We start from the raw sequence: 57,321 nt of genomic DNA, 5'->3' as shown, positions 1-57,321 counted from the left end.
GAACTTACCAATCGCATGTTGAACAGATCTCCCCGGATAAGGACATGGACTTTCAGTGCACAACCGCCGCATTTACCGTGTCTCACGAACCAGAGGGCTTTGTGATCCTTGGCTCACTCGCCCAGAGACTCAGCCTTATATGCGATTTCTGGGGGACGGTCTCCGTCGGCTCGCACCTTTGCACTCAGACTGCCTCCGCACAGGCCCTCGCGGGACTGCACTTGCCTTAAGCTAGTGGTTGTCATCAGCAGGCGTCTTTACCGCCAGTCAAATGTAGGTTCTCCCACAGGGGACTTTCACCCCATCAGTTCATGCCCATGCCGGGCGTACCGAATAAGGATAGATTGCGCCCAGCCGCAATCTTATCCTGTTGTTGCACAAGCCCGGGTTGAATTCTGGTGAGGAAGGTCTATTGAAGTTTACTTTTCTGGCGGATCTTGAATCAGAGCGTTTTTTCAGAACACTATTTATTCAGGATGAGTGTCTCCCGACCACTGCATTACGGTAGTCTGGGGTATGTCATATCTGTCTGGCTGAGCTTACATCTTCTCCCTGTTTGTGAATGGCGGTATTTGTTGCTGTGGCAACTCAGGTCGGTTTCAGGAAGCTGAACGCAATGTGCTTCATCGCTGCGCCGCAATGCCTGCATTTGAATTGCGGACGAATCACGGGTTCTACTGCTTTGACCATGACGTGTAAAACCAGTTGCACCAGTGATAATTGTTTTTTGGCGTTGCCGTGTAAAAATCCATAATCCCGCAATCGTCGAAATCGCCTGGGTAATACATGTTTCAGTACCAGCCACAGGAAGTCTTCTCCTGGCAGGGTTCGCGTCTCTTTTTTGCCGGTTTCACTGTTGAGGTAAGAGAAGGTCACCTTTCCTTGTTTGCTGGCCAGGATGTTGTTGTCGCTGATCACGCCCCGGTACAGATACCGGGATAGATATTCAAGTGCTGGTAATCCTTTGCCCACCCGTTTGCAATTGACGACCCACTCTTTGGGCAGCCTTGTTTTCAGGCTCAGTGATAGTAGTCCCTGTTCGGCCAGGGTGCGAAGGAGTCTGGCTCAAAAGACCATGGCCAGGTTCTTGCCATTGAAAAGATAGTGACCTGTGAGTTTGCGCCACTCTTTTCGTCGGGTATTGATGCCGCCACCGGGCACTACAAAATGTATATGGGGATGGTAATCCAGCCGTCGGCTGTGGGTTTGCAGGACGCTGGTCATTCCCAGGTCAGCATTCAGTTTTTTGCTATTGGCTCCAAACTGTTTCAGGGTATCAGCCGCTGTTCTGAACAGTAAATCGTACACCTGTCGTTGATGTTGCCAAGCCAGAGCCCGCAGTTGCGCTGGTAAGGTAAAGGTCACCATAAAGTATTCAACGGGCAACAGTTTCTGTCTTTGCCGTTGCATTCCAGCAGCATCATGCCGGAAGCCCCTCCCTTAAACGAGAGTCAGAGGCGAGACTTGCTGGAGCTGTTTGAAGACCGGCACAACCTCAAGAGCACGCTGATTACCAGCCAGATGCCCGTTGATCACTGGCATGAACTGATCGGTGATCCGGCACTGGCAGATGCGATTCTGGACCGGCTGACTCATAACGCCCACCGCGTCCCTTTAAAGGGTGAGTCACTGCGCAAAAAACAAGCAAAACTGGCGAAGTCCGAACCTACGTCTTAAGCTGCAAACCGATGCGTCGCTGCGCTCCGATGAGGGGTGGCCGAATGTTTCCGGAATGGGTGGCCAGATACTTCCGGAATCAGTGGCCGGATGTTAGTGGAATGGGGAGCCGAATGCTCCGGAATGCGCACTATACCCGCAAAATAGTATATAATACACATCTTGAAGGTATCGATAAGGTATCTATTAGACGTGTTTGAATATGATCCTAACAAAAGCATGATAAATTTCGACAAACATGAAATTGATTTCAATGAAGCCCAAAATCTCTGGAATGATGAGTCAAAGATCGTTTTTCCAGCAAGTGTTGAGGGTGAAAAACGATACCTGATGGTTGCAGTGTATAAAGGAAAGCATTGGACAGCAGTTTACACACTTCGAGGAAACAACATCAGAATTATTTCAGTTCGTCGTTCCAGAACAAAGGAGATTATGTACTATGAAAACTGAAGATTTCGATAAAGCCTTTGATGAAGGTAGTGATTTAATTGATGCTGTCGTTGAATGGGAAAAAGGCCATCGTCCCGATCTTGATACAAAACGTATCAATATAGACTTCCCAGTCTGGATGATTAATGCCCTTGACAAAGAAGCCGCTAGACTTGGTGTTGCTCGCCAGGCAATTATCAAAACATGGATGGCCGAAAAAATAGATCAAACTCGTCGGTAAAAACTCACCTGAATCGGGTAAGGGCTGGCCTTTCTCCAGCCCTCCCCACAGCATCCGGCATTATTTAAAACTGGAAAAAGCAAAGTTCATTTAAAGCTGTCACCGCAAAACAAGAAACGGGGGTAAGATATAAATGAAAATTCATTAGGTATTGTTATCCTGATTTTTTGCCTGATCAGTTTTTTCCTAATCCTGTGCTCATGTATGTTTGCCAGACAATTTCAAAGCATTAGAAATCAAAAATATGTGTGTTGCAAAGAACTTGAGTAAGAACTCGGCTTAACCCAGCATAGAAATATCAAGTACAAAAATGGCAGCCAATCTTTGATCATACTACCTTTAATGATCATTGTGATTTCGTCATCTATGTTAAGCTGACTGACAAGTAGCCGTATGAATGAAATAAAATTTACAACCGATCAAAAGGAGCGACTCGTCAGCAAAATAAAAGACTATTTTAACGATGAGTTAGGACAGGAAATTGGTGGCTTTGATGCTGAATTCCTGATTGATTTCTTTGCCAGGGAAATCGGCTCGTATTTTTATAATCAGGGGCTTTCTGATGCTCATACTGTATTTACCGAAAAGACTGAAGAGATAGGGTATCTGATGCAAGATTTAGAAAAACCTGATAGCTGACAGGTCATTCAAGCACGCTTCATGATGTGGGTTATGTATACAGATACCCGGATTTTGTAATAAAAATCGAGTGTTTCAGGTATATTTTTAACTGTAAGTGCTGGCATTGGTGTAATCTCCGGGGAACCGTAATGGTTTCATTATGGTTGCAAAGGCCATTCAGTCAAACAGTGAAAACAGAAGGGGTGGTGGAGCTGATCAGCAGCGCAGGCAAGCTGCAAATCAGAAATAGAGAAGGCGAACTGATCAAAGTCCGGTTCAGCAAAAAAATGTACCAGTCAGTACGACCATTCCGAATGGGCGACACTGTCACCCTGCTTGCCAATGAGAAAACGGTCTTTAACAGTGCCACCCAGAAAGAGAATGGTAAAAAACAGTTCTGCAGCTTTCTGCTCATTTATAAAGGGCTGGACCAGACCAATACCCGTACGCCGGATATTGAGACCATTGGCCGGGTGCGGATTATGGATTACTGAGAATTAGACATGAGACGATAGGATTGGTGGCTTCCCGCATGAAAACCCGACACCATATCCCTGATTAATAAGGTGGGTACGCCAGCAGTCCCGCCTTTAATGCACCTTCTACTGTGCCATTCACGTACTCTTCACCGGGAAAGAATATTTCCTTACTGTCGTATCGTGCAGAGGAGTATTTATAAATCGCAAAAGACCAGTTATCTTCTCCGCCGTTGAACTTCAACCGGCAAACCTGTCCCGGTCCATGGGTGTCAATTTTATCGAGATACAGATATTCTCCCCGGTATCTTTCCTGGTACTGACAACCATTCTCCTTGTTAAACCTGTCAATAATATTCGCAACATTGTTCTTTATAGCCTGGGGGATTTTCACTATCGCCTCCCGATCATTGTTCGCCGACACCAGAATCAAATGTAAGACACGCCCTCACTTTTTCCAGAATAAGTCTGTGGATAAGTTGTTGGCAGGTTGTGTTTATATTGTCAGTAGTTCGTTATAACCCATTGCAGTACCTGCCTGTCGAATTATTATCCCCTGTTTCAGTTATCCGGAATTTGTGTGGAAAAGATTGTGGATAAACCGTTAGGGGATAAAGGCAGCCTTTCAGACAGGCGGGGTGAGAATAATTGGTTAAATATTGATCAATAAAAATCCTCATATTCCGGATACTGCTCCGGCGCTTCACCTTTACGTTCGATCACCTGGATATCAGACGTATTCTCTTCACTGCCGTGCATGACCACGATCTCAAACTCCCAGTTATCACCATAATCAAAGATAAAGGTGATTTTCATTCCGGGAACCGGCTCAAGTTGACGCAGCCGGGTTTCAGTCACACAGGCATCAGAAATCTACTGCAGGATGACCAATCATCCGGTCGGCACCAAATGGGCTCAGATACTGAAAGTGATAAAGGTGGTCACAATCAAAGTCAAAGGTGTCAAGGATGGCTTCTGCCAGATCTTCAAGCAGGTGGTCAGCGGATACTTTCAGTGTGCGGGTGCACTGACTCCCCAAAGCAACGGACAGGACATAACTGGCAGCAATCATCGGCTCCGGTTGTTCCAGGTTTTTTTGAACATCTGGCCGAATTGCTTTTATCGCGGGCAGTAGATTGATGTGTTCATAGTCGTCTTCATATTCATCGTCTTTCAGCGAGTCGATAAACTCTTGCCGACAGGCGTTTAAAAACAACTGCCCCCAGGGCGTTAATTTCAGGAAATGGATTTCCCGGTTACTATCCTCAAGCTGGAATTCAGCCATCCCGGCCATTTTGAGAATGGTCAGGTTGAACGCCTTACCCCTGCGTAACCAGAAGCCCGGATCCCTGGCCGCTTTGCCTTGCCATAGATCGGTGTCGCCGTACCTCATCATAAACCCGGGCAGAAAGCGGTTATCAATAGTATTGATTCGCTCCCCGACGCTCATGGCATAACCTCGATTAATCCACGCTTCCAGCAGGGAAAAATATCGTTCAGCACCATTCATGCCCTGCCACTGCTGGTAAAGCGCCTCATTGATATGAAGTACTGTATTTCCCCTGCTATCTGGCCGAAGGGCGGCCAGCCCCGAACTGCGACTCAGCAATAATAGCCCCATTAGCCGGGCATAATTAGTGGTCATTGGTCGTTTCAAGGTCAGCACTTCGGGGCTGGAGAGCAGACTGTTCAGTGGCTCAGCCCATTTAACCGGAGGCAGGTTCTTGCTTTTCGAAACCTGAACCGGATTTTTCACCAGGTAATCCAGAAACACATCAACATCCCGGAGGAATACCTGGTGATGGTCCGACAGGGTAAATGCTGCTATGGCTTCTGCCGTTTTTGGTTCAAATAACATTGGCTTCATTCTTATTGCTAACTCGGTTTTGTTGACATGGATCAATTATTCAATTGCGGTAAATACGTAATCTGTATCCATCCATTGAGTGATTGCCGAAGTCGATAGCGATTGTTTCGGGGCCTGGTGCCCTTAGTATTAGTTAAATATATACCTTAAAAATGACTTCCTTTGCAGCTGTAAGGATAGATACCGTTTATAAAATTGGTATATACACCAATGAACTACACCAATTAAAAATATTGATATCTATCCGGGCCTCGGCCTGCAAAATTGCTTTTACGTCAAAAAAGTAACGCAAATGAATGAATTTTAAAGAAATAATGTTTTTCATAGACTTCTTTTTGTAGCATGAGTTACTCCTCCAGTTAATATGAAAAGCCTGCAAAGTTTCCTTCACAGGCCATCATTCAAAACTGAATAGGTAGGCTTTCACACCTACCCATCTTTGATGGCTTAAACAGCCTGCCAATTAGCCGCAATAACAGGATTTACCTGTGTACGGGTATCATCGGGAAGCTGTGCATTTCCAGGAGGAGGAGCATCAAAACCAGCCATGGCATTTACAAGGTTATCCATCTTGTTTGCCAGGAGTACTGCATCGCTGGTTCGTATCTGATCCAACTTCTGGGCATCGTTGCTGTACCAGTCCTGCACAGTGATCTGATCATCAGAGCCAATAACATCAATCAGCAGGTTGTCACCTTCACGGGTAAACCAAAGATTTTCTTCTTCAATACCAGACAGCTGCAGCACATCAGTATCAGCAGGCGTATTGGACAGGTTGTTGATAGTGTCTGAGCCGCCGTTGGCTGCAAAATGATAGGTATCGTTACCATCACCACCCATCAGGTAATCACTACCAGCATTACCATACAATTGATCATTTCCGTCACCACCGTAGGCTGTGTCATCACCCACACCGGTATTAATGATGTCATTTCCACCAAGACCTCTAATGACATCATTGCCAGCCAAACCGCTCAGGTTATCATCCGAGGAGTTATAGCCCCAGATATCATCATTACCTTCCGTAGGAACAATAACTTTCGCTTTGACAGTATCAATATCCCAAACAGTACCGTCTGCGAATTCAATCCGGTCTACCGCATAGCCTGATGTGGCATCATTGTTGAAATAGTTACGAACCCGAATGGATTGAGCATCACCATCAATCTTGATCAAAAGATCATCGGTTTGTCTTAGAAGTATGGTATTGGCTGGAAGAATGCTTTCGCTTAACTGAATGACATCGGTGTCAGTACCCGATGAATATTCGGTTATGGTGTCATGTCCATCCCCCTGGGCAAATATGTAGCTATCGTTACCTTTGTCGCCGTGTAGTTGGTCGTTAGCTCTACCACCATTGAGTGAATCATCACCTATACCGCCATGGAGGTAATCTGCACCATCGTCTCCTACGAGGTTGTCATTACCCAGCTCACCGTAAATGCGGTCATCACCCTCACCACCTGACAGCTGGTCATCACCATCACGGCCATAAATTACATCATTTCCACCCAAAGCGTTGATAATATCTACACCGGCATAACCGTAGACTTTTTCAACTCCATCGGTCCCTGTCCACTGAGCAGCCTGCGCCAGAGCCTCAGACATACTGGTTACAGTGCCATCAGCATATACCAGCTGATCTATTTGGTTGCGCTCACTGATAAATCCATTTCTGATTATGACCTTCGAAATAACATCATCTTTATTAATTTCGATGATCAGATCAGTAGCTGTTCTTCGATAACTAACATTCTCAGGGTTAATGGTTGAATCAAAAAGAATCTTATCGAGGTCAGTGCCAGTATTATCATAGTCTTCTACAATATCCTGACTTCCATCAGCAGTTATGACATAGGTATCACTTCCAGCTCCACCAAGAAGTAGGTCGTTGCCAGCCCCACCTTCAAGTCTGTCATTACCTCGCCCACCTTCAAGAGTATCAGCACCGACTCCTCCTATCAGGGTGTCATTACCATCTTCCCCTCTTAGAGTGTCATTTCCTTCTGAGCCACTGAGATTATCATTACCGGCTCCCCCCAGAAGCAAGTCATCCCCCTTCAAACCGTCAATGATATTATTCTGATTGTCACCCTGTAGCTCATCATTCTCATCTGTAGCCTGCAAGGCTAATGTATAAAGATCTGTTGAAGTCCACTCCTTCAGAGAACTATCAGGATCACTGAATTCAACTTTATCAATGGGGTAACTATTTGTGCTGTTGTAGAAATTTCGAATACGAATTTCATCTTGATCCCCATTAATGTATAGAACCAAGTCAGCCCCTTGAGCACGTATCAGAATATTTTCTGAACGAATACCTGCTCCAAGAATAATGCGGTCTAATGTTTCATTGCTTCCAGATTCATTGATGACATCAAGTCCATCACCAAGCCCATAATAATAAGTATCACTCCCCAAACCTCCGACCATAAGGTCATCGCCAGTTCCACCAGTTAGACTATCGTCACCCGTACCACCATAAAGCTCATCATGCCCAGACCCACCAAGTAACTGATCATTCCCATCACCTCCAAAGAGCCGGTCATGACCATCATTCCCTGAGAGCAAATCATTCCCTTTCTTACCGGAAATGTAATCGTCGCCAGCGAATCCATCCAGTTCATCAACATAGGAAGTCCCATGTATATCATCATCACCATCACTAAAGATTTGAGAAGCTACATTCTGAAGGTCGAAATTGTCTGGCCCAACCTCAAGCTTGCTGCCATCAGAAAACAGGATTGCATCGACGTATTTATAGTCAGAACCTTCTTGAGAAAAATGAGACAATACTCGAAGGGTATCATTTGTACCATTTATAGAGATGACAAGGTCGTCACCCTCCCGCTGAGTAGTAATATCATTTATTGTTAAATCGCCTAGCATTCGAATTACATCGTAACGCCCCTCTGTGCGATCATAATTATTGATACGGTCTTCACCATAACCCAGCCCAAAACGATACTCGTCGTTACCATTTCCCCCAATTAATAAATCGTTTCCAGCCCGACCATCAAGAACATCATTACCATTCATGCCTTCTAGCTGATCATTGGTTTCAAGACCAATTAACTCATTATCACTATCATCCCCTTCTATCACATCGGTATACAAAAGAAAAATATCACTATTTCCAGCAAGCAGCCTATCACCATAACTAAACGAGCTATTGACTATTTGAGTTACTAACGCAGCTGTTTCAACACTGAAATTATTAACTTCTTCTAATTGATTGAAGCGGTATAGAGCTGTTCTGAGATTGTCGAGATTTCGGGCATCATATACATTAATACCTCTTACTGCCTGAACAAAATCCTGTAGTAAATCTGGTGCTGATGATGGAGCAGCCTCAGAATATCTATAGAGATCATCGATCACATTTGTGAAATCACCGAGCCAAACATCAGACCCAGCTTCTTCAGTCCAGCTTACCTCGTCAAATAGGGGCTTCAAATAACTATCAGATGCCATTTGGTAGAATACACTGTCTACCAAACTGGCAAATATTTCATTATACATTCTTGCATATTGCCAGCCCCCTCCTTGAGCTATTGGAAGCTGGTATCCATAGAAAGACTCAAGAGCACCAATCTTTCGTGTATCCATTGGGGCTCTGCCATGTTGTCGGTATCCCCCGCTCTGTCCAGTCCAAGCAAAAATTATTGGTTCCAGCAAGGCTTGACTTTCTTGACGAGAGTCTGTGTTGACGAATTGCTCAACTAGCCTTTTTAGTTCTCCTGATTCATCTCTAGCCATTGCTTGATGCAATGAAAATGTTGTGCCAAATCCACGTGCATCTGGCAAAAAAAGTGAAATTTCTAAAGGAACTTCAACTATAGTTTCTATTGTGTCAGTGGGGTCAGTATCAAACCAGACATCATTCATTGAAAGAACTTGCCCGTTGTCTGCAGTATAATTTCCTACTTGCCTATGTTCGTTTCCGGCACTATCTGTAAATGCTTGATCGGTATAATTAATAGAAAGAGACTTAACTCCCGCTTCCTCTAGAGTAATCAATTCGCCATCATCTGTAATGCCATTTTGGTTTAAGTCACGAAATACTCTTAAATTGACAAATTCCTCATCATTCGCGTTTATCAAACCGTCACCATTTGAATCAAATTCAGCAAGAGCGGTGAATCCATTATCTGCTTTGCTGCCATCGTTCAATACGGTGGAATTACCGAAAAGCTCCGTACCATCGTTGACTTTACCGTCTCCATTTCGGTCATATATTAAAAGTCCATCATCCACTCCTACAAAACCGGATCGCTCTTTAAATCCATCCCCATCGTGATCAAAATATATTCCTGACGACTGGCCAACAGTTTCAATACCGTCTCCATCCAAATCTAAAACAAGCGGGGATGCAGGGGTCGGTCCAGGAGCTTTCGGTTTCGCAGGAGGAGGAGTGTTAGTAGTCTCACGAGGTGCAGACTCACCTAATATTCTATCAATTTCATCTTTTGATTTATTATGCAGTTTTGATACATCATCAACCATCTTATCGCCTAGACCTTCAGGAACTAGACCTCGGAATAAAATATTTAAAAGCCCATCTATTGTTTCACCAGCACCTTCCTTATTTTCTGGTGAAAAGCTTTCATCATCCTGCATTACATCATAAAGTGTTTCGAGTGCACGTTCTCTTTTTCCTTTGCTATCTCGAAAAACTTCCCTAAGATCATCGTTTGGATTGTTTGATGAGTCAGACATTTTAGAATTTCCCTTTTAAAAAAAACTAACACGGGTTATTTAAATCAGAAAAACAGCTAATTCTGCTATTTTTTTAAGTAATCGTAAATTTTCTGTCGTTTATCAGACCAGTCTTTATCCAAAAGAGCTTTGGAAAAGGCTACAGAATCAAGTCCGTTAATTACATCTTTTGGACTAATGATTTTGTTGTATGGGGTAGCTCCTTTTTCAATAAAAAACTCAACTAAATCCAGATGCTGAAAGAGAATGGAAGTATTTAATGGTGATAAGCCATCTTTATCTGTGACGTTTAAATCACAACCATCATTTATAGCATTGGATATCCTTTTGATTATCAATTTATCATCAACCCCTTTTTCTTTATAAGAAAGAACCAACAGAACTAGGACTGGGTCAACCTCACCGTCAATCGTGATATAGCAGTTATTTTTCAGATTGGCTTCGGCCCATGTGAGAGGAGAAAAAGTTAAAATTAAAGAAAATATTAAAATAGGAGTCAAACTAAAAAAACATGATTCCTTTAAGGTTAATTTCTTGTTTTGTTTCGTTTTCATTATAAAAGATCACTATAAAAAATTAATAATGTTTTACAAAACCAATTATCATCGGCTAAAAATTTAGCATTCAGTACATACTGGCTTACCTCTCACGTACGCTCTCCTGCTTAAACCTCAAAAGCGGACTCAAAAAATACTCAATCAAACGACGCTGCCCAGTTTTAATTTCCACAGCCACACTCATACCCGGCGATAAATTCACTTTCCGGTTTTCCACCTGCATCCAGTCTTTTTCAATCTGGACATTGGCCATATATCTCAAACCCAGTTTTTCATCGGGCACAGCATCGTTGGACACATTCATTAACTCCCCACCAATCAGGCCATACTTGGTAAAGTTAAAGGTATCGATTTTCACTTCTGCTTTCAGGCCTTCCTGAACAAAACCAATGTCCTTATTCAGTACCCAGGCTTCCACTTCCATCTTTGCTTCTTTGGGGACGATTTGCATCAAGGCCTGTGCCGGTTGAACCACACCGCCGATGGTATGAATCTGTAACTGCTGTACAGTGCCGTCTATGGGGGATGTGATGATCTGCTGTTCATGCAGTTCTTGCGCCTTAATGCTTTCCTGCTCAAGGCTGGTGAGTTGCAGGCGAAGCTCTTCCTGTTGGTCCAGGCTTTCCCGCCGTTTTTGAGCGTGAAGACTGAGCAGCTGGTTTTGAACTTCTTCCTGCTCGGCAATCAATTGCTGTACTGCCGCTTTTTGTGCCTTGATATCTTCTTCCAGCTCTATACGTTGCTGTTCCAGTTCAAGGTATTGCACTTTTGATCCATAGTTCTTTTTATACAGGCCTTCCAGCGCCTGAGTGCGCTCTTCAATAATAGGCAGGACTCGTTGCAGTTTGGTGACAATGGCTTCTATTGTTCGCTGTTCTGCCTTTTTGCTCTTGAGCTGGCTTTTCAGTGTTTCAGATGCTGATACATAGTCTTCTATTTGTTGCTGTAAGAGCTGTTCTTCAAACTCAATATTGATGTCGCTTTCTTCCTGCTTGAGATAACTATCCAGCTTCAGTTGGGCTGGCTTCGAATAATTATCGATATCAAGATAATCAATAAAGGCTTCCTGCCTGGCCAGTTGTAATGAAAAAGCAGAGGTCTGTTTACTTAACCTGACCAGTTCGGCTTCAGTCACAATGTCTACCAGTGAAATCAGAGGGTCTCCCACCTCGACATCATCACCTTCCCGAACATGAATATTCTGAACTTCACCGATCACCATAGGTTGAATGGTTTTTACCCGTTCACCAGGGACTATTTTTCCCTGAGCCGTGGCGACAATATCGATCTTGCCAAAACACGCCCAGACGGCAGCAATAGTGAATAGCAGAACAATGACCTTTACGATGACTCTGCTGGCCGGATTGGCTGGAGTTTCTTCCACTTCCAGTGCAGCGGGCAAAAACTGACGACGGGTACTGTGTAATGCCTCAGTGTTTTCCGTTTTGGATAACAGGGCTTTGGTAGCATGATCAAAGAACGATTTAACCATTACACAGCCTCCCTCAGCCCATGCTGATGAGCATTCAGGCGGGCATAATGACCACCTTGTTTGACCAGCTGATCGTGAGGCCCCTCCTCAACAATTCTCCCTTTGTCCATTGTGATAATGCGATCAGCATCACGCACAGTAGAAAGTCGGTGAGCGATGATAAACACCGTACGCCCCTGACTGATTCGCTTCATATTCTGCTGGATGATATGTTCTGACTCATAATCCAGCGCACTGGTGGCTTCATCAAATATCAGAATTCTCGGATTGGTCAGGAGTGCTCTGGCAATAGCAATACGTTGCTTTTGACCACCAGACAGAGAACTGCCTTGTTCACCTACCTGTGTGTCATAACCTTCAGGCAACTCCAGAATAAAGTCATGAGCGCCTGATAGTTTTGCTGCAGCCATCACACGTTCTATTGAGGCTCCCGGTTCAGCCAGAGCAATATTGTCTCGAACTGATCGGTTGAAGAGAAAGTTTTCCTGAAGCACAACGCCTACCTGCCTTCGTAACCAGGCAGGTTCAACCAGAGCCAAATCAACACCATCGACCAATACACGACCAGACTCTGGTACATACAAACGTTGCACCAGTTTTGTCAGCGTACTTTTTCCTGAGCCGGATCGACCAACAATGCCAATCACCTCTCCTGGCTTTACTTCAAGCGATACACCATGGAGTACTGCTGGACGATCCGGCTGATATCGAAAGGTGACGTGTTCAAATTCAACGAAACCCTTTAATGCAGGCAGCGTTGTTCGGTTTGGATCGTGTCCCGGCTCTGTGGGTGTATTCAGAACATCCCCCAAACGCTGAACCGAAATCCCCGCCTGCTGAAAGTCCTGCCACAGCTGAACCAGCTTCAAAATAGGTGCGCTTACGCGACCGGCAATCATATTAAAGGCGATCAACATACCGACGGAAAGGTCACCATTAATAACCAGCGTGGCTCCCACCCAAAGAATCAGTACCGTCACCACTTTATTGATGAGCCCTGCCGTCTGGCTGGCAATATTGCCCAGATTCATGGATCTGAAAGAAGCGGAAACATAAGCCGCCAGCTGATCTTCCCAATGTCTCTGCATCTGGGGTTCAACCGCTGTGCTTTTAATGGTTTCTATACCAGTGACGGATTCCACCAGAAAGGACTGGTTTTCAGCACCGCGTTTGAACTTCTCATTTAAGCGAGCCCGAAGAATAGGCGTTACTATTAACGAGAGAATAATATAGAAGGGAATCGAACCTAACACGATCCACGTCAGCGTCGGGCTGTAGAAATACATGACGACAAAGAAAATGACCGTGAACAATAAATCAATACAAAGCGTCAGGGCTGAGCCGGTAATAAATTCACGAATGGTATCCAGCTCACGAACACGGGCAACGGTATCACCGACACGGCGAGCCTGAAAAAAAGCAACGGGTAGACGCAATAGGTGACTGAAGAGCCTGGAACCAAGAACCACATCGACCCTGTTGGTAGTATGGCTGAATACATAATTCCGCAAGCCATTCAGCACAACATCAAAAATCGACAGAACCAGCAACCCGAAGGCGAGTACGTCAAGTGTCGTTAAAGCCTGATTAACCAGAACTTTATCTATGATGACCTGAAAGAAAAGTGGGGTAATCAGTGCAAAGAGCTGGATAAAAAACGACGCCAGCAGTACTTCATAGAGCATTTTTTTATGCTTGAGTATGGCGGGAATAAACCAGCTGAAATCAAATTTTGAAAGACTGTCCGGCAGCAGGGAACGTTTGGTAAAAAGAAATAATTCACCAGAAAAAATAGTTTGAAAGTCATCCAGCTCCAATGCCTCAGGCTGGCAACTCGTAGGCTTCTGAATCAGAATCTTGTCATCATTACAACGGGCAACAATGAAATAGCTACCATCCTTATCAAGTGCGATAGCAGGTAATGGCAACTCTTGCAGTTTCTCCGGGGCAACCTGAGTTCTTCTGACTTTCAGCTTAAGATGTTTGGAGATACGGAGAAGATCAACAGGATCAACCACACCTTCAGTGTAGCCTATTAAATGCTTGACCTGTTCTGGTTGAGCTGCCAGCCCGTGAAAACGAGCCATCATCACCAGGCAGGTGATCGCAGAGTCCGAAGTTCCTACTGCAGACATCAAGAATTCCTGTTCATTATTTGATAAATCAGCCGGTGTCCATGGCCGAGCAGATGAAAGGTAATGCTTTATCCTGCATATCTGCGTTGTCATTTTTAATATGAAAAGTATTTAATAGTCAAGTGACGTTTTTTACAAAATTTGGTTTTGGTTTATGATTATTTTTACGAAATCCAAAGCTGTTATCCCACATTGTTTTGCAGGAAGTAGATGGGGGACATTAGTCCCTTTGGCTGGCAACCACCGATAAAGTGTTGGAATAGAAACACCGAGATTTTCGGCAACCTCCTTTGCAGGAAGGCCGTTCGACAGAAGTTTTTTTGCAGCATCTATTTTAGAGTCTGTCATCTGCCGTTTTCTCCCGCCAACTCTACCACGTTGCTTGGCAATTTCTAAACCTGCTCGAGTTCGCTCCACAATCAGTTCCCGTTCCATCTGGGCAAGGCTTGCCATGACGTGAAAGAAGAATCGACCTGCAGTTGTTGAAGTATCAATATTGTCGGTAAGACTCACAAAGTGACAATCCTGCTGTTCAAGCTCATTGATCAAAGTGATTAGATTTGTGGCACTTCTCCCAAGGCGATCCAGCTTCCAGACAATCAAGGTATCACCATCCCGTAACACTTCAAATGCGAGCTTCAAGCCTTCACGGTTACTTTGTGTTCCGCTGACTTTATCTTCGTATATTTTGTTACAACCAGCTGCTAATAGTGCTTCACGCTGCAGTGATAAATCCTGATCTTTTGTAGATACTCTTGCATAGCCGATTTTCATATCAGCCTCCCTTGATCATCTCAGCAAAACCTGACCACTGTTCAACCCTGAAAGCTCTGATATCTCTAACAGATGCGGGAAACCAGGAAAGAGATTTCAGGGCTGTGATCGCACGGAAGAGGTTAGCCATGTCCTCATCGTCTGTCACATAAAGACTACCCTGAACTCTCCTGAATCCAAGACTGGAAAGGGTAGAACCAATCTCAATATAAGCCTGTGGCACAACCTTTCGGATGATTCTTTTCTGTCTGCAACAATTAAGTCAAAAGCAATAGCGAGCATCAGTGAGCAACCGGATCGTTTTTGATATTTGAGTATCTGTATTCAGTTTCTTCTCCCGACTCAGGGATCTGAATCAGGACAATCCAGTCATCCTGGTTAACCGGCCTGATAGGTTCAAGAATTTTATACGCAGGTCCCAGTTTGCCAAACTGCCGATATTGACCGATGAGTTTAGGTTCAGGGAATCGATCCCCGATGAAATAGACTGGATCAATGGTCAGGTAAAAAAGCCTCTGCATCGCCAAGTACTTTTGACCATGCTGAAGATGTTTCAGCATTTGGGCTATCACACAGGTTTTGATGACCTACCTGATGGATACATTCAATATTACGGCAAGATAACAAAGAGTCGGAGTTCTGGTGAAGAAGTCAGAAAACACAGGGACTCTTCCGTAAGAAGTATTTATCTGAGCCTGCTGAGAGATCGCTTCAAAGTAAAACCCGCTGGCAGGAATATCATCATACAGCGGGCCTATGAGTCAGCAAAAAGCAAACACCACCTGGCGGATATCATCAATGAAGTTCTCGAAAATCTGATTAAGGACTCTTATGAGCTTCCTACCTTTGATGCACTTGCTCGGGTCGCAAGTGACCAGCGCCGAAGGGTCAATAAAGAACTCTACAGCAATTACCTCGATTCTCTTGATGAAAAGTCCAAACTGGTTCTCTCATCATTACTGGATGAAGAATCATGGGAAAAGCTTAAAAAAGAACCTGGAAAGCTGACGACAAAAAACACAACCAATACGCTGGGTGTGTTGAGCTGGCTTCGCAAGCAGCAGGCAGGTCTACCCAACTTGCCGGATATCACACCTGACAAATACCGGGACTTGCAGTTGGAAGCCCGCGCTCTGGATCGTTCGGAAATGGCACGATTGAGAAAGGGTAAGCAAGAGCTGCTGTTGACGATCCTACTCCGTTACCGACTTTCCCGCACCCTTGATGATGCGGCTGATTTACTGATCAAACTGATGCGGCGTATGCACACTCGGGCAGACAAGAAGCTGAAGGAATGGCTGAAAAATAAAACGAAACAGCAGGAGCAGCTTATCGGGCAGCTGAAGGATGTTACCGTTGCTTACCAGGGGAGTAGCAGAGACGATCAGCATAAACTTCGGAATATAGGCACAGCCCTGAAACACAATCCGCAGGAAGTGATCGACTCCTGCGATCAGCTACTGACTTACTCAAGCAACAACTACCTCCCGTTTTTACTCCCTATGTTTAAAAATCACAGGGCAAATCTGTTTGATGCCCTGAACTTGCTGAAGGTGAGAACGCCTCTTAGTGACTATGCGCTGATCAAAGTCATACTGTTTATCAAAAAACACCAAACATCACGTAAAAGCCATATTGATGTATCCAACAGCTCTGTATCTCTAAAATGGGTACCGGCAAGAAAATGGTGGACTTCAGTCACTGAAACCCAAAAGAAAGGTGTACCCGTTACCAAGGTGCATCGTCTTTACCTTGAGCTATGCCTCTTTACGCTGGTTGCGGAAGCACTCAGATCCGGCGATTTATTTGTTGAAGACAGTGAGAATTTCAGTGATTTCAGAACGCAGTTTATCTCAGAAGAAGAGTATCAAGAGCAGTTCGAAGATTTCTGCCAAATGATGGGCTATCCCTCCGATGGTGGTGACTTTTGCAGTCAGCTCAAAGCCAGACTTCACGCTGTTTGCAAAAAGGCTGATGAGCAGTTTCCAGAAAACACTGAAGTGCAGATTATCAATAAAAAGCTATGCATTACTCCGATCAAGGCAGAGAAACCAACACCTGAGCAAGAGGCTCTCGCATCCCTGATCAAAGAGCGTATGCCGCCTAAAAATATTCTGGATGTGCTGTCTGAAACTGAAAAGTGGTTGAATCTCAGCAAGCATATACGGCCTCTGTCGGGCAATAAATCCAGAATTGACAATATAGAAGAACGCTTCGTCCTCAACCTGCTTTGTTACGGCTGTAACCTTGGGCCAGTCCAGCTGTCCCGCTCAGTTCAGAATATCAGCCGCAAACAAATTGCACGACTGAATCTCAAGCACTGCTCCGAAGACACTCTCATCAAATGTATCAGGGATGTCATCAATGGCTATAACCAGTTTTCGCTACCTGCCTACTGGGGAACCGGCAAAAGAGCGTCTGCCGATGGTACAAAATGGGATGTGTATGAAAACAACCTTCTGTCCGAGTATCACATTCGGTATGGTGGCTATGGCGGCATTGCCTACTACCACCTCAGCGACAAATACATTTGCCTCTTTTCCCGCTTTATACCCTGTGGTGTTTATGAGGCAATTTATATTCTGGACGGCCTTCTGCAGAATGATTCCGACATTCAGCCCGATACGGTCCACTCTGATACACATGGGCAAAGCCTTGCTGTTTTCGGACTGGCTTATTTACTGGGAATAAAGCTGATGCCCAGGATCAAGAACATCAAACGGTTAAATTTACACCGGCCAGAGGCTGGAGCCAGATTCAAACACATCAACGGTATCTTCGCAGAGCCTATCGACTACAAGATAGTCGAAAGAGAATTACCGGAAATGCTGAGAATCGCCATGTCAATTAAAGCGGGAAAACTGACTGCATCAACCATTGTTCGTCGCTTAACAGGCAAGAGCCGGAAAAACCAGCTGTATTATGGCTTCAGGGAGCTTGGCAGGGTTATTCGAACCCAGTTTCTGATGGAGTATATTGCAGATGGAGGCCTACGCCGTATGATTAACGCTTCAACCAACAAAAGTGAACATTTCAATAAGTTCTCTGACTGGGTTTTCTTCTACAACAAGGGCGTGATTCGGGAAAATGATCGTCACGAACAGGACAAAATCATTAAGTGGAATCACCTTGCCACTAACATGCTCATTTTTTATAACGTCGAAGTGATGATGAGAGTATTGAAGGAGCTGAAAGAAGAAGGGCACAAAATTACCGAAGATGATTTGAAGCACCTGTCCCCTTATATAGAGAGTGCCAACAGGCTGGGAGATTATCGTCTTGAGCTAACCAAGCAGGTGCGGCCTCTGGATTTTTCAATTTCGGTACTGTGAGCATCCCTTTCAGAATGTCACTGAAATCACTTATCATTCGGTACAATAGTTCTGAACATTATAGGCGGCGAAATGCCTGGATATTATCAATACCGTTTTAACCTTGATCTCCGTGCCAGCGACAAAATCATCAAGAAGACAGCCAAGCTTAACCGCCTGAAATCGTGGTCTTTCGAGGATCATATCCATCACTATACAAACTACATCGAACCAGATTTCATTAACACATTAGATTTCGGAATTTGTTGCGAAGAGTATTACTGGCGTATTGGTCAGCGTCGTATGATATTTCCCAAGGATGCTGACGTTCTGAACATGCTGTTACAGGCAAAGTTTTCCTTATCAGCGGTTGAAGGTTTCCGGTTGCCCTATGATCAGTTTATTTTGGCGATCCCGAAGGAATATAAGTTTGCCGGACTATCTATAACTGGAGTTCTGGTGACGATGTGCCGGAATACTGATGAGATGAATGAGAAAATTGATCCATTCATCAAGGTATGCAGCAAAGGCACCGAGTCAGCACAAACGCCTCCTGGCCGCAAGGGAATGCTGACGTTTAATTTTCAGTTTGCTCATGATCCGGCAACAACATATTCTCGCATATCCGTGAAATTAGAAGATTTGCCACGTATTCTGTCTGCAAACCGATATCAGGATCTTGCCGACATTCTCCCTGGGTTTGCTTCAAGAGGATATCTTCACACAGAGCGTTGTGATAATGCGGAATTGCAGTCTCATTATGAGTTGCTGAAACTGATGGTGTCCATGTCAGTGTATGTTATGTATGCACGCAGTAATGATCGCCAAGATATTTTACAGGATGGACTGCCAGGACAGTTCAGTAATCACCAATTTGCATCTCTGGGTCATCGTTGTAGCAAGCATATGACTTTAGGCAGTATGGCTGGTGTTAGGGAAAATAGAGCATCCCCGAACAGTCACTACAGGTCATGGCATTTTCGTCAGCTGGTACATGACAAGTATTATCAGAATGAATATCAGGGCATGGAGAAGGGGAGTCGGATCGTTTTTGTTTCTGATACTTTGGTTTCCAACAAGGCCAATCCAGCAACACTGATAGAATAATTTGGCGGTTCATGTACCCGAACAAGAGGGGCGACATTTTCTTTATACAGTTCAACAGGTTAACAGCTTTTTATGACGTAAAAGCAATTTTGCAGGCCGGGGCCCATATCCATCTCGGAGCCCCAAGAGTACAGGGTAAATTCCATCCTGGAGCCAATGATGTCCAGAGATGTCTTGTCCTGATAGAGTTCTTTGATTATTTCCCAGGCATCCAGCCAGATTTCGCAGGCATCAGCTTCAGGCTTATCAAAGCCGGTTGTTGTTTTATTGTCACGCAGTACTGCAAAACCCTGGTCGATCAGCTGCTTCAGTTTGGCTTCTTCTTCTGTCAAGGTTGGGACCCGGAACTCTGTCGTCTTGTCTCGCCATTCTGCGGATACGCCTGTCCCTGGCAGACTGCCTGAATAGCGTTCATCTTTGGGCAGGTTTATGCTGGCGATTTGTAAGTAATAATCATTGGGTTCCGCCCAAGTCACATCATGACTGACAATTAGAACTCAGTGGTAAATAACCTGAGTTTTTAGCTGAATTGACTGACTGAAGATACCGCTCTCTTGCGATCACAGCTTGCTCTTTAGCTTCTTCCTTGTTGGAGGTTTGTATTTTGATTCTTTTGTAGGTCTTTGTATAGATCTTTTGTCCCTCGGCGTAAGCGGGATCTTTGCGAAGCTCCCTTTGACGCTCGGCGTAAGCGGGATCTGTCTGGTAGCGCTGCCTTTTGCGCTCCCTTTGACGCTCGGCGTAAGCGGGATCTGTCTGGTAGCGCTCCCTTTGGCGCTCCCTTTGGCGCTTGGCGTAAGCGGGATCTGTCTGGTAGCGCTCCCTTTGGCGCTCCCTTTTGCGCCCCCTTTCTCGCTCGGCGTAAGCGGGATCTGTCTGGTAGCGCTCCCTTCGGAGCTCCCTATTGCGCTCCCTTTGTCGCTCGGCAAGTGAAGAACTGCTATCAACATTAACTCCTGCCTGGGTTGTTTGGTTATCACTTGTAGCTTGGTACATGCATGACGGATTAACGACAGCAACTGGCCGTAAATCTTGTGAACTATGAATTCCGGCAGGAAGATTAGTTAACTGTAAACCTGAGCTTGTATGATTCGCTGCTGTTTGCTTTCTGATTTCAAGCTCGTCCCACGATATTAGCTGCTGAATGGGAGTACTTGGTGTTAGTAATAATGGATTATTAACGGGCTCATAATCAGGCTGGTAAGGAACATATTCATCAAGAATGGATTGTGGTATTTCTTGAATACCTGTTCCAGAAGCGTTTTCTGAATCGAGGTTTGTTAGGGATGTAATACTATATTTATTCAATGAATAAGAATGATCAGCTTCATTTTGATATGTATCTGGTCCGCTATTGTAAATAGGAATAGGGTTCAGCACTTGAACTGGTATGCCTTGATAAACAGGCTGCTGTTCGGTAGCCCCAAATTGCTGTTCTTGATCTACTAAACCTAATGCGCTGGAACAAAGATAATAAAAATAAGCATCAAATGAAGAAAATTGATTGGTTTGATCCATTGAATTATTGAACTGTTGAATTACAGCTTAAGACCACGCCTTCTTATAAAAGTTCCTCTCTTTCACAACTCGACTTTAGACTTTGCATGACACGAAAGACTGGCCAGGTTTCGATAAAATAACAAGCCGACATCAACAAACAATTTTTTCAGGTTCGCTTTTATTGCCGGTTTTTCTCTAAATGGCTGTATTTATGCAGCCTCTACTTTATCTGTCTTCAACTGGCCGGACAGTTCATTGAAATTGAGCTCATATTTTTGATGATATCTATCCCAGCCCTTACGAATGGGGAACCTTGGAATAATTCGTGACAGGGAAATTCTCATCATGCCTGCGGTTGTTGTATCCGGAGATCTCCAGGGTATCCGGGAAATCGTCAGGCATGACTGATTTTTGCAGACGGTCAACAACTGTAATAATGCATAACCTGCCATTTTCAAATGCATCCAGCGCAGAAGTGTTCTCAATTTTTGCTGCCACAGATGACAACAGCCAAATGCATGTTTGAGCTGGTGAAACATAGGCTCAACTGGCCACCGCTTTGCATAACCCCGAAGTACATCAAGCCCTTCGTGTTCTGTATTGGTTGAGATGAAAATTCTTTTTTCAGTGCCCCTTATCATTCTCAAAACAGCTCCAGACAACCCGAATTTCTTGCCCTTTGAGGAATTTTGCCCGACAAATCAGAGTACGATATCGCACGGTGCGAAACCCCGCCAGTAGCAGAAACTGATTAACTGCACAGTAGATGAAGGACTGATTAACGAGAAGTGGCACTTCCACGACCTGAAAGCAAAAAGCGTGTCTGACCACGAAGGATTAGTATCTGGCCACAAAACACTGGAAGCGAAGAAAATCTATATTCGGAAAACCCAGAAAGTACTGGGTACAAGATAACAAAAAGGAAGAGATATGAGAGAAGGTATCACCGGGCAATTGTCCGGTTTTTTGTTTGCCCAGCGAAGCGGGCAAACCCGTCAGGCTGAAAGAAGCCTGAACCACCCCGACTGAGGGGAAGGTAATCCGAATGGCAAGGGCGTTGCTGGCCAACGGCTGGGTTCGAAGGCCATAGGAAGTCAGAGGTACACAGCGTAAGCGAACCTGATTCGGCAGGTCGGGAGCGGCAAGCGTGCGAAATAGCGCGACGCCCAATACTCAGTCAGTCCCGACAAGTGATTGAGGGTGGAATTTCTGGCAGGGATCTGTTTAGTAACTGGGGAAGCCTGGCATCAATCCCTGAGTCATCGGGGGCTGTTATCGCAAGAGGAAACTCAAGGATAGCACTGGTGTGAGGTGGCAGATGAGCCCGTGTGACGATCATCAAAGAACTGAACCCGGTGCTGAGAGGGTTTGCCAACTACTTCAAGATAGCCAATTGTCGCAGTGCGCTGAAGGGAGTCATGAGTTGGGTCAGGCGCAGACTGCGATGTATACAGCTGAAACAGTGGAAGAAACCGGCCAAGCTGCATAGGCGGCTAAAACAGCTGGGATATAAGCCGCCGTTCAAATACATCAAGATGCGTTCATGGAGAAATGCGGCGAGTCCGTTGGCGCACCCCGCCTTACCTGATTTGCCGAGAATTACACGACATATCTTTGAGAATTGGTGCCCAGGAGAAGACTCGAACTTCCACGACCGTACAGTCACCAGCACCTGAAGCTATCGTGCCACTCTTATATTTCAACAACTTAGCTCAAATCGTTTTAGGAAAAATTGCGCAAGTGTTTATTATTTTTCGATATTTCAACCATTTTTTTAGAAAAAAATTTAATGAAAAATACCTTCTGGTTACCCAGCGAAAGTGGTCATCTAAACGACAGTTTTCAACACTGAAAGATATTTTCTCTGATCATCGCTCATACCTGCGAAGCGTTTGCTTCATGTTTCTTGCATTACAAATCGCATTTTAAAATCCACCCAGTGCACTGCTCGTAACCAACAAGAAGGGGCAGGCAAATTTTTGCCTGCGGGCAATCCTGTAATCGTTCTGAAATTTATAGAACGCTTAATCCATCGATATGGCCAGATATGCTATCCGGGTATCCGTACGTCACCCCGTATCATAGACACCCATGCCGCGCTACAATCAAACCCATAATATTGGCTCAGGATACCAACAGGATGCCCCCTGATCAGCCAGATACGCTGCCCCTGGAGAATATTGACTTTCGAGCCTTGTTTAGCCTGGTCGGCGAGGCAAACGCTGAGCTTGCCCGGTACGATGGTTTGCTACAAGGGATACCAAACCCTGCGGTGATGCTCTCGCCACTGACCACTCAAGAGGCGGTACTCTCTTCCAAGATTGAGGGTACTCAGGCCACCGTTGATGAGGTACTGGAGCAGGAGGCAGGACTGGAGAAAGAGGGCGAGAAATTCAAGGATATCCAGGAAATTTCAAACTACCGCGCTGCCCTGTTTCAGGCCAGTGAACACCTGAAAGCTTATCCCATTCGTTTAAGCCTGATTCGTGAGTTGCACAGCATACTGCTCAACAGCGTTCGGGGACAGAATAAATCTCCCAGTGAATTTCGCAACGATCAGAACTGGATTGGCCGGGCGGGTTGCTCCATGGAACAGGCGACATTTGTGCCTCCCTCACCACTGCGATTAATGGAGCACCTTGAGTCCTGGGAACGTTATATCGATTATGATGACTGCGACTTTCTGCTTCAGGTCGCCGTGGTACACGGGCAATTCGAACTGTTGCATCCATTCAAGGATGGTAATGGCCGGATTGGACGCATCCTGATCCCGCTATTTCTGTACCAGAAAAAAATTCTCTCCGAGCCTATGTTCTACCTGAGCGAATACCTGGAAGCCCACCGTGACGAATATTACCAGCGTCTCCAGGCGATCTCTTCAGAAGGAGACTGGAATGGGTGGATTGCTTTCTTTTTGCGAGCAATCACCCTTCAGGCCAGGGAAAACAGTGCGCGGGTGAGAAACATCATGGGGCTGTATGAGCATATGAAGCATCAAATTCAACACATTACCCGCTCCCAGTATTCTGTTCATTTACTGGATGCGCTGTTTAGTCGCCCCATCTTTCGCACCACGGATATTATTCAACAGTTTGAAGAAAAGTACGGCATTCATCCCAAAACCACACCGGCTTTACTCCGTCAACTGCGCGATGCCGGGATTTTATTGGAGATCAAACCGGCTTCGGGGAGGCGTCCTGCGGTACTTTGTTTTGCAGAGCTGTTAGAAATTACTGAAGGTCAGGGTGTATTCCAACGCACATAGCGGATAGCTCTGAATTCCCACGCCTTTTGAGGAGCGTAACCTCTGATTCAGGCTCCACAAACCTCGTTGAGGAGTTTGGAGGCTCCTCAAAACCACTTGAGGAGCGTGATAGCGCATTCAGGCTCCTCAAGCCTCATTGAGGAGTTTGGAGACTCCTCAAAGCCATTTGAGGAGCGTGATACCAGATTCAGGCTTCACAAGTCTCGTTGAGGAGTTTGGAGACTCCTCAAAACCATTTGAGGAGCGTGATACCAGATTCAGGCTCCATAAGCCTCGTTGGGAAGGTAAGGATTCCACGGCATAAGTTAATGAGCGGAAAATTTAATTCAAAGTAACCGGATATCATTGATAAATGAAAACTTCAAACTTTAAAAAAGCTCATACCAATCAACATATTACTTCCGGTAAGAGGCATTACCGGCAGTAAGGTTTTTGCGGTGCTTCCGTTTCAGAATAGACCTGAGTTTCACCTTATCACGGTGAGCTGCCGTTATCTTCCCCAATTTATCCTGGCCTGCTTAACTGATCACGAAGACTCCGGATTCCAGGGTCAATCATTGCATCGTTGGGCATATGAACTGAAATCCCGGGATGGTGGATCATATTCATAACCTGTAAAAGCACGACAATACAGAGACCATGACCAGTGGGATTCAAGAAAAAGGGATGCCTATCAGAAGTCGCTCAGCCAGGGCTACACGACAAGCCGGGCGAAAATCGTCACGGTTAAAGCTTGAAGTCCGAAACCCCGGGAATTTTATGCGCCCAAAGTTTCATCTTCCATAGCCATCACCCTGGCTGCCTGCATTGCCAGAAATTCGTTTTGAGCTATCGGCATGCTGACTATTTGCAGATTCATGCAATTGTCTTCAGTAAACTCCAGGCGAAAATCCATGATAAAACGACGATCTTCAGCAAACCTCAAGCGCCTTTGGTCAATAATGCCAGAGAGCTTGCTGGCGAGTATGCCATAGGGGTCATTAACGCACTCGTCCAGTTTCCTCTCAATCAAAATACCCCATAAAAAATCCTCGAACTCTTTCGAACATGTGCCTATATTCCAGCAACAACAGACCAGCTCATAAATATCCTCAATGCCGTCCTGATCCCAGCTGGAATCATAAAGGGGCTCGGAAAAGTCTGAAATATGATCGGACATACGGGAAAGCCCCAGGTTTTCCGAGGTATCGGCAACGCAATTATTCCTTATCTTATCGATAGCGTTGCTGGATATCCTGTTAAGCTTTTTAAACAACTTTTTCCGCTCCCGCTTCTGTTGGCGGCGCTGCTTGCGAGTCACTGATGTCAATTTAAATTCCTCTGCGATATCCCGGCTGAACCAGCATCAGGGAATCAAAATAAATTGGTGTTTCCAAACCCGGTAGCTTGCTGGATGATCAGTAATGGTGGGCATAAATAAGACCAGACTCACTGACTTTAATAAACAACTCTCTATGCTCTTTGGCCAACACCTTCAGCCTGCGCTTTTTGTGTGGTTTAACCAGTGCAACCGCTAAAGTAATGACAGCCAGCTCGGCAACGCGCTGGTTAGCCGACAGTTTCAGTTTATGCAAACGCGCTATATTCTTCCTGGAAATAGTTGACTGACGCATAAAACCAAATATTTCATTTTCCTGATCAATTGCACATCTTTCCTCTTTGGGTTTCTTAGAGCACTCTTTGCAGATATGATTCTTATGCCCTTTGCCAGAAAACTGTTCATTTGGCTTGCTACAGGCACAAATCCTACAGTAATGCCCCATTTGTACCTCTCAGTTTATTTCACCAATAAACCACGAGACTCGTTGAGTAATATTGTTCGCTCAGCAAGCTCTTTAGTAGTTAACAACTCATGGTAAATTTCGATGTATCGTTTTCTGATACGGCGAAACTCAAGTGAGCCATACGCCTCACCCATCCACTCCCGCTCGTTATCCGTAATCGCGTTATTGACCTCTTCTGGCAAGTCATAAATATAATCCAGATTGTGGAAGTTGGATGCATGCCAGATATCATATTCCTGCTCGAGGGGCTGGCCCAGCACGTAAGGGATCAGATAAAGATTTGCCAGCATCAGATCCGCCAGCCTGTAGCGTGCTTCCACCGGTTTGTTCATTCTCAGCAGGCCCAGAGACCAGCACAATTTCTGGACCGGTTCACCCGCATCATCAGGAAACTCCTCCTGGTACCAGTTAAAGTAACTCTCTGACTTTTTCAAATCGTTCAGGACCAGGTACAGACTGAACAGAACATATCGTTTACCACTGCCATCACTGATAAAGTGATACTCTTTTTTCTCTTTGTTGAGCGCCGATCGATAGCTGGAAATTCTGGCTTTCAGCTTTTTTTCAGTTTCAGGGAAGATATACATCGAATCTCTCAGAGTTTATTAACAAGGATGATTCCATGCACAGTTTATTTCATTCGGGATTGAATTTCACCAGACCAATTCCTTATTCTGATCAAAACAAACAACGGGTTTCACCATGCCCCAGCTGAACCAACCTTGCAGCAAACACTTCACCTACCGGCAGCTGATCGAGTGCGGTGAAACTTGGCAATCATCGTCTATTGATAACCTGCCACTGGCTGACAAGAGCTGGCAGGCCCTTGCCGATTTGGCGACCTATATACTCGATCCGGTTTATGAGCAGTTTGGTGCCCTGGAAATCACATACGGCTTTTGCTCCCCCACATTGGCGACGGCAAGAAAAAAACTGGCCAAAGAACAGGGCATGCTGCCCTCTATCTATCCCAAACTGGATCAGCACAGCTGCTTTGAAAAAAACAGGAAGGGAGACATTATCTGCTCTCGGGGAGGAGCCGCCTGCGATTTTCATGTGCCGGACACCTCATCACTGGAGGTAACCACCTGGATCGTCAAACAGCTCACCTTCGACAGGCTCTATTTTTATGGACACGACAAGCCCATTCACGTTAGCTATAACAAAGACTCTCAAAATGCAGCCATCTGCATAATGACACCCAAAACCAACGGCCAGGGCTACATTCCCAGAAACCTCACCCCTGAGCGTTTTCTTGAACAATTTCAGCTATAAATAAAAGCCATGAATGAACAAGAATGGTATGAAACGGTTGCACAACTGGAGCTTGGCAAAAAACTGCCTAAAGCACTCTATCTCCACCGTTCGGCGCTGAGTGAAACCGCACCGGATTTTTTCTCATGGATTCACCAGAAAGCCACAAACTCAGGCATACCGGAACAGCACTGGAATATCGTTCGCCTCCATAAAGACTGTTTCAAAGTCACCCTGCTCTACTATCCGGATTTCTACGACGAAGCCTATCCATCACTGCACTTCAGTTATGGGATAGACCTCGCCCAAGAAAAGATAAAACAGTCTGACTTTACCAGCTCCACCAACCCGCCTATCCTCCATCGCAAAGAACACATGATCCTCCCCTCAGACCCTAACCACGCAGACTTTTGTGAGATTACCCGGGAAGGCGAAGCTGCAGGGCTGTATGAAAACACTCGCATCATTGGATTCCGTAACAGCTGGGAAACCCTGATCAAAGACAAAGGCTATGAACTACTGGATGGTCGTCTATTCCGAAGGGCAGCCATCGACTTAACCGAACCACAAACACAACACAAGGTTGACCGCCACAAAACCGCACTGAGCCGGGACAGCCTTTCAAGCCCCATGAAAACGCTGGCCAATAATGGCTACCTGAAGGGGCAATACACCGTGTTTGACTATGGCTGCGGCCATGGCGATGACCTGTCGGAATTACAGGCCCATGGCATCACCGCCAGTGGCTGGGATCCAAACTGGCGACCCGAGGGCAAAAAAACAGAAGGGGACCTGGTCAACCTTGGCTATGTCATTAATGTAATCGAAGACCTGGAAGAAAGGGTTGATGCAGTACTCGGAGCCTGGCGCCTGACCGGTAAATTACTGGTGGTATCCGCCATGATTGCCAGCGAACAGCACATCCGCAAATTCAAGCCTTTTAAAGACGGTGTACTCACTAGCAGAAATACTTTTCAAAAATACTTCAGCCAGACTGAACTCCAGATCTTCATCGAACAGATTCTCGATGAAGAACCCATCCCGGTAGCACCGGGGATCTTTTACATTTTCAAAGACAAAGACGAAGAACAGCTCTACCTGGCCAATAAGCAACGCCGAAGACCACAATGGAAACAGCTGGTTCAAAAAAGCAGGCCCACCTCCAACAAAAAACGGCTATTAGAAGAAAACCGTCAGCTATTGGAAAATTTCTGGCAGCGCTGCCTTGAACTGGGTCGGTTACCCACCGCCGACGAATTTGAAGAATCCAAGCTGCTGGCAGAACAGATAGGCTCCCCCAAACAGGCCTTTAATCTGTTAAAGGGTGAAGCAGATATCCAGGCATTGGATCAGGCGGCAAAAGAGAGAACGGAAGATTTACAGGTCTACTTCGCCCTACAGCAGTTCAATAAAAAACGTATTTACAAACACATGCCAGACCCTCTGAAAAGAGACATCAAAGCCTTCTTTGGTGATTACAAAACAACCGTTGCAGAGGCTCGTGAGCTGCTGTTCTCCCTGGCAGAACCCAACCTTATTGACCAGATGTGCGAACTGGCCCATCAGCAGTTACCAGCCAGTATCCTTAACGACAGCCACTCACTGATCATCCATAGTCGTTTTATTAATGACCTGCCGCCCCCATTAAGAATCTATGCCGGTTGTGCCACACAGCTTTTTTCGGAAACCGATGGAGTGGACCTGGTAAAAATTCATATCCGCTCCGGCAAACTGACCCTGATGACCTACGAGGGTTTTAATACCCAACCCATTCCCATGCTTCGTGAACGGGTCAAAATCAACCTGCGCCAGCGTACTGTCGATTTTTTTGACTACGGCTATGGCGACTACGATCCACAACCACTCTACTGGAAGTCCCGGCTGATCGACGCAAGTTTTCCCGATTATGGCAAGCAGCAGTCATTTGATAAACGCCTTTCCGGCTTGAACATTCCTGAGCTTGCTAACGGGCATGGCCCTTCATTAGAAAATCTGACTGACCTGCTTCAAATGAAGCACGGACTCACGATTAAGGGTTACCGGTTCTTTAACGCATAGGGCCGTTTATACAATAGTCAATCCAGCAAACGAGTTGGACGATAAGCCCGATCCTGGTGAATTTTACAGCCGACCTTCACCACCCCTTGGTAACATTTTGATTTTAAACGATTAAATATCGTGCCAACCATATATTCGAATAGAATATATGGTTCAAAATCAGATGATTACGTTATTTTGGTGGTGAAAGTGGGTTACAGGGCTGCCGGAAATGAGTTCCGGCAACCATCACCAAAAATTTCATCCGAGCCAGCGTCAACCCCAGCTTCTCAGCAGCTTGTTCCAGCAGTACTTCATCGCCCTCTTCATCCAACAGCGCATCCATGGGTTCCGCAAAAGCTTTCAAGGGCTCCGCGTATTGTTCGCCAATTCGCTCTACCAGCTCTGTAACACGACGCTTTACATCCCGGCGACTCAGCCCCAGCTCATTGCCAACTTCATTGAGTCTGCGGTCTTGTACACTAAGCTTCAATAAAATCTGGAAATCCTGTCGATCCAGTTCTTTCTGGATCATGGCCTGAACCCTGGCATAAGGTCTGGTGAAATCAGCCACCAACTCAAGGGGCTTGGCAGGCTCTTCCAACACTGGCGACGGATAATCCTCAGCAGAATCCTCGGCAATATAATCATTATCTAATGAATGACCACGATCATAAGGTTTACTCTCAACGCTCGGGGATGCGGAGGAAAAAGAGGATTTCAGGGCTGAAGCCTGCTCTTTTACTTTCTTGGCCAGCTCAAATACATTGGCCCGTTTTGAAAGCAGATCAACCATTTTTGGCTTGGGCGTTGAATAAGCTGGTTCCTCTTCAACTTCTTTATTGCAGGGTACCTCATCAATAGCCACCCTGTTAGCCAAGAGCTGCTTCTCCAATTCAACTTTGGTCAAGAAATCGGCTTGCGCCTCTTTATCCAAACTGTTAAATACAGTCAGCTGATCAGCGGTTGGTTCACGACCTTCCAGAAGTCGCTTTTTATAAGTGAACAACCTGGCTGCATAGATCTTTTTTTGCTGCTCCGCTCTGCCATGATCACCTGCAACACTTTTAGTATTCTGGCTATCATCAACAGGCTCTGCAGAAGCAACATCACCGAGACTATCGTTTTCTTCAAAGTCAGCCTGTTCATCTGAAGCGTCTGAGCTATTCTGAAGCTCATTCAGCTTAAGTTGAATCAGCTCCCTCAGCTTTATCGATTCCGGTGTCGAGAAGAATTGCAGCTCGGCTAAAATAGCCTGCTGAACCGACACTTCGGAATCACTGCGAAGATGCAGTATTTTTAACTGTGCTATCGTTTTGCCAACATAAGGACGAACTATTGAAAGCTTATCCTCCACCGGTTCGGCACTATCCTGAACAACCTCTCTGACCGAGTCCTCGGCCATATCCTTCGGCTCTTCTTTGTCTAGCACACTCAAACGGCCCCGAACCCGATCACGCAGTCGGATACATTTGATCACAGACCGATGCTGCAACTCTTCGTAAAGGTCCTCCAGCAACTGCCTGTTGGTATAAGCCTGCCAGTAGAGTGCCTCCAACTGTTGAACAGTTTTACCAATATATGGGCGTGATGTTTTTGTTTCTACTTTTCCCTCAGCTGTCCGTTCTTCTTGAGCCACTTCAGCAACAACTTCAGGGCTTATCAACCCTGCTCCTGAATCGGGAAGAACTTTCTCTGCCCCACCTGCTGACAAGGCCTCTAAACGTTCACGGACTCGTAGTACAAATATTCTCGCAACCGATGATGATCGGTAACTGAGTTCTTCCAAAAGTGTCTTTAGAGCATCAGCATCAAAATTATCTTTAAAATGATCTCGAACCAGAGCCTGATCGCTCACATCAGAAAGGGGGCGTTCAGTCGTGAGCAAGACGTCAGAAGCACTGTTATCATTCAGAAGCGCTTCAGAACCCACTTCTGATTGAACGGACTGAGTATGAAGCTTCAAAACATCCGGGTGACGACGGATACCAGCCTTAATCCCATCAGCCAAGCCCTCATAGATCTCTTTGGCGTGCTCCGAGGCAAACAGCATAAAACCTTCACCATCCATAATGAACGGCATCTGTCTGCTGTGATGCGCCTCCAAGATAGAACCCCAGCCAAGCTGTGATGTTGTCAGAAAAAAAGCGGAATATTCTTTTTCAGGCTTTATTGATTGCTGGTACTGCGTTTTAAGATCCATGAATTTTACTTTTTCACATCATTCACCCAAGGCATAAAAGCTCTGGAAGATACGGCTAATTAAGATAGCCCCATGAGAAAATTTTTCTTCCCCACAAGACCATTAACTCAACTCAACTTTCCAATATTTTTTTCATTGTATGGAATATTTTTCTACGCTCTTAGTAGTGTTGACCGCAGACAACTATAGGAATCCCATACCCAAGAGCTAACCAGCCGCCCCCTTTCTCAGAAGGTATACAAATCTTCCGCCTTCATCTTTGCTCTGTAACAAATCATGATTCAAAAAAATACAGAATTTTGGGATATCTCTTTGAGTGGATGGGTCTGTGGCAGTCATTTCGAGCACGTCACCACCCGACATTTTACGAATTATATTGTGTAACAACATCACCGGTTCAGGGCATATAAGTCCAGTCGCATCGAGATGATGAGTAATCTCATATATTTCTGACTGATCTATCTGGAACATAATTTATCACTTCCAATCGTCGCATGTACGTAATTCTTGCACTATTTTCTCTTCCTCTACACTGCTTTTTTACAAACAGGTACAGCGATGAGTGGCAAACGTCTAAGTGAATTCAGCCATACTTTCCCGGCTGTCCGAGGTATACAATCCGGCAGGCCTTGCTATATAGCTATGTGCCCGATGCGTTTACTTCCAAAAATATTTATTTTTGATGAAGAAGAAGTACCACCGGAGCTGCGAGCCCAGCGCATACTGAATCGCTCACGCATACCGGAGATTGCTAATTATCTGCTTGAGAACCGAGAAGATTACACACTATCAGCAATCACGGCTTCAATAAATAATCAGGTACACTTTGAACCACTGGCAGACACAGGAGTTGCCGTAAACCTTGGGCTTCTCTCGGTACCGATGGATGCCCAGATCCTTATCAATGATGGGCAACATCGCAGGGCTGCTATCGAAGACGCAATCAACCAGAATAGCGAACTGGGTCATGATAATATCCCGGTTTTGTTTTTCAGCGACGATGGCCTTAAGCGTAGCCAGCAGATGTTTGCAGATCTCAACAAACATGCAGTCAGGCCCAGTGATTCGCTAAGTACACTCTACGACCTTCGGGACCCTGGTTCAGCTATGGCAAGATATATCGTGGCCAACGTATCATGCTTTAAGAAGCTGACCGAGATGGAGAAATCAAGCATTTCAAACCGAAGCATCAAGTTATTTGCCCTCAGCAGTGTTAAACTGGCTAGCCGCAGTCTTCTCCGCAAAGGGTCAAAAGATGCAATTTCCCGTGGGGAGATGCAGTTAGCCACAGAATATTGGCAAGCTGTTACAGAGGCGATGCCAGACTGGAAAGACACGGAAGAGAGAAAAGTTTCCTCAGCAGAGCTAAGAAACCATTTTGTACATGCGCACGGCGTTACTCTTCACGCTTTGGGTTGCGCTGGAGCGGACCTGCTTACCCAGTACAGAGATGATTGGAAAAGTCGGTTGGACAACTTGAAAAACATTGATTGGTCTCGATCAAATACAGAACTATGGGAGGGGCGTGCCCTTCTACATGGTCGGCTGAGTAAAGCCCGTACCAATGTCGCATTAACTGCCAATGTGATACGTAAGGCTCTAGGTGTTCGGCTTAACCCGGAAGACCAGTCTCTTGAAGAGACATTTTTGCAATGACAGATGAAACCCTTTTATACCCCGGCATTGATGAGATGCTGGCAGACATGGATACCCCTTATGCAGGTAGACCTCTCAAAGACCTGGTTTTCGAGATTCAACAGCTGTACCAGCACGATGACAAACCCTGGGTGATTGGTTTCTCTGGCGGTAAAGACTCCACTACCATCTTGTCTCTGGTCTATACCGCACTACTGAACCTGAAAACGGAAGAACTGCACAAACATGTCTATGTGGTTTCATCTGATACGCTGGTAGAAACCCCGGTTGTGGTCGATCAGATCAAGCACGTTATTGATGCGGTGAACAAAGGTGCTCAGGTACACAACTTGCCAATCACCGCCCATCAAGTTTTCCCAAAAACCAACGAAACCTTTTGGGCAAACCTATTAGGTAAAGGCTACCCAGCACCAACAACCTCTTTCCGCTGGTGCACTGAGCGCATGAAAATCGATCCGGTCAGTGACTTTATCATGGATAAGGTGGCTCGCTTCGGCGAAGTAATTGTGATCCTTGGTTCCAGAAGCCAGGAGAGTTCTTCCCGTGCTCAGGTGATTGCCAAGCACAAGATTGATGGCAGCATACTTGCCCGCCACACTTCTCTGCCCGGTGCTTTCACTTACATGCCTATCGAAAGCTGGACCCATGATGAAGTCTGGATGTATCTCTTGGCCACCTATGCGCCCTGGGGTGGCACAAACCGTGAATTATTTAACCTTTACAAAGGTTCTAATGCCGGCGAATGCCCTCTAGTGATTGATAAAAGCACGCCATCCTGCGGAAATTCACGTTTTGGCTGCTGGACCTGTACCGTCGTCACCAAGGATAAAGCCATTGAAGGGTTAATTGAAAATGGGGCAACCTGGATGGAGCCACTCTTGAAATTCCGTCAGAAGCTCTGGGACAGCACCAAACCGGAAAATAAAGCCGAACTCCGTAACACCCGCCGTCGTGATGGCCGCATCAGTTATGTTCGCAGCCGCTCTGTTAATGATGATGGCACCCGGGATATCAAAAGAGCGTTTGGCCCTTATAAGATGAGCGTTCGCCAGGAGTGGTTGAAAGAACTCTTAACCATCGAAAGAAATCTGCGGATCCAAGGGCAAGATATAGAACTAATCACTCGCCCAGAGTTACACGCTATCCGAAAAGAATGGCTCCATGACCCACTGGATCCAGACTGGACTGATAGTCTGCCAGCCATCTACAAAGAAGTGTATGGTGAAGACCTTGACTGGGTAGAAAACGATGCAGGCGCTTTCACCAAGCCGGACGCAGATTTATTGAAAGAGCTTGAAACAGATTATGAGGTTCCAGCCGAGCTGATCATGAAGCTGATTGAGCTGGAACTTTCCATGGAAGGGCTCAGTGTGCGCCGTGGTCTGCTCCGGAAAATGGAAACCCTGCTCGAACAGGACTGGGATGCCGACTCCAGCCATGAATACCGGATCAAAAGCGTTGAACAGCTCGACAGTTATGAAAAAGAGATGAAAGAGTTGCGTGAGAAATATGAGGAACTTGCATGATCCTGGAAGAGCTGGAAATTTGTGACTTCCGGGTCATCAGTGGTGTTGAGACAGTTAAACTGGCACCAGAAATACGACACGGACGGAAACGCCCCATTATTCTCTTTGGTGGTTTGAACGGCGCTGGTAAAACGACCACACTGACCGCAATCCGTTTGGCACTTTATGGCCGCCATAGCCTTGGCCACAATGTTTCCAACAAGGAGTACGAGGAATACCTGAAAGAGTCTGTGCACAAAAGCAGAAACTCTCTGGTACAGGCCAATGCCGCTTATATTCACCTGAGCTTCAGTTATGCAACCCGTGGCGAAGTGTCACGGTACACCGTTAAGCGTGCATGGACGGTTAATGGCAAGGTTAAAGAAACCCTGAAGATAGAAAAAGACGAAAAACCACTCGAAGAACTGAGCTACGAACAATGCCAGGGATTTCTGAATGAGTTGGTACCTATCGGTGTTTCCGATCTTTTCTTTTTTGATGGAGAAAAAATTGCCGAACTGGCAGAAGACAATACCGGCAAGGCATTGGGAGCAGCCATCAGAAAGCTGCTAGGGCTGGATGTTATCAACCGTATGCGGGACGACCTGGCTATTTACCTGCGGGAGAAGAACACGGCGGCGATGCCAGAAGAGCATCAGCACATCATTTCGACACTGAAAGAAGAGTACGATATTGCCTATGCCAGCTACAAAGAAGCACTGGACAAGCAAAGCGAAGCCATACGTCAGATTGCGCTGATCGATGATGAGATAAAAAAGTCTGAGTCCTATATCTCTAGTAAAGGGGGAGAGTGGGCTCGGTCTCGCACAGAAGAGCAGGGGCGCATTGACCAGCTATTGGCTGAAAAGAAAATGCTCGAAGGTCAGTTACGTGACTGCATGGCTGGAGAATTCCCATTAGTCATTGCCATGAACAAGGTGGAAGAGCTCCTGCAACAGCTTAAAATCGAACAGGACTACAAAAAGCAACTACTGCTAAAAGCCACACTGGACCAAAAGATCACTACCCTTAAAAAGGCTCTGGAAAAAACGCTGCACAATAAACAGCTCGTTGAGCAGGCTGTGACAGAAGCGTTTGCCGATGTATTTGAAGCTGCGAATACCGTTGAAGTAATTCATGACTGTTCTGACAAACAATTTGCAAGAACTGCACACCTGATACGTGAAGTACTCCCCAACGCCAGAAAGCAAATGCTGGAGCTAGGGCAAAGCCTGGCGGATATCCAGACCGAGCTTGACAATGCCAGCAAAAACCTTGAGCGAGCACCGGACGAAGCTTTCCTGAAAGATGAGCTGGAACAGATCAGGGCGTTTAACCAGAAGCGGTCTGAGATGGTTGGCGCAGCAACGCTGGCCAAAGAAGAAGCAAAGAAATCACTGAGAACGGCGATGGATATCATGCGCCAGATGCAGAAAAAGGAGTCGGAGTTTAGCGCTAATTTCTCCAGCGGTCGGGCTTATGAGCTGGCAAAACGTTCCCGAGAACTGTTAAATGAGTTTGCCGAAAAAGCAACAATTAATAAGGTCAAACAGCTGGAAGCAGAGTTTGTACGCTCCTTCAAAAAACTGGCCCGTAAAGATGACATTAGTATTAAAGCAACGATCAACCCAAAAACCTTTGACGTTTGCTTGTTGAACAAAAATGGTGATGAGATCAATAAGCAGCAACTGTCCGCCGGTGAGAAACAGATCTTTGCGATCGCCATGTTGGAAGCCCTGGCTCGCACCTCTGGCCGTAAACTGCCCGTAATTATCGACACACCATTAGGCCGTCTCGACAGTAAGCACCGCAGCAAGCTGGTAGAAAGTTACTTCCCGACGGCAAGCCATCAGGTGGTAATTTTGTCTACGGACACTGAGATTGATAAGGAGTACTTTAACACTCTGTCACCTCATATTTCCCATGTGTACGAGGTGGACTATATCCCTGATGAAGGACGATCTGAGTTCCTGAAGCGCCAGCGTTACTTTGGTCAAAAGCTGGAAGATGAGTCTGTAAGGGAGTTTACCCCGAATGTTGCCTAATCAATTTCGTATATCCAAAAAAGCAACAGATACTTTGGCTATGATGAAAGGCCGTACGGGTATCACACCCAATATTCTGGCTCGTTTGGCAATCGCACACGCACTAGAATCGAACTCATTAAGTCAAGATATTACTTCTACACCTGGAGATCAGGTTTTACATACCTCAACCTTATTCGGAGAGCATGCTGAGATGTATGCCATGCTTATTAGGCAACAATCCGAGGGCATAGATATTTCAAAGGCTGTTACTCAATTAATCGATAACGGCCTTGGTATTTTTACCGGGGTTAATAATCTAAATGATCTTTTCATAAAATGTAAGGAGAAGGTGGCATAGGCCACCTTTTTTATTTCAAAGTCACAGTGTAACTTTTAATTGATTGTATGGGATTTCACTTAAATCAACTCCCAAACCATCTGCACTCTTAACACCACAAGCAATCAAGAGTAAATTCCTTATCTGCGTTCTGCCTATTCCAGAAGCTTGTATATTTGTAAAATCTACATCACTAGCCTTTTTTAATATTTCAGAGAAATATGTCTCACTTCCATCCAACGTATTGTGAAAATCAAAAAGCAGCTCTTTCAAAAAATCAAAAGACGCCTGAATTCCAACAGTTTTTACGATATAGCTTTTCTCAATACTTTGATTCCACAGCACACTATTTAAAGCCATAAAATAATTTCTAACTATTTCATAAATAGCCTCATCATAGCCATCAATATAAAGAAATCTTAGAGGAGTACCATCATTACTAAGCAATTCAGATCTTGATCTTTTCGATATTGGTAAAGATAGTAAATCATGCCTATCTTTTTTTGGGTTTTTTGAAATCAATTTCAAAACACCATCTACAATTGTCGCCATGGATACCGACCAGACAGGCTTATCCAAATTACCTGATGGCATCCCAAGGGTTATTTTTGATTTCAACGGTGTATCTTCAACATTTAACCGCCTAACAATGGAGACTGCCAACGTTTCTGGTACCCAAGTATTCTCATCCGAGCTTTCTATATCAAAGCCAAACAAATTATAAGCAAGGCTACGATCAACTTTTTTCTGATTAAAGTTAATCGTAGAAAACAAATATGCATGAAAAGGCACTGGTAGATCAGTATAAATTGCGCATAGCAATTCCACATTTAAATACTCTTTCTCACAGTATTCAAAAGCATGCAACCTATGCTGACCATCAATTATTGAACCTAGCTTTTCTCCAGTAGGTATAATTAACTTACCATCCTCAATCTTCCATGAAAGATTATCATCATCACCAACATATTCTCCATTTGGTTTGTAGTTAGCCCCTATAATAATTGCATTAGGGAAAGCAGCCTCTTTTGTTCTAATATAGTCAGCAATTTCCTTCAGCCTTTTTTCACTCTCTAAGCGTTGAGTACCCTCTATTGACAACCCATTATCACGAATCGATGCCGGAGCAGAATATGTTACCTTAAGTAAGTGCTCAACTCTGATGCTAGCGATATAAAACTGTCCTAAAGGTTGTGTTACACTAAGTGCAGGAGTTTCAAGAAATGGAATACTCATTTTCTACCCTCTGCTCGATTCTTCATTAATGCATCCAATGATTTATCTTGGGCTGTTTTACTTGCATGATCAGACCCAACTGTCGCCTGCTTTATTTCTCTAGCAGTAATATCAAACTTTCCTGGAATAATCAGCAACCACCACAATAAAAAAAGAAGTAAAACTGCCACACCCATACAGAGCAATGACCAGACTAAAGATTCAATATTAAGAGAAGCTATTGTTCCTGTAATGATTAGTACCACGATAGTTATCACAAAAACAACATACCCTTCAGTTTCTACATTTTTTTGCATGAGAAAATCAGCAAGAATTGCAGATAACAAAGCAAACACATATGTCATTAAATTGGATTTTAGCCCCTGTATCCCATCAAACAAAGGTAACCAAACACCTACACCGCCTGCAATAATTACAACTGACAATAAATACAAAACCGGTGCTGGTGCATGGAAGCCAGTACTTATATTTTTTGAAATTTCTTCTCTGAGCTTTGTCCAGTCACTATACTTGCTCATTATTACCACCCTATACAAGTCCTGAACCTTACTTTATATAAAAGTCAAAAAACTAAAATTAGAAAAGAGCTAAATAAAACAATGCTAATAACACTAATTTCTAACCCTTAACTCGTTATACGGATTCACCATGATTAGCAAGCACTCAAAATTCCCGGTAAACTTGTACCTCAGCTTACGATATCCAACCTGTCAACAATAACCCCATGAACCTTCGGTAGAAAGTACTCATCAAGCAAATCGCAAACAATATGAGCTATCTGAGCTTTATCCTGAACTAGGGCATTGTATACACTCTCTATAAAACCTCCAGCAACGTTATACTCAATAAGCTCAGACTTCTTAGCATCACCACTACTGTTGGGCACTACTTGTTCATGATTCTTCAGTTCCCAAAAACTATCATTCTGAAGCCGCCAAAACGGAACCGAAGTATTTTGTGCATTTGAAGGACCAAACTCAATAAGAAGTTCTTTCAATGGCTTATCGATTTCTGCATAAGTAAAAAACCGCTCATGCCCTTTCTGATATTGCGACAGCACATACAACAGCAAGAGCGGTTTATGCACCGCTCGCTGGCTGCCACGTTTCCATACATTAAGATACAGCTCCATTACTTCTCTTTAATCTCCCAAAACGCCAAATCCTTAATCTTCCGAGCTTTATCCGAACCACCAATATACAGCGAGTAATGCTTCTCCAACTGCAGAATCTGACTCATCACCCGCTCTTCATCGGACTTACCCTGTGTATTGAATATGGTCTGAATATCCTGCTTCTTCAGCTTGGCCACCTTATGGATAACCCAGCTGTTGATATAACTTGAAAAGTCATTATCACTGGTCCTGAAGTGGTCCATCTCCTGGGTAGAGAGGATCGTACCCACACCAAACTCCCGGCCCTCTTTCATAAGCATACGCAAGCTGGTAAAGTCTTGGCGCATAAAGTTATCGGCCTCATCCACCAGCACAATTTTGGTGAGCTGACGATATTTGCCGTCTATCTTCGAGCTGCCCTGCTGGTGCATCTGGTTATAGAAAATATCCAGAATAATACCGGCCACCAGGTTCTGGATATTCGGGTCATAACCGGAAAGATTAATCACCGTTACACCATCCACCATATCGTACAGTGACTGTGAGTTACCTGGATCCGGATCAAAGATCTGGAAGCTGATCAACTCATCCATGACGGCATAAAGCTTGTCCTGTTCCACCTTTTCATCTTCTTCAAACACATCCCACACTTGTTGAATGGTCGGTGCCGGTTTTGTCCAGGTATCCTTGTTATTCGGATCGATACCGGCACGCTTATAGGCTTCCATAACCACATTGCGAATCTTGTTCTGCTGTTTGGCACCCAGGCCAAAGGCTGTGGCGAGGGTTGAGCGGAACAGGCTGGCGGTATGAACCGGCAAACGTGGTTTGGTACCAAACAGGGCTAAGGGATTAAACGGCAGGTTTTCCAGATCGTAGGTTTTGGCATTGGTGGCCTGAATAAAATCCTCTTTGATGTAGTCCGCCTTGTAATCCAGGATCAAAATGCCCAGGGGTTTACCATCGACGTTATTGTCCTGATTGCGCATCAGCTGGGTAATCAGGCTCTTGGTGAACTGGGTTTTCCCCGTTCCCATGGTACCGATAATGGCGGTATTCGGGTTGAAGACCTTCTCCGTATTGGTGGGCTCCCAAAAGACCGGCTGCCCGGTCATACTGTCGCTGCCAAACTGAACTTTCAAAGCTTCATTTTGTACGGCCACGGGTTCCGGCGGTGGTAAAATTTCCGGTACCGGTACAACTTCTTCTGCAATCACAGGAGGCTGTGGTGGCCGTTCAAAGGTAGCCTCTTCATCCTCATCATCAACCTCAGGTTCTTCAACCTCTGGCTCATAAGTGACCGCCGCCAGACCAGAGCCCAGAAACCACTGTTGATTAATCCCCAGTTTATTTTCCTGAACCAGTTTTGGCTGCAGCTGTGCCAGGGGCGTGCCCACCAGCATATCCAGATAGCCCATGGGAACAATCAGTTGCAAGATGTTATCTCGCAACTCAGCACTGGTTTGATAGATGCCTTCACCTTCGAGGTGAGCCACCACCATCCCTTCCGGATAACCCTGCAAACTTCCCAGCTTATAGCTGCCACTGAGCCATTGCTCCCTGGCTGCCAGCAACTCATCAAAGTAGTTTTTCTCAAATACGCTATAGAGCTGATACTTCTCAATCTGCATCAACACCTGTCGGATAAACAGGCTTCGGTAGATTTTGCCTTCCAGCGTTTCCGGCCCGAATAATCCTTCCACCAGGTAACGTTGCAGAGCTTCGCACTGCTCCTGGGCTTTATCCAGAGAGGCGCTACTGTGGGCACCGGTCTTCACTTCTACGGGCAATAAATAAAGCTGACCATCTTTAAAGCCCGCGAACAAAATATCGTCGGACATATTGCCGGAGAATTTGCCACTCTTGTGATATCGGGCAAAATCCCCTTTATCCATTTTCAGGCCGATATTGCCAGAGACTCGCACCATTTCGGCCACCGAGATCGGCACCCAGGTGATATCAGAACCGGAAATCATTGAGCTGATCAGCTTCCAGGCAGCAATAATACCCAGTTTGGCTTTTTGCTCCGTTGGCCGGTCGGTGACCATTTTCAGCAACCATTCACCATTGAAGGCGTTAAACTCACCGATCAGCTCATCACCCTGCTGGCTGAGCATCTGTTTATAGAGATCGGTCTGTCGGGTCACGGTAATGGCATCGTAACCGGCAGAGTTAGTGTATTGGTCAGAGTAATGGATCAGCACCAGGTTCTGTTCATTCTGGAAAAACTCCAGAGTTACCTTGGGGTCAACAATGGTCGTCCAGATAGAGCTGTCGTAAGAACGCTCCAACAGGGTTTTGAACTCATCACTCACCGCCAGGCCAATGGATGAACGTTCATGGTACTGTTCATTAAGCACCTTGCATGGCTGCAACAGTCGCCCATATAGACGCGCCATTTCAAGCTGTGGCTTGTCTTCTGTATTGATCTTATTCAGGCCAAATGCTGTTAGGTAACTGCCATGCTCACTGACTGACGACTCACCATTAAGCAAACCATCAGCCGCCACACCAGAAATATGCTCATCAATATTGCTACTGACCCGCTGGATTTTCTGGTTGTTTTTGAAAAAGCTGAGGTGGGCGTAGCTCTGGCTTTTTTTCTCTTCATGGGTGAATTTTGAAAACGACAATCGACTTCTTAGCAGTTCGATTATGGTGTCTGCCTTCTCCCGTACCTTGCCTTTATCCAGCCGGTATTCCTGCTTGATTTGATCGTAGGTACCCATCTCTGCAAAACGATCAAACTCCGTTTCACACAGTGCATCATCATAAAGATTGACGTGTATGTGCCGACTGTTCAGCAACCCTGCCTGGAAATAACTGAGCAGACCCAGGAAGATTTCCCGATTATCGCTATTATTGATCGAGTTAATGAGCAGCGGCGCATCATCTACCTGACGGAAAAGCTCACTGAAGGTTTTTATGAACTCTTCGGCTTTCTCTTTCACCAGTTTGCTTACATAGCTGTGACTGGTTTCTTGCTGGGGCACAATTTCCAGCCAGAAGGAATTTTCACTCACCACCTGGGTATAACTGAAACTGCTGGATTCTGAAAAGATATACGGCAATAACCCTTTAGGGTTCAGTCGGTCACGGGTCACCTCTGGCAGATTTTTGAAAGAACGATGAGCTTTATCGGCCTGAATGGCATCAACCAGACTCAGGTAGTAGCACAGCACCAGAGGATGAAAAGGCGTGAAGTACTCCTTGCCATCAAACACCGCCACACCAATCTTCAGAATCATCCGGTCTGTATCGCTGATATTACGTCCCAATGGAATCGCCCTGAGATAATCCAGGCACGCATTAACATAGTTTCTGACCAGCTCTGTAAGTGTTGGCCCCCAGGACGCCAGCGATAACAGCGTTTTTCTGCTTTTCAGATACTGCGTCAGATCACGCCAGGCCCGGTAAATTTTAGGTGCTGTATATTCCAGCTCTGAGGCCTGCTTGCCCTGCCCTCCCTGTGTAATCAGGTCCAGCTGCAGGAAGAGTTCTTCTCGCTGTAACAGTGTCAGTCGGCGGCCTATAATCTTGGCTTCTTTGTTATCAATAATAACAAGAGATTTGGCCTCAATAAACTGACCATAGTAGTTATCATTAAAAAGTAGGTTAAAGCGCCCTTCATCCATCAATAGCGGTAACTTCAGCAACTCCTGATTGACTGCCCCTTCGATGGTAAAAGCAAGCCGGTGCTGCCCACTGCGAATGCTAAAGTTAACCTCATCAGACTCTTCATAGAGCTTCTGATAATTAACGTTTCCGTAAATATTGAGATCTGCCTCCCCCTCATTATCAGACAGATAGAACGTATCTGGCTGGCTTTCGTTGACCAATAAACTCATATCCTCGGTCTGAAGGGTCAGGCACTCTTTGCCCGGGTTAACCAGGAATGTGTTCTCAAAGGCGGGCAGATAAAAATCACCTTTGCGCACCACCAGAATATGGAAGGTAAAACACTCTTTGGTTCTGGGGCGGTTGGTTTTCAGGGTCAGATAGGTTGGTTTGCCGGTAAATGGTGCCACCATGCTGACATGGCGTGTGCTGGAGCCAGTCAGTTTCAGAATATCACTCTGAATATCCTTCAGTTGTTTGTTGTTGCTGATGACTACCTGACCTTTCTCCAACTCTTTGCCATGGAAGGTCAGCTTGAGGTCAAAAGAGTTGGCTTCCGGCCTGGCAACCAGAATCAGATGTTTCTCTCGCTTACCTGCTGCTGTCTCTTTTTTATTACGGGGTCCGATCAGCTCACAGGCCTCTGAAGCCAAGGCTGCAAAATCCAACCCCTGCTGCCTTTGAACATCGGCTTCATCCCAAAAGACTTGTACATCTGTCTGCTTCCAGCTTTCGGCATCATCTCCCTTAAACTGTTCTTTGATGAATTTTTCACCAAAATCAGGCAGTCGCTCGTCCAGTTCTTCCGGGAAATGATGAACAACTGTGTCGATTTCATCATGTAGTTTACGGTTTTCTTTTAGCCGCTTTTCAATCTGTTTTTCGCTGGACATCTCAGCAATACCAGCATCAGGCAGTAACCCCATGGTGGTCAAATCGGGCTGATCACCGGTAGTCATGGCATCGAATAATTTCTCGAAGCCGAACATACTACCGCCGTCTTCTTCCAGAATTTCTGTCTGCCATCGCAAAAGACACAGAAGCACTTTACTGGGCCTTGGCTGATCACTGATCAATGCTTCCAGATCATTCTTGATACACTCTGCGGACCATGGCATACCTTCAGATGCCAGGTTATCTGCGCTATTAATCAGGGTATCCAGCAGACTGTTGTGGATAATCAGCAATGCACATCCGGTAAAGTCACCGCCCTGACCGGCCACTTCGTCCCGGAGCGTCGAAATATAGTTCTCATTAAAACCGTCTTGCAGTTGTTCCCTGTTCTCTGCATGGGCCACACAAATCAGCCGGACGCCACCCACTTCAATGAAAAGTAAGGGGGTACCTTTAAACGTGATAGAGCCGGTCACATTAGCTTTTAGCTCATTAAACAGTCGTCTGGTATTATCAGCATCCGGAGACTGAAACTGATAGCGAGAGCCTGCACTGATACGGTCCTGCAACCAACTGCTCAATCGCTGAAACAGAAAGTGCTCAAATCGTGCTACGGACATAAACGGCGTCTCCACTATCACTCATTCGGTCGACGTTACCGACCCGTTCAAAAAAGGTTATCAGGGCTTTTTCAGATTGCTTATCGAAGTAAACGCCACGGGCGCGGAACTCTTTCAGTAGCTCCTGGAAACGAAGCTGCCGCTTTGAACCAATGGCAATATTGGTCAGTAGCAGCAGATAATCCTGGTTCATCACCAATACCCTGCCTGAGCGGCCCCGTACCTGCATAAAGTGTTTGGCAATATGTTCTTCAAACTGCTTTTGATAGGCATCACGTATTTCGTGACGATGGGCTTTTACCCGGTAACGCACCGGTTCAAACTGGTCCAGCGAGTAGTTTATTAACAAGCGCATCTGACCAACCGGAGTATCTTCTTCTGCCTGACGTGGCTGGATCTGTCTTTTTTGCCGAAACTTTTCTGCATATTCTTCCAGAATGGCGGAGACCTCATCAGCATCGTACTGCTCAGTATTGAGTGCTTCTCCATAAGACCAGAGCGGAAACGCACTGCCATCACCCTGTTTATTGAAGTTATCCAGCATCGACAGTATGGGAAATACTGCGCCAACTGAGCGATACAGCGAGCTGTAACCATATTGTTGTATCTGGCTTCTTTCCATACTTGCTTTTTCGGTATCAAGAATAAAGTACAGAAGCTGGCTCTTGGGTACACCATTGGTCCAGTTACGAATATTCAGGGCAAGTTGGGCGCAGTATAAAAAATTGTACAGTTGTAGAAAGTCTTCAAAGTGGCTGAGCAGGTACTCGGTTTTACTGCTCAGGAAGTGTATGTCCTTAACAAACGCTTCGGTCATAAAAGGGAGATAGGGGTGCTCTATTTTCTCTTTACTGGCATCTTTACCACCCGGCTTTGTCAGGTAGTTCTGCAACACATTAATGAAAATTTGCTCAATAAAATTGGCCTTACTTTTCAATTCACTGTGTTGACCTGCCTGGGCAAGAAAACTCCGGAATATCCTGCCAAGGTTTTTACTGGCGGCTGTTTCGCTACCCAGACACCCTAAAAGCAAAAACTCTGGTGACGCGCTGTTAAGCGCATCATTCCGGAAATACATCTGTTCAATATGGTCCAGCATGGCTTCATCGGTTAACAGACCGCCCAACTCATCAAGGCACTTCTCTTTAAACTCGTTGCAGCTATAGCGTTTAGGGTCAAGCTCCCGACCAATCAACATTCCCAGAACATTACCCGCAACCGAGCGGTATTCGATGGTATTGTTTTTACCGCGAATAGGCAGATAGTGGTTAAGGGCATTGCTATCGGCCACTTTGGTATCACGCAGGGCAATCAGCCTACTGATTAAGCTCATTCTCTACCCTCCACGATAATCTCTTCTTCATCCTGATCATTGATTAACACCCAGTGCTGATCATTCTTATGAATATGCAGCTTATCTGTGCCTCTTACTCTGCGGGTAATGTCGTCTATCAGTTCTTCAAGGATGACAATATTGTTTTTGTCGTGCTTGTTAGGCCGATAGCCACTGTTAATTTTCAGGATAAGATCGAGAAAGTTGGAGCTGACCGGAACCGGTGGCAGGTCATCATCATCCAGCTTCAACAACGCTTCAAAGTAACCCAGGCGCTTAGGCTTGTAGTCGCCAATACGCTTCAAACTCTCTTTTATGTCTGCCCGGGTTGATAGCTGATAGCCATTGTATTCAGCCAGAAACAATTGGTTCCTACTGGTCAGCTCAGGTGCAAAACGGTTTGCAAAACGGAATAGCGCTTCCAGGATTCCCTTACGATAAAACTCTCGCAGGGCCTTCTTCTCAGCACTTGCGCCAGTGTATTGTTGATGGAGCAACCATACTTGTATGTACTGTTCATACAGCTGACTTCTGAAATCGTCTACGAAGCGATGATGGTAGTTATTCGACAGATCCAGATCCTGAATCAGATAGAAAAAACGAATCCAGGAACCGGTGCTCATTTCTTCGCGAATAACAAGATCACTGACCCCTTCCTGAAAGGCGTTAAACTCAGGATTGGCAATATTTAGTGATTTCTGAACCAGGAACAGATCGATATCCTTGGATCGGATAGTACAAGGATCAAAGTGCGCCAGAGCCTTCGCCAGCTCTGTAGCTCTGCTGGTAAACAGGTTATCAAACAGATGACCCGGACCGGTTAGCAACTGGTGTACAAAATCCAGCAAGGTTCGTGCGGTTAAAAACTGCTCGTACTTCAGCCGCACCTTCAACAGCGTGCGAATAATGACCTGCTGTATTTCCGTGTACTGCAATAAACGATAATTGACGTACAAAATACCTGACATGGTTGCCACTTCACGCTGCCAGGCTGCATAGAAAGGGTTATCCTGGGTCGGCTGGGTTATTTTAGTCAGCAGATCCTGTATAAACGGCGCAACAATCTGATCATTTTCCGGCTCAAACTTCGGAAAATCTTCAAAGTTCAGAAAGACATGCTCTGGTGAGATTTCATCATACTTATCATCAAGAAATGCCCTGATAGAGTCGATGATTGCCCCATGCTCTTCCGCGCCTTCCTCGGCATAGTTGCCCAACATACCGATGTTAATGCCCACCACCAACGGTTTATCGCTATGCTTATGATCAACAAAAACCTGATCCAGTGTCTCCATAGCCGACATATCCGGCTGAAAACTGTGGGTAGCATCAAGGTGAAAGTTTAACATAGAGGAGTATTGCTTATAGTAGCGGGTCAGGATTTCTGACTTACCATCACCACTGGAACCACAGAGAAAGATGATTTTTTCAGGGGATGTTGCCTGCTTAATGGCAGACTGAAAAGCGCTCTCTATCGCCGTTTTAATATAGAGATAGTCTTTGACCGGATTGCCGCTTGAGTTACCTAATGTACTCACGGCCTGGGCCGAAGACCGGGACAGAGTATCCAGCAGTGTTCGGAGGTTCATTATTCAGGTACTGAGTTGGAAGAGTCGGGTTAATACAAGTCGGGTCGCCGGTGACAAGACTGTTTCAAAAAAAGCACGCTACCGCCGATGAAATTTGACCACAGTCTTTTAAAACTGAGGGAGAGCATCTTTTTCGGTGGCTCAGAGAGAAATTTTTTAAGACGAATGATTGTACCTGCTATACGACAATAGGGTCTATATTGATTGCCCGAGTGATGAATGCACCTGAATTTTCTGACAAATCCTGTATTTGGATATTTTTGTAGTAACCTCTTCTAGTCCAGTTACCAACGAGAATAAAAATGTACGACATTATTGGAGATATCCACGGGTATCCGCTGACCACCTGCTTGAAGATCTGGCAGAAGCCATCCTTGACGCCTTTGATTTTGATTGTGACCACCTTTATCACTTTCAGTATCTGAGCCCATTTGGTGCCGACCAGATGATTGGTCATCCAGCGGTGGATTTTTGCGATGCCTGCGTGACTGAAACCCGGCTGTGTCAACTTGAACCGGTTCCGGGAATGAAAATCACCTTTGTCTTTGATTATGGTGATAACTGGGAGTTTGACATCGTGGTCATGCACGACAGTGAGGAGAGTACGCCTGATACCCAGATGATCGAACGTAAAGGTGAAGCGCCGGAGCAGTATCCGGAATATGAGGATTTTTATTGATCAATATTTAACCAATTATTCTTACCCCGCCTGTCTGAAAGGCTGCCTTTATCCCCTAACGGTTTATCCACAATCTTTTCCACATAAATTCCGGATAACTGAAACAGGGGATAATAATTCTACAGGCAGCTACTGCAACGGGTTATAACAAAGTACTGACAGTATAAACACAACCTGTCAACAACTTACCCACAGACTTATTCTGGAAAAAGTGAGGTCGCGTCTTTATTCCTGGGCTCATTCAAAGAGGAACCCCGACTCTCAAACATCCATTAAAATCATTTTGCCAAGGTATGACCCGATGCCCGATATCCAGTGGACAGCACCAGGTGCCACCCTGAGCCATAAGAATGCAGCGAAGGAATTTGGCCTGACTGAGGAGGAGATTGTTCGGGCGATTAAAGAAGGGACGATTCACATGCCTAAAGTAAAAAAAAAGCTGACTGCTGAACAGAAAAGAATCCCTAAAGCCGCCAGGGCGGAACGCCGGAAGAAATACCAGTGGATTTTTATCAACGGCAAGCGGGTACGGATTAAAAGAGAGGATACCCTTGAAGCATTTGCGGAACGGGAAGCCATGCTCCGCAGCGCTGACCCCATCTGGCTGCATCAGAATGAACTGTGGGAGTATATACAGACGGATGATGATTGCCTGGATATTGAGCCATCAGAGAGTGATCTGGCAATCTGGGAGTGGGATGGTGATGATGAGAAGGTGCCTTTTTGAATGGGTGCCACTGTAGCTTTATGGCTGTGTCACCCATTTGCAGTATAGAGGCCCAATTGAAACCTATAATTCAGCGGAGGGAGTTCGTAGTGCTTCGAAAAATAGGCATACAAAAGTTTACCGTCAAGCGCATATAAGCTGAAGAATACCGGCTTATTTGCAGTTAATAACAATAACCGGACACTTGTTTAACTTGGAGTAGCGGGGTAGTCACAGCCTGATTACAAATAGCTTTTTTAACTTCCGAAACAACATGCTTCGTTCCGGGGCAGTTAGGGCAAGAATTTCTGGGAGAATTCTTTCAAACACAATCGAAATCTTTTCAGCACTGGTCATTTTCTGGTCTTTTAACATGATCACTTTTCTCCGTCTTTTTGTTTGTTATTCCATATGATCAAACGCTATGCATCAATTGATACTGATGCACATCATAAACACTCTAAAATGGAACATTTGAGAGCTTCTTGCATGCATGATCCCACTACCTCAGTTCCCTGTAGACCAGAACAATGGAGTTGAATGGTAATCTTTACTGATATGCGAAAGATCAAACCTGATTCTCACTCCAGACCAAGGATCATGATACTTCCACAGTACATTTCAACAGCTTTCTCGTCAACACAAATCTAGATTTTGTAAAGACTTTACATAATAGACAATCTGTAAAGCTATTACAGGTTATTTTCGGCTATTGTCTCATTGATAAGATCAAACAAATCTGTCATACGTTTAGTTGCCACTTTCTCATACCGCCACCCATGCCCGACATCAATACCATTATGCCTGAACAAACTTGCCAGCTGAGTGAGAAGACTATTCAGTTTACATAAAGGGATAGATGTAACACCCTGAGCAAAATACCCATCAAGAATACTAATTCCATAGAGCTGAATATCATCCAACTTTGCACAAATTTTTAACACCTGCTGAGAATCCAAGATGGAACCAGATGAAGCATCAACAATCGCAACATTCACATCATTCCGAATTGTCAAATATTTATTAAAAACACTATTCGCATTTTTTACTTGCCACGGTAGTAAATTATGGTTGATCACATATTGCAAAGCATCTCTTACGTATTGTGATTGATTAATCCCCATGCCTTGTAATATTGAGGCCGACCCCTCTTTCAAGTTCTTTGAAATTCTGATATTTAAATTAATCATTTGATCTGTAAAATTTGGATCTTTACTCATCAGTATTACCTATAATGGCTAATCTGGATAAAGCATGTTGCATGAACAGCTAGAACCTGAAGTTACGGCTATGTTTATCTGTGCGTGATTGCTACCTGAAGTTCTTCAGTATTTATTAGCGGGCTGTATAAATAATAAAACTGTGATTACGCTTTTGTTATTCTGTTTAATAAAGTAACAACTATCCTTTGGTTACCAGCCTGATGCAGGAAACCTGTACCTATTTCTTAATTTCCAATTCCCAGTAATCCATAATCCGCACCCGTCCGATGGTCTGCATATCCGGCGCGCGGGTACTGCGCTGATCCAGCCCTTTATAACTGACCAGAAAACTGCACAACTGCTTTTTACCATTCTCTTCACGCAGGGCCAGAAACATACCGGGCCCTGGTCGTAACTCCCGCTCGACCACCAATAGAGTGAAACCAGTAAAACACTCGATGGTTTCCGGCACATAGTAATACTCATAGAGTTTCTTATCCCGGGGCTTGTGTTGCTGGCTGACAAATACATCCGGCACACGGGCCGTCACTTCATACCAATCCCCTTCCGGCGGTACAACGGTTACATGGGTGAGCATGGTCGCATTTGCTGACGGCTCTTTGGGTTTCTCCGGTTCCGGGTCGTAAGGATCCCCCACCCCCGTGCTCAGCCAATGGCTGGAGACACCGGTGGCCACCGCCAGCCGTTCCACATATTTGTGCGGATTATCAATCTTGCCACTGGCCAGGCGGTACATGTAGCTGCGCTCGATGCCTGTGTCACGGGACAGGGCGCTGGCGGTTTTTATTCCCTTCAGTTTCATGGCCGTGGCCAGACGGTCTGCAAAAGTTTTATTCATGATTCATTGCCTCTGGCTATAACAGGCTTTCGCCAGACAGGTTGGATTGAGTTTCGATACTGACTTGATGTAGTATGTTTTATTGGCTGATGGTCTCGAGGTGGATTGCTTTTACTCTTGAAACAGGGAAGGTTCACAGGTGATGCTACGGTCTATTTATTAGCATTGTGATTTATTGATTGCACAGCTGCCTTTCACAAGGTATGCCATCACGGTCACCGTCCATATTGGTGCCAGGGCAATTATCCTGGTAAAAGGTGGCTTCTTCACAGGAAGTCATTTGGGAGCAATGGGTTTTGCCACTGCAACTAAACCTGGCAGTATCACTGGACGATGAGGACTCAAACAGTGACATAACTGCTTGAGGTTCTGGAACAGAGCCGCTACTGGTCGCCAGCTTCTGATAACCGAATACTACGGCGATAATTACTGCAGCAGGCAATAGCTTTCGAATAAAACCCGGCTTTTTCCGGCGAATATGGGGTCGAGGCTTTCGTGGTGAAGATACCACCTTCGCAACCCCTTCGATGGAGCAGTGGATCGCCTTGAGTTTTCCGTTATCCTGGTTTTCAACCTGAAAGTGGATAATGTCACCCACTCTCGGTTTTCTGGCCATACCTTTCAGTGCTGAGATATGAACGAAGACATCTTTTGGCAGTTCATCGGATTGGATAAAGCCGAAGCCCCGTTTATCGTTCCATGTTTTTATACGGCCTTTGTGCATCAATACTTCCTGTGGCTGGTACTGAAACATGTATTACCCAGGCGATTTCGACGATTGCGGGATTATGGATTTTTACACAGCAACGCCAAAAAACAATTATCACTGGTGCAACTGGTTTTACACGTCATGGTCAAAGCAGTAGAACCCGTGATTCGTCCGCAATTCAAATGCAGGCATTGCGGCGCAGCGATGAAGCACATTGCGTTCAGCTTCCTGAAACCGACCTGAGTTGCCACAGCAACAAATACCGCCATTCACAAACAGGGAGAAAAAGTAAGCTCAGCCAGACAGATATGACATACCCCAGACTACCGTAATGCAGTGGTCGGGAGACACTCATCCTGAATAAATAGCGTTCTGAAAAAACGCTCTGATTCAAGATCCGCCAGAAAAGTAAACTTCAATAGACCTTCCTCACCAGAATTCAACCCGGGCTTGTGCAACAACAGGATAAGATTGCGGCTAGGCGCAATCTATCCTTATTCGTTAGGTGCGTTATCGATGTTTTGTTTGAGCTGGACTCACTGAAATACCAAGAAGATAAAGAGTATCTTTGCTGAAATCTTGCTCATTAGGCCATTCTACTGAGCCAAAAGCTACTCTGACCTGCTTAAAATAAGAGTCATCTTTAAGTTCAGAAAAAACACCTTTTTCTAAAAAAGGCGTGACATCAAAATCTTTGAATTCGTCATTTTCAAACTCAACCCTCAACTTATAATTCTCTAGAGCTTGAACAGATTTAACAGATGGATTCATATTTACACCTACTTTAAAGGATCAATCTTGAATACCGAATCACTATTAATAGCCAAATCCCAGTTGGCCATAAGACTTTCCTTATGAATTTCAATCCAGGCATCAACCAATTTCTGTTTGTTTTTTGGCAGACTTCCTTCCAAGACACCTCCTGTCGGGATCTCAATAATTGCACTGCAATCCTGATAATGCACATGGATGTGAAGCATATTGTGTTACTGATTATCGAAATAATACATACGGACAATCAAACCATAAAACATTGATATTGTTGGCATTTGGACACCCTTAAATCAAAATCATACCCAATTATACTCTATCGAATACAGATATTCAGCGGGTTTTGCACGAGCACCTAACGCCCTGTTAAGCAGCCCAAAACTTGGCGTACAATCGGATGTCTCAATGCAACATCGGTTACACAAACTGGCACAATATATCCGGGGTTGGATGGGTTATTTCCGGTTATCGGAATATTACCGACCAATTCCCCTGCTGGATCAATGGATACGTCGGCGAATCCGTTGCTGCTTTCTGAAGCAATGGCGCAAGCCGAAAACCCGTTTTAAGCATCTGGTCAGGTTAGGCGTTGATAAAGTGAACGCCGCCAAGATCGCAGCCAGCAGCAAAGGGTATTACCGTCTGAGTAAAACTTATGCGGTACAACAGGCACTGAATAACAATTACCTCGCGAAAATTGGGCTTGTTTCATTAAAAGACTTATGGATCAGGTTTCACCATCATCGTTGAACCACCCGGTGCGGACCCGCATGCCGGGTGCTGTGGGGAGGGTTGGAGAAAGACCAGCCCTTACCCAAATTAGCACACGATTTGATTTCCTATATCTTCAATTTTTGATAAGTCACAGTGCCTAGCAAGCCTTTGCCTAAAATTAATATTGCTGATTCTTGTAGTAACAATTGACTTGAACCGTGTCCAAAGCAAAGGGAATATATAATCTTTAGCTGAAACAACATCTAACTTACTTAATGATGACTGTTCAAATATATCCAGCATTTCATTTCTAGCTTCTATATAAGTTTCATAGTCACTCGAAGCAATAGTTTTCTCTTTTAGCTCAAAAATTCTAGCCTTTACTTTTTCAGAATTGAGATTACCTTTATTGTCACTTACTAGTTTTTTAACTTCATAAGCTGTTGTTTGTTCAGATGGGTTTATCTTGAACGATATTGCATATTCAACGAATAATTCATATAGAAGCGGTTCGTTTACATCTAACCACTCGGAATAATTGAATTCTTCCGCCATTTCAGACAAATCTTTTATTGATTCTTCTTCATCTAAAAGTACTAAAAGTGCTTTTTCATCAATCAAAACATTTTCAATACAATAAAATGGTAAAACATAAAGCCCAGGTTTATTATCTAAGGATTCTTTTGATAATATAAACAAGTCACCATCCACAATATACAGACTTTGCCGGTTTGATTCTTTATATTCTATTCTATGGTGTTCAATAACTTCTCGACGACCACCTAATGGAAAAACCTTCTCTATTTTAAATTGGTCACATAATATTCTGGAAAGGATAATCGAAAATACCTTTTCATAACCATGAGCAGTATCTTCTATATAAACATCAATATCATTAAACTCTTCAAAGAAAACTGATTTTGCTGATTGAGACTGACTATTTCTTTCTAAAGACATTTTATCTACACTTCACCACATTAGATTTTAATCCACCTACAATCTCTGGCGAGTGTGTAGCCATAATAAATTGTGACTTTGTACTTAAGCCTTCAATAATTTCAGAAAATTTTTCCTGCCATCTTAGATGTAGTGAAAGCTCTGGTTCATCAATAATGAATACATTATTTTTCTTATTACCAAGGTTTAAGAATGCATGAGCAAAGATTACAAGTAATTGTCTTTCTCCAGATGACAGACTTTCAATTGTACACTTATCACCATTCAAACGTTTAAAGAATATTTGCCCAACTGGATCTATTACTATTTCCTTCCTCGAATCAGAATAAAAATCATTAATCGTAGAAACGAAATCATTTATCGGCTTAAACAGATTATCAACTTTTGATTTATGTTCATCGATAATATCAACAATTTTTGAAATTCGTTCGATTTGCGCTTTATTCATTAACCACTCTAGGTGGAAACCCTTATCACCATCTGACAGCAGACCGATTAATCGATCCAAGTTTTCAAAGAATTTATCAAGCTCTTTACTCAAACGTGATCCTTTTATGCCAATTTTTGAAAGAGCGTCTTTAATTTCCTTTTTTCGTTTAATTAGCTTAGTCCTTTCACTCCAGTTTATTGATTCCATAGACAAATCTAAAGAATCTAAACCATTATATTCAAAAGTTGAAGCTAGAATTTCATCACGAAGTTTTTCAGATTGCCTTTCCTCTAGAACTCTTAACCTCTTGTAAGAACTTTGAACTAAGAATTCAATTTCCATTAAACTATAACCAAGCGATCCTTTTATAAGTCGTCTTGCTGATCTCGCCCTTTTACTTGACTCAAACAACCAACGCTCTTTCTCGTGATAATAATCTGTACTGTTATCAGCAACAATATCATTCCTTCTATCTAACCCTAAGAATATCGGCGTTGGGATTTCTGTGATTTTTTGAATTATCTCATGGTTTGAATATTCTCTATTTATTGTCTCTACAACACTATCAAATTTTTCAGACCCCCTAACAAATTGATCGAATTCAAAGTCGAGATAACTTCTAAATACAATCACATCGCCTATTGAGCTTATTTTCAACGTTTTCTCATCACCAATTGTTTCTGATGTTATAAGAATTTTTTCCCCTTTAAACTCAATCTCGAGTTCAATTCTATCATATATAATAAGTAAGAGTTCTTTGAAGCTGGGTGTAACCAATGCATTCATTAGTTTCAATGCTGTTGTTTTTCCTGAACCATTACCACCTACAAGAAAACTAATTCCATTCTTAAATTTAATATTAAAATCAAGATAGCCATATACATTTTTGGCTATAAAGTTTTTCACTATCATCTTAACTCTCTCAATTGTTAATTGGCAGTGTGCTAATCGGGATAGGGCAGAGCCTCACGACTCTGCTCCTCCCACACCACGAGCCATACGGATCACGTAGCATCGCGGTTCAAATCACTCTGTATTCATCTTGCTGCCAGTTCTGGCAACCCAAGGTTCTTGAAATATCTATTTGGCAATGCTCGGGTTAACGCCGGACTACCACTCAACCGCCAAGGTCCATGAGCTGATTTTGCCGTATTCCACGCAAGGAAACGACTTACTCCCAGACGCCTCAACATTCGGTAGCCTTTGCTGCCCCATTGCTTTAGGATATAACACCGTAATCGTCGTCGAATCCATTTGTCCAAATCTCGCAGAGGACTCAGTATTTCGGCAATATCGAAATACGCTTTCCAACCAAGCAGGGATTTACTAAACTCTGCAATAATCCGGATGATTGAATGGCCTCTCGTTCGACGGCTCAGTTGTTTAACGGTCGTTTTCAGTTTGGTCAACGCTTTATCACTGACTTTTACTTTTAACTCCCGCCGACTGAACGTAAATCCAAGGAAGCTGCGCTCCCAAGGTCGGCCTACTGCGCTTTTCTGGGTATTCACTGTGAGTCGCAGTGATTCTCCAACAAAGCGTTGCAGGCTTTTCATCACGCGTTCACCCGCTGCTTTACTGCTGACGAGTGCCACACAATCATCAGCATAGCGAGCAAACTTGAGGTTTCGCTTTTCCAGTTCCCAGTCCAGATTGTTCAACACTATATTTGAAAGAACAGGCGACAGTGGGCCGCCTTGTGGTACACCTTTCAAACTGGCTTGTTTTATTCCGTTAATACAGACACCGACTTTCAGGTATCGGTTGATCAATCGTAGCAGCGTAGCATCCTTATGGTGAGCCTTGAGCTGTGTCATTAATAAATCATGGTTTACATGATCAAAGAACGCCTCAAGATCACAGTCCACAACCCAGTTATATCCATTCCGTATAACTGACTGTACATGGCAGATAGCCTGATGTGCATTCCGATGGGGACGGAAACCATAACTGTTGTTATGGAATTTACCATCCCACTCTTCCTGCATAATCTGGGCAATCGCTTGCTGTATCAGTCGATCCAGAACGGTAGGGATACCCAGCTTGCGTTTGCGTCCATCCGGTTTGGGGATTTCCACTCGCAGAACGGGTTTTGGGCGGTAGACTCCTTCTATCAATTGCTGCCGGATTATCGGCCAGTACTGTTTCAGGAAATGTGGAAGTTCGTCAACGGTCATGCCATCGACGCCAGCGGCTCCTTTATTACGTTGAACCTGTTTCAGTGCACGTACCAGATTATTCCTGTCCAGTACCCGCACCATCAAAGATGAACAAAAGGTGGATTTTGGTTCAATCGGGTCTCCCGTTTCCGGTTCACCCTCTGGTGTATCCAGAGACAACGACAGTTGTTTAACAGATGCCATCCGAAATCACTTCCCCGATGATTACTTTCCAGGATTTGTTCTGGCCTTCAGTGGCAAGAGACCACCTACTATGCCGTCTGCTGACTTCTGCACTGCGATCACAGCGGATTGCTCCGCTCTCAGTTCATCCATTAACACAGTGCAGACCTCTCGAGGTAAGACACTTAACTTTCCTCGCGTAGACGCCCAATTTATAAAACGTATCCCGATTGCAGATGGAGGGCTTAATGGTCACGTGCCCACTGGCCCCGAATACGTCACACCTCATATTGGGTTTCTGTTCGTCGCCCCGCGATTTTGCGTTGGGCTTCCTTCAGACCCTGCCTCACGGCAACGCCCTTGCCCTTTCGCTAACCTTCGGCTCTGCGAATACCTGGTAAGAGGACTTTCACCTCTCGAGTTAAGTGCCATGCTCGGCACACACGCCAAATTCAGGGGCGCCGTAGGCGTCCCCTGGAATTTTTTTGGTACGCCCGGCATGGGCATGAACTGATGGGGTGAAAGTCCCCTGTGGGAGAACCTACATCTGACTGGCGGTAAAGACGCCTGCTGA

Annotated in this window: 48 protein-coding genes and 3 pseudogenes; 19 read left to right on the top strand and 32 right to left on the bottom strand. The window is 44.9% G+C overall.

From position 1 onward, the window contains the following. Positions 1–588: 588 nt before the first annotated feature. Positions 589–1,410 (bottom strand): annotated as a pseudogene (locus ACO6UY_RS14780) (IS91 family transposase); the annotation flags it as partial. 27 nt (positions 1,411–1,437) lie between these two features. On the opposite strand from ACO6UY_RS14780, the pseudogene ACO6UY_RS14775 reads away from it, so the two are divergent. The 5 genes and pseudogenes from ACO6UY_RS14775 to ACO6UY_RS14755 all read left to right on the top strand — a co-directional run. Then, positions 1,438–1,677 (top strand): annotated as a pseudogene (locus tag ACO6UY_RS14775) (ATP-binding protein); the annotation flags it as partial. Between the two features lie 192 nt (positions 1,678–1,869). Beyond that, positions 1,870–2,127 carry a BrnT family toxin gene (locus ACO6UY_RS14770; protein WP_422450644.1) on the top strand — a complete coding sequence of 86 codons (258 nt, stop codon included), beginning with the start codon at positions 1,870–1,872 and terminating at the stop codon, positions 2,125–2,127. Then, entirely contained in the window at positions 2,117–2,347 is a 231-nt protein-coding gene (brnA, locus tag ACO6UY_RS14765; RefSeq protein WP_422450645.1) for a type II toxin-antitoxin system BrnA family antitoxin, read from the top strand. The genes ACO6UY_RS14770 and brnA overlap by 11 nt, the downstream gene beginning before the upstream one ends. A 393-nt stretch (positions 2,348–2,740) precedes the next feature. Beyond that, entirely contained in the window at positions 2,741–2,986 is a 246-nt protein-coding gene (locus ACO6UY_RS14760; RefSeq protein WP_422463583.1) for a DUF2164 domain-containing protein, read from the top strand. Between the two features lie 131 nt (positions 2,987–3,117). After that, positions 3,118–3,462, top strand: coding sequence for a hypothetical protein (locus tag ACO6UY_RS14755; protein WP_422490417.1), 345 nt, complete (start codon positions 3,118–3,120; stop codon positions 3,460–3,462). A 64-nt stretch (positions 3,463–3,526) separates the two neighbouring features. Here ACO6UY_RS14755 and ACO6UY_RS14750 read toward each other — a convergent pair whose 3' ends face one another. The 9 genes from ACO6UY_RS14750 to ACO6UY_RS14710 form a co-directional block, all read right to left on the bottom strand. Next, on the bottom strand, positions 3,527–3,838 hold the full coding sequence (locus ACO6UY_RS14750) for a hypothetical protein (RefSeq protein WP_422450648.1): 312 nt from the start codon (positions 3,836–3,838) through the stop codon (positions 3,527–3,529). Positions 3,839–4,107: 269 nt separating this feature from the next. Next, positions 4,108–4,302 carry an IS1096 element passenger TnpR family protein gene (locus tag ACO6UY_RS14745; RefSeq protein ID WP_422463578.1) on the bottom strand — a complete coding sequence of 65 codons (195 nt, stop codon included), beginning with the start codon at positions 4,300–4,302 and terminating at the stop codon, positions 4,108–4,110. Between the two features lie 7 nt (positions 4,303–4,309). Continuing rightward, the gene (locus tag ACO6UY_RS14740) at positions 4,310–5,302 is read right to left on the bottom strand and encodes a hypothetical protein (protein ID WP_422463577.1); all 993 of its coding nucleotides are present in this window, start codon (positions 5,300–5,302) and stop codon (positions 4,310–4,312) included. A gap of 456 nt (positions 5,303–5,758) precedes the next feature. Next, the gene (locus ACO6UY_RS14735) at positions 5,759–10,030 is read right to left on the bottom strand and encodes a calcium-binding protein (protein ID WP_422490415.1); all 4,272 of its coding nucleotides are present in this window, start codon (positions 10,028–10,030) and stop codon (positions 5,759–5,761) included. Between the two features lie 65 nt (positions 10,031–10,095). Next, on the bottom strand, positions 10,096–10,584 hold the full coding sequence (locus ACO6UY_RS14730; protein WP_422450651.1) for a hypothetical protein: 489 nt from the start codon (positions 10,582–10,584) through the stop codon (positions 10,096–10,098). An 85-nt stretch (positions 10,585–10,669) separates the two neighbouring features. Further along, positions 10,670–12,079 (bottom strand): HlyD family type I secretion periplasmic adaptor subunit, encoded by a 1,410-nt coding sequence (locus ACO6UY_RS14725; RefSeq protein ID WP_422490414.1) that lies wholly within the window; start codon positions 12,077–12,079, stop codon positions 10,670–10,672. Then, entirely contained in the window at positions 12,079–14,214 is a 2,136-nt protein-coding gene (locus ACO6UY_RS14720; RefSeq protein ID WP_422463677.1) for a type I secretion system permease/ATPase, read from the bottom strand. Before ACO6UY_RS14720 ends, ACO6UY_RS14725 begins: the two co-directional genes overlap by 1 nt. Before the next feature lie 132 nt (positions 14,215–14,346). Then, entirely contained in the window at positions 14,347–14,988 is a 642-nt protein-coding gene (locus ACO6UY_RS14715) for a recombinase family protein (protein ID WP_422490412.1), read from the bottom strand. Positions 14,989–15,269: 281 nt separating this feature from the next. After that, on the bottom strand, positions 15,270–15,509 hold the full coding sequence (locus ACO6UY_RS14710) for a DUF5397 family protein (protein WP_422490410.1): 240 nt from the start codon (positions 15,507–15,509) through the stop codon (positions 15,270–15,272). Here ACO6UY_RS14710 and ACO6UY_RS14705 point away from each other — a divergent pair. Then, positions 15,429–18,320, top strand: a complete 2,892-nt coding sequence (locus tag ACO6UY_RS14705; protein WP_422490408.1) for a Tn3 family transposase — start codon at positions 15,429–15,431, stop codon at positions 18,318–18,320. The genes ACO6UY_RS14710 and ACO6UY_RS14705 overlap by 81 nt on opposite strands. 72 nt (positions 18,321–18,392) lie before the next feature. Beyond that, complete coding sequence (locus ACO6UY_RS14700) at positions 18,393–19,406, top strand: hypothetical protein (protein WP_422463701.1); 1,014 nt, start codon at positions 18,393–18,395, stop codon at positions 19,404–19,406. 59 nt (positions 19,407–19,465) lie between these two features. Here ACO6UY_RS14700 and ACO6UY_RS14695 read toward each other — a convergent pair whose 3' ends face one another. The 3 genes from ACO6UY_RS14695 to ACO6UY_RS14685 form a co-directional block, all read right to left on the bottom strand. Beyond that, positions 19,466–19,882 carry a hypothetical protein gene (locus tag ACO6UY_RS14695; protein ID WP_422490406.1) on the bottom strand — a complete coding sequence of 139 codons (417 nt, stop codon included), beginning with the start codon at positions 19,880–19,882 and terminating at the stop codon, positions 19,466–19,468. A gap of 1 nt (position 19,883) precedes the next feature. After that, positions 19,884–20,924, bottom strand: a complete 1,041-nt coding sequence (locus tag ACO6UY_RS14690) for a hypothetical protein (RefSeq protein WP_422490404.1) — start codon at positions 20,922–20,924, stop codon at positions 19,884–19,886. 279 nt (positions 20,925–21,203) lie between these two features. After that, positions 21,204–21,413 (bottom strand): hypothetical protein, encoded by a 210-nt coding sequence (locus ACO6UY_RS14685; protein ID WP_422490402.1) that lies wholly within the window; start codon positions 21,411–21,413, stop codon positions 21,204–21,206. 821 nt (positions 21,414–22,234) lie between these two features. On the opposite strand from ACO6UY_RS14685, the gene ACO6UY_RS14680 reads away from it, so the two are divergent. After that, the gene (locus ACO6UY_RS14680) at positions 22,235–22,582 is read left to right on the top strand and encodes a group II intron maturase-specific domain-containing protein (protein ID WP_422463691.1); all 348 of its coding nucleotides are present in this window, start codon (positions 22,235–22,237) and stop codon (positions 22,580–22,582) included. Between the two features lie 464 nt (positions 22,583–23,046). Next, positions 23,047–24,171 carry a Fic family protein gene (locus ACO6UY_RS14675; protein WP_422490400.1) on the top strand — a complete coding sequence of 375 codons (1,125 nt, stop codon included), beginning with the start codon at positions 23,047–23,049 and terminating at the stop codon, positions 24,169–24,171. A 757-nt stretch (positions 24,172–24,928) separates the two neighbouring features. Here the strand turns inward: ACO6UY_RS14675 and ACO6UY_RS14670 are convergent. The 3 genes from ACO6UY_RS14670 to ACO6UY_RS14660 form a co-directional block, all read right to left on the bottom strand. Beyond that, entirely contained in the window at positions 24,929–25,480 is a 552-nt protein-coding gene (locus ACO6UY_RS14670; RefSeq protein WP_422490398.1) for a hypothetical protein, read from the bottom strand. An 88-nt stretch (positions 25,481–25,568) separates the two neighbouring features. Beyond that, positions 25,569–25,784 (bottom strand): hypothetical protein, encoded by a 216-nt coding sequence (locus tag ACO6UY_RS14665; protein ID WP_422466473.1) that lies wholly within the window; start codon positions 25,782–25,784, stop codon positions 25,569–25,571. 164 nt (positions 25,785–25,948) lie between these two features. Beyond that, complete coding sequence (locus tag ACO6UY_RS14660; RefSeq protein WP_422490396.1) at positions 25,949–26,542, bottom strand: hypothetical protein; 594 nt, start codon at positions 26,540–26,542, stop codon at positions 25,949–25,951. 115 nt (positions 26,543–26,657) lie between these two features. Here ACO6UY_RS14660 and ACO6UY_RS14655 point away from each other — a divergent pair, with 115 nt between their 5' ends. Next, positions 26,658–27,230, top strand: a complete 573-nt coding sequence (locus tag ACO6UY_RS14655; protein ID WP_422490394.1) for a hypothetical protein — start codon at positions 26,658–26,660, stop codon at positions 27,228–27,230. Positions 27,231–27,239: 9 nt separating this feature from the next. Continuing rightward, positions 27,240–29,267 (top strand): DNA phosphorothioation-associated putative methyltransferase, encoded by a 2,028-nt coding sequence (locus ACO6UY_RS14650; RefSeq protein ID WP_422490392.1) that lies wholly within the window; start codon positions 27,240–27,242, stop codon positions 29,265–29,267. A gap of 172 nt (positions 29,268–29,439) precedes the next feature. Here the strand turns inward: ACO6UY_RS14650 and ACO6UY_RS14645 are convergent, their stop codons facing one another. Both ACO6UY_RS14645 and tusA read right to left on the bottom strand, forming a co-directional pair. Then, positions 29,440–31,449, bottom strand: a complete 2,010-nt coding sequence (locus tag ACO6UY_RS14645) for a hypothetical protein (protein WP_422490390.1) — start codon at positions 31,447–31,449, stop codon at positions 29,440–29,442. A gap of 207 nt (positions 31,450–31,656) precedes the next feature. Continuing rightward, positions 31,657–31,920 carry a sulfurtransferase TusA gene (gene tusA, locus ACO6UY_RS14640; RefSeq protein WP_422462992.1) on the bottom strand — a complete coding sequence of 88 codons (264 nt, stop codon included), beginning with the start codon at positions 31,918–31,920 and terminating at the stop codon, positions 31,657–31,659. A gap of 36 nt (positions 31,921–31,956) precedes the next feature. Here tusA and dndB point away from each other — a divergent pair, with 36 nt between their 5' ends. The 4 genes from dndB to ACO6UY_RS14620 are packed head-to-tail and all read left to right on the top strand — an operon-like array spanning position 31,957 to position 36,995. Beyond that, positions 31,957–33,105 carry a DNA sulfur modification protein DndB gene (gene dndB, locus ACO6UY_RS14635; RefSeq protein ID WP_422490388.1) on the top strand — a complete coding sequence of 383 codons (1,149 nt, stop codon included), beginning with the start codon at positions 31,957–31,959 and terminating at the stop codon, positions 33,103–33,105. Further along, the gene (gene dndC / locus ACO6UY_RS14630; RefSeq protein WP_422462996.1) at positions 33,102–34,631 is read left to right on the top strand and encodes a DNA phosphorothioation system sulfurtransferase DndC; all 1,530 of its coding nucleotides are present in this window, start codon (positions 33,102–33,104) and stop codon (positions 34,629–34,631) included. Before dndB ends, dndC begins: the two co-directional genes overlap by 4 nt. Further along, a complete protein-coding gene (gene dndD, locus ACO6UY_RS14625; protein WP_422462998.1) occupies positions 34,628–36,655 on the top strand; it encodes a DNA sulfur modification protein DndD in 2,028 nt (675 codons plus the stop codon). The genes dndC and dndD overlap by 4 nt, the downstream gene beginning before the upstream one ends. After that, entirely contained in the window at positions 36,645–36,995 is a 351-nt protein-coding gene (locus ACO6UY_RS14620) for a DndE family protein (RefSeq protein ID WP_422139542.1), read from the top strand. Before dndD ends, ACO6UY_RS14620 begins: the two co-directional genes overlap by 11 nt. A 21-nt stretch (positions 36,996–37,016) precedes the next feature. Here ACO6UY_RS14620 and ACO6UY_RS14615 read toward each other — a convergent pair whose 3' ends face one another. The 6 genes from ACO6UY_RS14615 to dptF form a co-directional block, all read right to left on the bottom strand. After that, a complete protein-coding gene (locus tag ACO6UY_RS14615) occupies positions 37,017–38,210 on the bottom strand; it encodes a DGQHR domain-containing protein (protein ID WP_422139543.1) in 1,194 nt (397 codons plus the stop codon). Further along, positions 38,207–38,728 carry a hypothetical protein gene (locus ACO6UY_RS14610; RefSeq protein ID WP_422139544.1) on the bottom strand — a complete coding sequence of 174 codons (522 nt, stop codon included), beginning with the start codon at positions 38,726–38,728 and terminating at the stop codon, positions 38,207–38,209. Before ACO6UY_RS14610 ends, ACO6UY_RS14615 begins: the two co-directional genes overlap by 4 nt. 170 nt (positions 38,729–38,898) lie before the next feature. Continuing rightward, positions 38,899–39,342, bottom strand: coding sequence for a hypothetical protein (locus tag ACO6UY_RS14605; RefSeq protein ID WP_422463000.1), 444 nt, complete (start codon positions 39,340–39,342; stop codon positions 38,899–38,901). Further along, positions 39,342–44,456: a DNA phosphorothioation-dependent restriction protein DptH gene (gene dptH / locus ACO6UY_RS14600; protein WP_422490386.1), complete on the bottom strand. Its 5,115-nt coding sequence runs from the start codon at positions 44,454–44,456 to the stop codon at positions 39,342–39,344. Before dptH ends, ACO6UY_RS14605 begins: the two co-directional genes overlap by 1 nt. After that, positions 44,437–45,789: a DNA phosphorothioation-dependent restriction protein DptG gene (dptG, locus tag ACO6UY_RS14595; RefSeq protein ID WP_422490384.1), complete on the bottom strand. Its 1,353-nt coding sequence runs from the start codon at positions 45,787–45,789 to the stop codon at positions 44,437–44,439. The genes dptH and dptG overlap by 20 nt, the downstream gene beginning before the upstream one ends. Further along, complete coding sequence (gene dptF, locus ACO6UY_RS14590; RefSeq protein WP_422490382.1) at positions 45,786–47,378, bottom strand: DNA phosphorothioation-dependent restriction protein DptF; 1,593 nt, start codon at positions 47,376–47,378, stop codon at positions 45,786–45,788. The genes dptG and dptF overlap by 4 nt, the downstream gene beginning before the upstream one ends. 250 nt (positions 47,379–47,628) lie before the next feature. Between dptF and ACO6UY_RS14585 the strand changes: the two genes are divergently transcribed. Further along, positions 47,629–48,057, top strand: a complete 429-nt coding sequence (locus tag ACO6UY_RS14585; protein ID WP_422463007.1) for an IS1096 element passenger TnpR family protein — start codon at positions 47,629–47,631, stop codon at positions 48,055–48,057. Between the two features lie 301 nt (positions 48,058–48,358). Next, positions 48,359–48,784, top strand: coding sequence for a hypothetical protein (locus tag ACO6UY_RS14580; RefSeq protein ID WP_422490380.1), 426 nt, complete (start codon positions 48,359–48,361; stop codon positions 48,782–48,784). Between the two features lie 671 nt (positions 48,785–49,455). On the opposite strand, the gene ACO6UY_RS14575 is transcribed toward ACO6UY_RS14580, so the two are convergent. The 3 genes from ACO6UY_RS14575 to ACO6UY_RS14565 all read right to left on the bottom strand — a co-directional run bounded on the left by ACO6UY_RS14575 (position 49,456) and on the right by ACO6UY_RS14565 (position 51,548). Then, entirely contained in the window at positions 49,456–49,983 is a 528-nt protein-coding gene (locus ACO6UY_RS14575) for a type II toxin-antitoxin system RelB/DinJ family antitoxin (protein WP_422463013.1), read from the bottom strand. 220 nt (positions 49,984–50,203) lie between these two features. Beyond that, a complete protein-coding gene (locus tag ACO6UY_RS14570; protein WP_422463015.1) occupies positions 50,204–50,824 on the bottom strand; it encodes a helix-turn-helix domain-containing protein in 621 nt (206 codons plus the stop codon). A gap of 172 nt (positions 50,825–50,996) precedes the next feature. Then, positions 50,997–51,548 carry a cold shock domain-containing protein gene (locus ACO6UY_RS14565; protein WP_422490379.1) on the bottom strand — a complete coding sequence of 184 codons (552 nt, stop codon included), beginning with the start codon at positions 51,546–51,548 and terminating at the stop codon, positions 50,997–50,999. 6 nt (positions 51,549–51,554) lie between these two features. Between ACO6UY_RS14565 and ACO6UY_RS14560 the strand changes: the two are divergent. Further along, a pseudogene (locus tag ACO6UY_RS14560) lies at positions 51,555–51,776 on the top strand (transposase); the annotation flags it as partial. A 267-nt stretch (positions 51,777–52,043) separates the two neighbouring features. Here ACO6UY_RS14560 and ACO6UY_RS14555 read toward each other — a convergent pair. Together ACO6UY_RS14555 and ACO6UY_RS14550 are read right to left on the bottom strand one after the other, a co-directional pair. Next, entirely contained in the window at positions 52,044–52,304 is a 261-nt protein-coding gene (locus ACO6UY_RS14555; protein WP_422463018.1) for a DUF2442 domain-containing protein, read from the bottom strand. 8 nt (positions 52,305–52,312) lie between these two features. Continuing rightward, positions 52,313–52,513, bottom strand: a complete 201-nt coding sequence (locus ACO6UY_RS14550) for a DUF4160 domain-containing protein (RefSeq protein WP_422463020.1) — start codon at positions 52,511–52,513, stop codon at positions 52,313–52,315. 196 nt (positions 52,514–52,709) lie between these two features. On the opposite strand from ACO6UY_RS14550, the gene ACO6UY_RS14545 reads away from it, so the two are divergent. Further along, positions 52,710–53,054 (top strand): group II intron maturase-specific domain-containing protein, encoded by a 345-nt coding sequence (locus tag ACO6UY_RS14545; protein ID WP_422463022.1) that lies wholly within the window; start codon positions 52,710–52,712, stop codon positions 53,052–53,054. Between the two features lie 69 nt (positions 53,055–53,123). On the opposite strand, the gene ACO6UY_RS14540 is transcribed toward ACO6UY_RS14545, so the two are convergent. The 3 genes from ACO6UY_RS14540 to ltrA form a co-directional block, all read right to left on the bottom strand. Continuing rightward, positions 53,124–53,975 carry a DUF4435 domain-containing protein gene (locus tag ACO6UY_RS14540; RefSeq protein ID WP_422463024.1) on the bottom strand — a complete coding sequence of 284 codons (852 nt, stop codon included), beginning with the start codon at positions 53,973–53,975 and terminating at the stop codon, positions 53,124–53,126. Position 53,976: 1 nt separating this feature from the next. Then, positions 53,977–55,317, bottom strand: a complete 1,341-nt coding sequence (locus ACO6UY_RS14535; protein WP_422463025.1) for an AAA family ATPase — start codon at positions 55,315–55,317, stop codon at positions 53,977–53,979. Between the two features lie 125 nt (positions 55,318–55,442). After that, entirely contained in the window at positions 55,443–56,768 is a 1,326-nt protein-coding gene (gene ltrA, locus ACO6UY_RS14530) for a group II intron reverse transcriptase/maturase (protein ID WP_422490377.1), read from the bottom strand. Between the last annotated feature and the right edge of the window lie 553 nt (positions 56,769–57,321).

Source organism: Endozoicomonas sp. ALE010, from assembly GCF_049310165.1.
In the GTDB taxonomy this organism is placed as follows: domain Bacteria; phylum Pseudomonadota; class Gammaproteobacteria; order Pseudomonadales; family Endozoicomonadaceae; genus Endozoicomonas.
Note: the sequence above shows the minus strand (reverse complement) of the source record. Positions and strands in the feature narration are given on the sequence as shown.

Excerpts from the sequence above, each read along its gene's own strand:
- ACO6UY_RS14540 (WP_422463024.1), bottom strand. The coding sequence starts at position 53,975 with ATGTCTTTAGAAAGAAATAGTCAGTCTCAATCAGCAAAATCAGTTTTC.
- ACO6UY_RS14620 (WP_422139542.1), top strand. The coding sequence starts at position 36,645 with ATGTTGCCTAATCAATTTCGTATATCCAAAAAAGCAACAGATACTTTG.
- ACO6UY_RS14535 (WP_422463025.1), bottom strand. The coding sequence starts at position 55,317 with ATGATAGTGAAAAACTTTATAGCCAAAAATGTATATGGCTATCTTGAT.
- ACO6UY_RS14665 (WP_422466473.1), bottom strand. The coding sequence starts at position 25,784 with ATGCGTCAGTCAACTATTTCCAGGAAGAATATAGCGCGTTTGCATAAA.
- dptG (WP_422490384.1), bottom strand. The coding sequence starts at position 45,789 with ATGAGCTTAATCAGTAGGCTGATTGCCCTGCGTGATACCAAAGTGGCC.
- ACO6UY_RS14550 (WP_422463020.1), bottom strand. The coding sequence starts at position 52,513 with ATGCTTCACATCCATGTGCATTATCAGGATTGCAGTGCAATTATTGAG.
- ACO6UY_RS14720 (WP_422463677.1), bottom strand. The coding sequence starts at position 14,214 with ATGTCTGCAGTAGGAACTTCGGACTCTGCGATCACCTGCCTGGTGATG.
- ACO6UY_RS14570 (WP_422463015.1), bottom strand. The coding sequence starts at position 50,824 with ATGAATAAAACTTTTGCAGACCGTCTGGCCACGGCCATGAAACTGAAG.
- ACO6UY_RS14740 (WP_422463577.1), bottom strand. The coding sequence starts at position 5,302 with ATGTTATTTGAACCAAAAACGGCAGAAGCCATAGCAGCATTTACCCTG.
- dptH (WP_422490386.1), bottom strand. The coding sequence starts at position 44,456 with ATGTCCGTAGCACGATTTGAGCACTTTCTGTTTCAGCGATTGAGCAGT.
- ACO6UY_RS14675 (WP_422490400.1), top strand. The coding sequence starts at position 23,047 with ATGCCCCCTGATCAGCCAGATACGCTGCCCCTGGAGAATATTGACTTT.
- ACO6UY_RS14610 (WP_422139544.1), bottom strand. The coding sequence starts at position 38,728 with ATGAGCAAGTATAGTGACTGGACAAAGCTCAGAGAAGAAATTTCAAAA.
- ACO6UY_RS14690 (WP_422490404.1), bottom strand. The coding sequence starts at position 20,924 with ATGGATCAAACCAATCAATTTTCTTCATTTGATGCTTATTTTTATTAT.
- tusA (WP_422462992.1), bottom strand. The coding sequence starts at position 31,920 with ATGTTCCAGATAGATCAGTCAGAAATATATGAGATTACTCATCATCTC.
- ACO6UY_RS14645 (WP_422490390.1), bottom strand. The coding sequence starts at position 31,449 with ATGGATCTTAAAACGCAGTACCAGCAATCAATAAAGCCTGAAAAAGAA.
- ACO6UY_RS14615 (WP_422139543.1), bottom strand. The coding sequence starts at position 38,210 with ATGAGTATTCCATTTCTTGAAACTCCTGCACTTAGTGTAACACAACCT.
- brnA (WP_422450645.1), top strand. The coding sequence starts at position 2,117 with ATGAAAACTGAAGATTTCGATAAAGCCTTTGATGAAGGTAGTGATTTA.
- ACO6UY_RS14755 (WP_422490417.1), top strand. The coding sequence starts at position 3,118 with ATGGTTTCATTATGGTTGCAAAGGCCATTCAGTCAAACAGTGAAAACA.
- dptF (WP_422490382.1), bottom strand. The coding sequence starts at position 47,378 with ATGAACCTCCGAACACTGCTGGATACTCTGTCCCGGTCTTCGGCCCAG.
- ACO6UY_RS14715 (WP_422490412.1), bottom strand. The coding sequence starts at position 14,988 with ATGAAAATCGGCTATGCAAGAGTATCTACAAAAGATCAGGATTTATCA.
- ACO6UY_RS14710 (WP_422490410.1), bottom strand. The coding sequence starts at position 15,509 with ATGCAGAGGCTTTTTTACCTGACCATTGATCCAGTCTATTTCATCGGG.
- dndD (WP_422462998.1), top strand. The coding sequence starts at position 34,628 with ATGATCCTGGAAGAGCTGGAAATTTGTGACTTCCGGGTCATCAGTGGT.
- ACO6UY_RS14725 (WP_422490414.1), bottom strand. The coding sequence starts at position 12,079 with ATGGTTAAATCGTTCTTTGATCATGCTACCAAAGCCCTGTTATCCAAA.
- ACO6UY_RS14575 (WP_422463013.1), bottom strand. The coding sequence starts at position 49,983 with ATGAGTAAAGATCCAAATTTTACAGATCAAATGATTAATTTAAATATC.
- ACO6UY_RS14660 (WP_422490396.1), bottom strand. The coding sequence starts at position 26,542 with ATGTATATCTTCCCTGAAACTGAAAAAAAGCTGAAAGCCAGAATTTCC.
- ACO6UY_RS14545 (WP_422463022.1), top strand. The coding sequence starts at position 52,710 with ATGCAACATCGGTTACACAAACTGGCACAATATATCCGGGGTTGGATG.
- ACO6UY_RS14735 (WP_422490415.1), bottom strand. The coding sequence starts at position 10,030 with ATGTCTGACTCATCAAACAATCCAAACGATGATCTTAGGGAAGTTTTT.
- ltrA (WP_422490377.1), bottom strand. The coding sequence starts at position 56,768 with ATGGCATCTGTTAAACAACTGTCGTTGTCTCTGGATACACCAGAGGGT.
- dndC (WP_422462996.1), top strand. The coding sequence starts at position 33,102 with ATGACAGATGAAACCCTTTTATACCCCGGCATTGATGAGATGCTGGCA.
- ACO6UY_RS14700 (WP_422463701.1), top strand. The coding sequence starts at position 18,393 with ATGCCTGGATATTATCAATACCGTTTTAACCTTGATCTCCGTGCCAGC.
- ACO6UY_RS14650 (WP_422490392.1), top strand. The coding sequence starts at position 27,240 with ATGAATGAACAAGAATGGTATGAAACGGTTGCACAACTGGAGCTTGGC.
- ACO6UY_RS14605 (WP_422463000.1), bottom strand. The coding sequence starts at position 39,342 with ATGGAGCTGTATCTTAATGTATGGAAACGTGGCAGCCAGCGAGCGGTG.
- ACO6UY_RS14655 (WP_422490394.1), top strand. The coding sequence starts at position 26,658 with ATGCCCCAGCTGAACCAACCTTGCAGCAAACACTTCACCTACCGGCAG.
- ACO6UY_RS14730 (WP_422450651.1), bottom strand. The coding sequence starts at position 10,584 with ATGAAAACGAAACAAAACAAGAAATTAACCTTAAAGGAATCATGTTTT.
- ACO6UY_RS14580 (WP_422490380.1), top strand. The coding sequence starts at position 48,359 with ATGCCCGATATCCAGTGGACAGCACCAGGTGCCACCCTGAGCCATAAG.
- ACO6UY_RS14565 (WP_422490379.1), bottom strand. The coding sequence starts at position 51,548 with ATGCACAAAGGCCGTATAAAAACATGGAACGATAAACGGGGCTTCGGC.
- ACO6UY_RS14555 (WP_422463018.1), bottom strand. The coding sequence starts at position 52,304 with ATGAATCCATCTGTTAAATCTGTTCAAGCTCTAGAGAATTATAAGTTG.
- ACO6UY_RS14760 (WP_422463583.1), top strand. The coding sequence starts at position 2,741 with ATGAATGAAATAAAATTTACAACCGATCAAAAGGAGCGACTCGTCAGC.